Here is a 57671-nt window from a genome sequence, read left to right as displayed (position 1 = left end):
AGGTGCGGATCGGCCGTGCGGGTCTCCAGCGAGCGGCGGTGGGTGTCCCGGTCGCCCGCCTCCTCCCAGACCGCGTCGACCCGCGGGTCGTTCATCCAGCGGTGGAACAGCGGCAGGTCGCGGTCGATGTCGAGGACGCGGAAGCTCAGCTCCCGCGCGAGCCAGGGGATGCGCCGCCTGTACACGGTCCCGGCGGGCTTCGGCGGCCGCACGGGATGGCGCCGCCCCGCCGTGATCGTGTGCAGCGCCGGGTAGGGCGGACGGGGGGCGGCGAGCCACGGGCTCGACCGCTGCCAGGTCAGTTCCGGCCGGACCGCGAGGGCGTCGCCCTCGGGCACGGCGATCCCCTCGGCGAGGAGATGCGCGCGGCTCGCCGGATCCCCGCAGGCGAGGGCGATCGGGACGGCCTCGCGCCCGCCCGCCGTGAGCGCCTCCGCCACCGCCGCCACCGCCCGGCCCGTCCGCTCCGGGTCGCGTTCGGGCGCGACGAGGCGATAGCCGAAGTCGCCCCGCGTCACCTCGACGTGAAGCGGCCCCCCGGGCAGGCCCTCGACGCGCGCCGCGCGTTCCAGGATCTCGACGATCGGCAGCGGCTCGCCGCCGTCAGGTCTGTCAGTCGCAGCAGTCACGTTGCTCCAGCACCCTCTCCCAAGGTCCCGCAGAGACCCCATGGACAAGGACGAGGGCGCGCCGCCGCGATTCAGGCCGCTCCCGAGAAAATCCGCGCCGACTGACGAAAAAGACGCTTCGGGACTAAATCCCGGGCGGCCCGGCTCGTCCTTGGGGATGTGGATCCGGGAGGCCCGATGACGAACGAAACGCTATGGTGCGTGGTCGAGGACCGCGAGGGGCGGCACTCGGTGTGGCCGCGGGAGCGCGAGATCCCGGTCGGTTGGACCGCCACGGGCTATGTCGGCCCGCGGGAGGCGTGTCTGGCCCATATCGACGCCGTCTGGACGGACCTCGCTCCGGCGGGGTGGCGGCGCACCCTCGCGGCCGGGCCGGAGGGCGTCCGCCATGGATGAGGTCGGGACGCGCTCCCCCCACCCGTCCGAGGACGGGATCGTCGCGATGGCCGAGGCCGGCGGCCCGCAGGCGCGCCCGGCGGGGCTGCCGCTCACGGTCGCGCAGAAGCGCATCTGGTCGCTCGGCCAGATCGGCGACCGCACCCTGTTCCCCCCGCAGGTGCTGGTGTTGCGGCTCCCCGATCGCGGGATCGACGCGCTCCTGCGGAGCGTGGCCGCCCGGCAGCCGAGCCTGCGGTCGCGGTTCCGGCGCTTTCCCGGCGGGCGCATCGAGCAGGTCGCGACCGCGCCCGACGCGCTCGCCGTCGAGACTCTCCCGCTCTCGCCCGCGCCCGGGGAGGCGGCCGAGGCGGCCCTCGAGCGGGCGGTGGCGGCCTTCGCCGGGCGCCCCTTCGACCTCGACCACGACCCGGCGTCGCGCTTCGCACGCGTGGCCCTGCCGGACGGGGAAGCGGCCCTCGTCGTCGTGCTCCACCCGATCGTGGCGGATCCGGCCTCGCTGCGGGTCCTCGCCGCGGAGATCCTGGCGGAAACCCGCCGGGAGGGCGCCCGGGCGCCGGTGGCGGATCCCGGCGACCTCGTGCGGGCCGAGCAGGCCTTCCTCGCCTCGCCCGCCTTCGCCGAGGCGCTCGCCCATTGGCGCGAGGCCCTGGCGGAGGAGCCGGCCGCGACGGCGCTGCCGGCCAAGCCCACCCTCGCCGGCGCGGCCGAGGGCGGCCGGGCCCGCCGGCCCTTCCGCATCGCGCCGGAGACGGTCGCCGCCCTGCGCGGGCTCGCGCGGGAGGCGGGAGTGCCGCTGGCGACGCTGCTCCTCACCGGTCTCGCCACGCTGCTCGCGCGCTACGGCGGGCACTGGACCGCGCGGCTCGGCACGGTGATCGAGAACCGCGACGCGCCGGGGCGCGCGGCGCTGATCGGCCGGATCGAGGACATCCTCCCCCTCGTCTGTCGGCTCGGGCCGGATCTGGGCTTCCTCGACGCGGCCCGGCAGGTGCAGCGCGGGCTCGACGAGGGGGTGGCGCGCCACGTTCCCTTCGAGCGGCTCGCGCAGGCCCTGTGGCGGCACGACGGCGACGCCACCGACGGTCTCGTCCGGACGGTGTTCGCCCTGCGCGAGCCCGTCCTCGGCGCGCAGGATCCCCGCCGCGCGACCCTGGTGTCCCACGCCCCGGGGGGAAGGGCGGATGCCGACCTTCTCGTCACCGCGATCCCGGCCCCCGACGGGAGCCTGGAGGGCGTGATGGACTTCGCCGAGGGCGTTCACGCGGCGAGCCTGGTCTCGCGGGCCGCCGATCATCTCGGGCGCATCCTCGCGGCGGCAGCCGCGAACGGCGCCGTGCGGCTGGGCCGCATCGCGCTCGTCGAAGCCGCCGAACTCGACCGCCTCTCGGCCCCCTATCCCGACGACGCTCTCGACGACGACCGCCCGGTGCACGACCTCATCGCCGATCACGGCCGCACCACGCCGGACCGGATCGCGATCATCTGGGGGGAGGAACGCTGGAGCCACGGCCGGCTCGACGCCCACGCCAACCGGATCGCCCATTGCCTGCGCGGGGCCGGGATCGGCCCGGAAGACTGCGTCGCCATCGCGATCCGACGCTCCCCGGAGGCGATCGCCGCGATGCTCGGCACGCTCAAGGCGGGAGGGGCCTACGTCCCGATCGAGCCGGACCATCCGCCCGCGCGCAACCACCACATCCTGCGCGATGCCGGCGTGAAGGTCGTCCTCACCCACGCCGCCCTGCGGGAGAAGATCCCCGCCGACATCGCCGCGACCGTGATCGCGCTCGACCGGACCGCTCTGGCGGCGCTGCCCGCGACCCCGCCCGCGACGCCGCCCGTGCATCCCGATCAGCTCGCCTACGTGATGTACACCTCGGGCTCGACGGGCAAGCCCAAGGGCGTCGCGGTCGAGCACGGCCCCCTCACGCACCACCTGCAGGCGACCGCGCGCGTCTACGGGATGAGCGCGGAATCCCGCGAACTCCCCTTCCTGCCCTTCTCGTCGGACGGGGGCCACGAGCGCTGGATGAACCCGCTGATGGTCGGCGGCAGCATCGTCCTGCCCGACCAGCCGCTCTGGACGCCGGACGAGACCCTGTCGGCCATGCGCCGCCACGGGGCGAACAACGCCTCGATCCCCACCACCTACCTCCAGCAGCTCGCCGAATGGGCGCAGGCCACCGACGGCGCGCCGCCGATGCGGCTCTACTCCTTCGGCGGCGAGGGCCTGCCGCAGGCGACCTTCGACCTGCTCTCCCGGGCCCTGAAGGCGGAGTGGCTGATCAACGGCTACGGGCCGACCGAGACGATCATGACCCCAATGGTCTGGAAGGTGCCCGCGGGCACGCGGTTCGAGGGGGCCTACGCGCCGCTCGGTCGCTGCGTCGGCCGCCGCCGGGCCTACATCCTCGATCCCGACCTCAATCCCTGCCCGATCGGCGTCACCGGCGAACTCTATCTCGGCGGCGAGGGGGTGGCCCGCGGCTATGTCGGGCGGCCCGGCGTCACGGCGGACCGCTTCGTGCCGGACCCCTTCGCGCCGCAGGGCGGACGGCTCTACCGGTCGGGCGACCTCGCGCGCTGGCGGGAGGACGGCTCGGTGGATTTCGTCGGGCGGGTCGATCTCCAGGTGAAGCTGCGGGGCTTCCGCATCGAGCTCGGCGAGATCGAGGCGGCCCTGCGCGCCCAGGAGGGGGTCGGCGAAGGCCTGGTGATCCTGCGGGAGGATGACGGCCGCAAGGCGCTCGTCGCCTACGCGGTGCCGAAGGCCGGCGCCGCGCTGGATCCCGAGGCCCTGCGCCGGGCCCTCGCCCGGCTGCTGCCGGACTACATGGTCCCGGCGGCCGTGGTGCCGCTGGCGCGCATGCCGACCAATCCCAGCAGCAAGCTCGATCGCGCCGCCCTACCGGCCCCGCCCGCCGCGCGCGCCGCCGCGGGCGAGCCGCCGGCCACGCCGCTCGAAACGGAGCTGGTGGCGCTCTGGCGCGACGTGCTCGGCGTCCCGGCGCTCGGCGTCACCGACGACTTCTTCGAGGCCGGCGGCAACTCGCTGTCGGCCGTGCGCATCGTCGCGCGCCTGCGGGAGAGCCGGCCGAAGGCCCGCGTCACGATCGCCGATCTCTTCAACGCGCCGACCGTGCGCCGCCTCGCCGCCTCCATCGCGCGGGGCGGCGAGGCGTTGGGCGGACAGGTCATCCGCCTGCGCGAGACCGGCGCGCGGCCGATGCTCTACTGCTTCCCCGGGCTCCTCGTCTCCACCCGCGAATACGTGAAGCTCGTGGACTTCCTCGGGCCCGATCAGCCGGCCACGGGCTTCATCTGCTACTCCCTCTCCGAGGAGAAGAAGCTCGACGCCTCGGTGGCGGAGATCACCGGCCGCTACGTCGAGCATATCCGGCGGGAGAGCGCCGGCCGGCCCTGCGCCTTCCTGGGGTGGTCCTGGGGCGGCCTCCTGGCCTACGAGGCCGCGCGGATGCTCGGCACCGAGGTGGATCTGCGCCTGGTGGGCATGGTCGACGTCTGCGACCTCGGGACCGAGTTCGCGATCGGCGCCGTGCCGCATTTCGCCCCCGGCGAGCGCGAGGCCCTGCACCGGCGGGTGACCGCGTGGCTCGGGCGCACGCGGATGCGGGCGGATTGGGACCGGCTGCTCGGCTCCATGGATGCGCGCACCTACGACCAGTTCCTGCGCTTCGTCGGCGACGAGGAGGACGGGCTGCCGGAGGACGGCCCCGACATCGCGAGCCGCGAGCACACGTTCTGGATCCTCATCGACAACGCGCTGATCTTCCGCCGCTACGAACCCCGGCCCTACGATTGCCCGATCCACGCCTGGGCGGCGGAGGACAGCCTGCATCGCGGCCTGAACCTGATGGATTGGCGCCGCCTCTCGCGGCGCGCGAACCCGGCGGAGATCATCGCGGGCACGAACCACCTCCACGTGATCGGGTCGAGCGCCTTCCACAGCCGCTTCGCGCACCGGCTGGAGGAGGCGATCCGGGGGACGTCCCCAACCCTGCCGGGACGAGACCGCCCGCCGGGATGACGCTCGGCGCCGGGGCCGCCGCCCCGGCCGCCGCGCCCCTCCCGCCGGGCGGGCGGCGCCCGCCCTCCCGACATCGCCGCGTGCCCCGCTCCGCCGGGCCGGGCGCGGCCCTGCCCCTCGATCGAAGGACCCTCTCTCCATGACCAGCCTGCGCCCCACGACCGGGAGCCTCGACCTCGCCGGCATCGGCATCGGCCCGTTCAACCTCAGCCTCGCCGCGCTCCTCGACGAGGTCGACGGGCTCACCGCGCGCTTCTTCGAGCGGCGGCCGCGCCTGGACTGGCATCCCGGCATGATGCTGCCCGACGTCGCGCTGCAATCCTCCTACCTGAAGGACCTCGTCACGGCGGCGAGCCCGACGAATCCCTGGTCCTTCGTGGCCTACCTCGTGCGCACGAAGCGCTTCTTCGCCTTCCTCAACGCCCATTACGACGCGGCGCCGCGGCGCGAATTCGCGCAGTACCTGGCCTGGGTGGCGCAGGCCCTGCCGACCCTGACCTTCGGCGCCGACGTGACCGAGGTGGCGCATGACGGATCCGACTTCGTGCTGAGCGTCGGGCCGGAGCGGGTCCGGGCCCGCAACATCGCCATCGGGGTCGGCATGACCCCGGCCCTGCCGGACTGGGCCAGGGGCCTCGATCCCGCCCGCTGCTTCCACGCCCACCGGGCGACCGAGCACCTTCCGGCCCTGCCCCACGGGCGGGTGGCGGTGATCGGCGGCGGCCAGAGCGGGGCCGAGATCGTCCAGCACCTGCTGTCGCAGAAAACGCCGATGACCCAGCTGACCTGGATCAGCCGGCGCCACAATTTCGAGCCGCTGAACGACACGCCGTTCTCGAACCAAGTCTTCTCGCCGGAATACGTCGATGCCTACCGGCGTCTCGCCGACGACCGCAAGGCGAGTGCCTTCGCGACGAGCGTGCTGACCAGCGACGGCATCTCGCCCGCCACCATTGACGCGATCTATCGCCGGCTCTACGCCATGCGCTACTTCGAATCTGACCCTGTGGAAGCCGTGCTCATGCCGCGCCGCGACGTGATCCAGGCCGCGGAGGAGGGCGGGTCCTACCGCCTCGTCATGCGCAACGAGTTCGACGGGGCCGTCGAGATGGTCCATGCCGACGCGGTCGTGCTCGCCACCGGCTACCGGTTCGCCCTGCCGGACGCGTTCGCGCCGCTGAAGCCCCGGCTCGCCACGGACCGGAAGGGACGGATGGTGCTGGGGGACGACTACGCCCTCGCCTGGGACGGCCCGGCGCACAACCGGATCTTCGCGCTCAATGCCGGGCGGCACAGCCACGGCATCGCGGATTCGCAGCTGAGCCTGATGGCGTGGCGCAGCGCGACCATCATCAACGCGCTCCTCGGCCGGGAGCGGTTCGACCTCGACCTGCCGGAGCCGATGGTCGCCTGGGCCTCGATCAATCCCGTCGAGGCGCGGGCGGCGGGGATCCGCGCGTGACCGGCGCGGAGGCCCCGGTCGTCCTCGCGGAGGCGGTGCGGTTCGACCTCGCGCCGGCCGAGGGCGCGGAGCCCTACCGCATCTTCCTGCGCCGCTCGCCGGGACCGCCCCCGGCCTCGGGATGGCCGGTCCTGTACCTGCTCGACGGCAACGCGGTCTTCGCCACGGCCTGCGACGCCATCCGCGTGCAGGCCGCCTGGCCCCTCGGCACCGGCATCCGCGACGCGGTGGTGGTCGCGGTCGGCTACCCCACCGACGCGGCCTACGACAGCGTGCGCCGCTCCTGGGATTACGGCCCCCCGCCGGGCGCCACCTATCCGCCGCACCGGGAGGGCGGCCCGGCGGTGCGCACCGGCGGCGCCGACCATTTCCTCGCCTTCCTGGACGGGATCGTGCGGCCCGAGATCGCCCGCCGCGTCCCCGTGGATCCCGCGCGGCAGGCGATCTTCGGCCATTCCTTCGGCGGGCTGTGCGTGCTGCACGCCCTGTTCACCCGCCCGGGGATGTTCACGCACTGGATCGCGGCGAGCCCCGCCATCTGGTGGGAGGATGCCGTGGTGCTCACCGCGGCGGGGGCCTACGCGGCGCGGACGGAGCGGCCGGCGGCCGAGGTCCTGATCACCGCCGCCGCCTACGAGCAGAGCCTCGCCCCGTTCCAGGTCGGCGCCGCGGACGAGGCCAAGCGCCGGGCGGATTACGCCGCGAGCCGCGTGGTCGACAACGCGCGCGCCATGAGCGAGCGCCTCGGGGCGCTCCCGGAGGTCCGCAGCCGCTTCGCCCTGGTCGAGGGCGAGACCCACATGTCCATCCTGCCGGTCGCGGTCAACCAGGCCCTCCGGTTCGCCCTGGGGACCTGGGAATGAGAAGCCGTCCGCCGGATCGACGCGATGGGCGTCCCCACCGGCCCGCGAGCCTGTCTCTCCCGCGCGAGGGTCGTCGGACCCGGCCGTTCTCCGTCACGGGCGCGGCGTGAGGCGCGCGCGCCCTCGACGCCTGGAGACCTCGTCCCGCCCCGTGGCCGCCCCCTCCCGCTGTCCCAACCGCCGCCGCGTGCTCGCCGGCCTCGGCGCCTGCGCGATCCCGCCGCTCCCCGCGGCCGCGGCGGGGCCGTCGCGGGTGGCGAGCCTCGATTACGGCCTCGCGCAGACGCTGATCGCGCTCGGCCGGCCGCCGGTCGGCCTCTCGGCGGTCGGCGGCTGGTCCACCTGGGTGGTGGAGCCGCCGCTCCCGGCCGGGATCGTCGATCTCGGGACGGCGCGGGAGACCAATTTCGAACTCCTTCAGCAGCTCAAACCCGACCTCATCGTCTCGACGCCCTACCTGGAGCGCCTGCGCCCGCTCCTGGCCCGCGTCGCGCCGGTGGAGAGCTTCGCCATTCACGCCACCGATTCCCCGCCCTGGCCCCACCTCGTCGCGGCGACGCGCCGGCTCGGGGACCTGTTCGGCGCCGCCGACCGGGCCGAGGCGTTCCTCGCGGAGATCGACGGCGCGCTCGCGGCCAGTGCCCCCCGCGTCGCCCCCTGGCGGGACCGCCCGGTCCTGCTGGTGTCCTTCCAGGACGCCCGCAACGTCTGGGTCTTCGGCCGGAACAGCTTCTACGACGACGTGCTGCGGCGGCTCGGCCTCGCCAACGGCTGGGCCGGCCGGACCAATCCCTGGGGCTTCGCGGCGGTGGGGATGGAGGCCCTCGCGCGGGTGCGCGACGCCCGGCTGATCTGCTTCGACCCCGTGCCGCCGGAGGCGCTGCGGCTCATCGCCGACAGCGCGATCTGGCGGGCGACGGGCTTCTCCGCGCCCGGCCGGCTCGTGCGCCTGCCGCCGGTCTTCGCCTTCGGCACCCTGCCGTCGGCCGCCCGCTTCGCCCGCCTCCTGGCGGAGGCCGCGGCGCATGCGTGAGTCGCCGCGCGCGCCCGCCCTCGCCGTGCTCCTCCTCGGCTGCCTCGGCGCGGGCGCCACGGCGCTGGTCCTGAGCGCCCACCTGCCCCCGGCGGCCTGGATCCCGGCCCTCATCGCCCCGGCGCCCGACGATCTCCCGCAACTCCTCGTCCATGACAGCGTCCTGCCGCGCCTCGCGGTGGCGCTCCTGGCGGGCGCCGGCCTCGCGCTGGCGGGCGCGGTGCTCCAGCAGACCCTGCGCAACCCGCTCGCCTCGCCGACCACCCTGGGGATCGAGGCCGGCGCCCAGCTCGCCCTGGCGCTGGCGACGCTCGTCGCGCCCGCGCTGCTCGGACCGGGCCGCGACGCCGTCGCCCTCGCCGGGGGCGCGGGGGCGGTGGCCATCGTGTTCGGCCTCTCCTGGCGCGACCGGCTGGCCCCGCTCACCGTGATCCTGGCCGGGATGGTCGTCGCGATGGTCTGCGGGGCCGCCGCCGCCGGCCTCAGCCTCCTCAACGAGGAGGCCCTCCGGGGACTGACGGTGTGGGGCAGTGGGGCGCTCAACCAGCAGGATTGGTCGGTGGCGGCCCCCCTCGCCGGGCGCGTCCTCGTCCTGGCCGGTCCGGTCGCGCTGCTGGCGCGACCCCTTCAGCTCCTCGACCTCGACGAGTCGGCGCGGAGCCTCGGCCTGTCGGTCGCGCGGATCCGGCTCGTCGGCCTCGGCCTCGCCGTCGCGCTCACCGCCGCGGTCGTGAGCGCGGTCGGCGTGATCGGCTTCGTGGGCCTCGCCGCGCCGGCCCTCGCGCGCGCCCTCGGCCTCCATCGCTTCGGGCCGCGGCTCCTGTGGAGCGGGCTCCTCGGCGCGGGGCTCCTGTGGGTGACCGATGCCGGGCTGCAGGCCGTCGAGGCGTTGGCCGGGGTGAACGTGCCCACCGGCGCGGCGACCGCGCTCCTCGGCGCGCCGATCCTGCTCTGGCTGATGCCGCGGCTGCGCCTCGCGCCCGCGGCCGAGCCCGTCCCGGCCGCCACCCCGCGCCGGGCGCGGACCGGCGGGAGACTGGTGGCGCTCGCCCTCCTCGCCCCGCTCCTCGGCCTCGCCTGCCTGGTCGTCGGACCCTCCCCGGGCGGCGGGCTCGCCGTCGCGCGCCTTTCCGACCTCGCGCCGCTCCTCCCCTGGCGCTGGCCGCGCACCCTCGCGGCGGGCTCCGCCGGGGCGATGCTCGCCGTCGCCGGGTTGCTGCTGCAGCAACTCACGCGCAACCCGGTGGCGGGTCCGGAGGTGCTCGGCGTGAGTTCGGGCGCGGCGCTCGGCCTCGTGCTGGTGCTCTTCCTCGCGGCCACGCCGACCTACGGCCTGCAGGTCGCCGCCGCCGCGCTCGGCAGCGCCGCCGTCGCCGGAACGCTCCTCGCCCTCGGGCGGCGCGCGGCCGGGCCCGACCAGATCCTGATCACCGGGATCGCCCTCGGCGCCCTGTTCTCCGCCGGGATGGCGGTCCTGGCGGCGGGGGGCGATCCGCGCCTGCTGCTCGTGGCGAGCTGGCTCGCCGGATCGCTCTCCGACGTAAGCCCGCAGGTCGCCGTCGGCGCCGCCGCCAGCGCGGCGATCCTGGTGCCGGCCTGCTTGCTCCTGGTGCGCTGGCTCGACCTCGCGGTGCTCGGCCCGGGCGCGATGCGGGCGCTCGGCGTCTGCCCGCGCCGGGCGAGCCTCGCCATCCTGGCGCTCGCCGCGGCCCTGACCGCGGCGGCGACGCTCGCCGTGGGGCCGCTGAGCTTCGTGGGCTTCGTGGCCCCGCACCTCGCGCGGCGCCTGGGCTTCGCCCGCGCGGGCGAGCGGATCGCCGCCTCCGCGCTGATCGGCGCCGGCCTGCTGGTGGCGGCCGACGGCATCGGGCGCGTCCTCGCCCCGCCGTTCCAGGTGCCGGCGGGCCTGATCGGCACGGTGCTCGCCGGGCCGCTCCTCATCGGGCTGCTGCAGCCCGGGCGCCGCCGGGGGCCGGCATGAGGGCCGACCGAGAGGCCGGCCCGCACCGGCGCCGCCCACCCCGTCACGGAGCGCCCCCGATGCTCGCACCCGCCCCGGGCGCCGCGCTGTTCTCCCTCGAGGCGGTGACCGTCGCGGCGGCCGGGCGCGTGCTGCTGGCGCCGCTGACGCTGACGCTGCCGGCCGGGCGCGTCACCGGGCTCATCGGCCATAACGGCTCGGGCAAATCGACCCTGCTGAAGCTCCTCGCCCGCGCGCACAGCCCGAGCGGGGGCACGATCCGCTTCGACGGCCAGCCGCTCGCGGCGTGGAGCGACCGGACCTTCGCCCGCCGGGTCGCCTACCTGCCCCAGCAGCCGCCCTCCGCCGCGGGGCTGCTGGTGCGCGAACTCGTGGCGATGGGCCGCTACCCCTGGCACGGCGCGCTCGGCCGCTTCGGCGCCCGCGATCGGGAGGCGGTCGCCGAGGCGATGGCGCTGACCGGCGTCGCGCGCTTCGCCGCCCGCCCGGTCGAGACGCTGTCGGGCGGCGAGCGGCAGCGGGTCTGGCTCGCCATGCTGGTCGCGCAGGATGCCGGGTGCCTGCTCCTCGACGAGCCGATCTCGGCCCTCGACGTCGCCCATCAGGTCGAGGTTCTCGCCCTGATCCGGCGCCTGTCCGCCGAGCGCGGCCTCGGCGTCGTGGTGGTGCTGCACGACGTCAACATGGCGAGCCGCTTCTGCGACGCCCTGGTGGCCCTCCACAGCGGCCGGGTCATCGCCGCGGGCCCGCCCGACTCCGTCGTGACGCCGGAGGGGCTCGCGGCGATCTACGGCGTCGCGATGGGCGTGATGCCCCATCCCGACACCGGCCGGCCCCTCAGCTTCGTGCGCGGGTGAGGCCGGCGGCGGGATGCCCTCGCCCGCGCGCCGCGCCGATCACCACCGGTAGATCAGGCTGCCCAGCACCGTCGCGGGGGCGCCGCGATAGCAGTAGCCGGACTGACAGGTGTAATAATTCCGGTCGAAGATGTTGTAGCCGTTGATCTGCGCGCGCAGGCCCTTGTACTTGGGATCGATCGCCTCGAAATCGTACGACACCAGCGCGTCGAACTGGGTCACCGTGGGGTTGCGGAACGTGTTCTGATCGTCCGCGAAGCTGCTGCCGGTGTAGCGGATGCCGCCGCCGAGGGTGAGGCCGCGCAGGGGCGAACTCGCCGGGAAGAGGTAGGTCAGGAACGCCGTGAAGGTGTCGCCGGGAATACCCGAGAGGCGGTTGCCGTCGAGCGTCTCGCCGAGCGCGGAGGTCTGGCGCAGGTAGCTGACATTGAGGTGCGTGTAGGCGACGGTCAGGTTCGTGCCCGGCGCGACCGCGGCGGTCGCCTCGGCCTCGAAGCCGCGCGACCGGACGGCGCCGGTGGCGACCTGGTTCGCCGGATTGGTCGGGTCTGTGCGCAGGACGCTCGACTGCACGATGTCGAAGCCCGCGAAGGCCGCCTGGATGTTCGTGCCGGGGATCAGGGCCTTGACGCCCGCCTCGATCTGGTCGCCGGTGGCCGGCTTGAACGCCTCGCCCCTGAGATTGGTCCCGACCTGCGGCGTGAACGTCGTCGCGTAGCTCGCGTAGGGAACCAGGCCCGGAGCCAGAGTGTAGTTCAGGCCGACGCGCCCCGTGAACGCGCTGTCGTCCTGGCGCGTCGCGATCCCGTCCTTGTCCCGATTGTTCTGGAAGACCCAGTCCTGGCGCCCGGTCAGCGTGAGGACGAAGTCCCCGAACTTGGCCTGATCCTGAAGGTAGAGTCCGAGCTGGCTCTGCGCCTGACGCGCCGTCGGGCCGAGGGCCGGGGCGACGATCGGCTGCGCGCCGTAATTGCGCGTGAGCAGGTCGAGCGGGGGAGCGGCGCCGAAGCCCGAGCGCGTCCCGAAATCGTAATGGGTGAAATCCAGGCCGGCGAGCGCCGTGTGGGCGACCGGGCCGGTGGCGAAGTGGGCCTCGATCTGGTTGTCGAGGGTCTCCTGGCGCAGCGCCTCGCGGAGATAGCCCGTCGATCGCGTGCCGGTCGTGCGCTCGTCGTCGATCGAATCGATCTGCGAGTAGCGGAAATCGACGAACGTCCCGTAGTGGCGGAAGTTCTGCCTGACGATGAGGTCGGGCGTGACCTTATGCTCGAAGGCGTAGCCGATGCGATACTGCTCCTGATTGACGTCGTTGAAGCGCGGATCGGCGTTGAAGAGGGAGGTGATGCGGAAACCGGGATCGTTGAAGAAGGTCATGCTGCCGGGCAGCGTGCTCTTCTGGTACTCGCCGAGAAGCGTGACGGTGGTGTCCGCGGACGGCTTCCACGTGAAGGCCGGGGCGATGGCGACGCGGTCGTCCTTGGTGCCGAGCCCGGCGAAGGTGCCCGACTGGCGGCCCAGGCCGGTGAGCCGATAGGCCATGGTGCCGCCCGAGCCCTCGACCGGCCCGCCCAGATCGAAGGCCCCCTGGTAGCGGTCGAAGGAGCCGCCCTGGAGCCAGACCTCGCCGAACGGCGTGAAGACGGGCCGCTTGGTGGTGGCGTCCAGGATGCCGCCGGGAGACCCCAGGCCGTAGAGGCCCGACGCCGGCCCGCGCAGGATCGTCACCGCCTCCAGGCCGTAGGGCTCGATCCGCGGGAGCGTCAGGTTGGCCCCGACCTGCCGGAGCCCGTCGCGGTAGATGCCGTTGTAGGTGATGTCGAAGCCGCGCACCGTGATGGAATCGAAGCGGGGGTCGAAGCCCGAGACGTTCGTCGCCGCACCCGGCGTGTAGGACAGGGCCTCGTTCAGGGTCTGCACGTTGCGGTCGTTCAGCTGCTCACGGGTGAGGACCGAGACGGATTGCGGCGTCTCGATCAGCGGCGTGTTCGTCTTCGTCGCGGTCGGGGAGATGCGCGCCGTGTAGCCGGTCACCCCGGACGGCCCGCCCCCGCCGCCGCTGGTGGCCGCGGTGCCGCCGTCGCCCCGGCTGATCCCGCCGGAGACGGGGCCGGTCCGGGCGCCCTCCACCGTGATCTGGTCGAGCGGGATGGTGGCCTCCTGCGCGAGGGCCGGTCCGGCGAGGGCGGTTGTTGCGATCAGGAAGGCGAGATGTGCGGTGCGGTTGGACATGAGCGAGCCCCGATCGCAGCTGGGTTGCCGCAGGTGCCGCTCTGATCGCAAATGACAATTTGAGGGTCAAGGCAACAACGTGACATATTTACAACTCTCTCTGTTCTATGGCCATAAAATGAAACTTATGAATTTCAATCATTCTAGCTTACGCGCGTCGCTCAAAAACTATTCCAATCAAGACGTGACGCTTTCGGAAGTCGGAACGTTGACGGTCTGAACGATCGCGCGGACCGGCGAACCGCGCCTGCCGCTTGTCCCGCATCGCCTGCGGCGGAGAAGGGGTGCTCCGCGCGTGACATCCGACGCGCCGCCCTCCGCCACCGGACCTACCGTGTGTGCGCATCTGGATTGCCGGCTCACCGAATGACCGCGTCCGGACTGCGCGACACTCCTCATGCTGAGGTGCCGCGCAGCGGCCTCGAAGCACCCCAGAACGCTCATCCAAGAGAAATGGTACCTTGGACGACATGCTCTGGGGGTGCTTCGAGGCTGCTGCGCAGCACCTCAGCATGAGGAGGTGGTTTTATTGCCACTTATGGAGTTTATATTCCATTTAGCATTCTATTGCTGCATCAAGTCTGATGGGCTCCCAGATATTCGGCCGAGAATGTATCCCACAATGTCGATTAGGCCGTTAGGGTCCACACTCAATCAGCATCAGATTGCGCTTCATGATTCGGCTTTGTGCTCAGGTCGTGCCAGAACCTGTCTCAGGCAGAGGCCGCGAGCGGAGAGGCGGCCGTGACACCGTCGAGTGGATCGGGGCCGAACGGGTTCGGCCCCCGCGTGCCACGCAAGAGGCCGCTCTCGATCATGTACCAGATCTGTCCGATGATCGGGATCAAGATGATGAGCTGGAACCAGCCCGACCGGCCCCGATCATGGCAACGCTTGGCGTTCACGCAAATTCCCGACCAGATGGACAGGACCGTATAGCCCAGCGAGAGCAGGATGGATGGCAGGGCAGCGATGCCGGTGACCGTCACATCACCGTTGTCTCCAACGGTTCCGGAGAACAGGGAATTCAGCAGGGACGCGACCAGTGCGGCGACCACGGCGACGCCTAGGTAGATCAGCATGGCGAGCCAATACTGGCTGCGTGGAATACGGCCCTCGATCGTGAAGAGGAGCTTTCTCATGTGCGATTCCTGTGCCGGGCACTTGGAACGAAACGGACGTGAGCCGATCAACGCGTATAAGTGAAAGTCGAGATTTCGCAGACGTTGATGTTCCGCTTGATAATCTCGCTTCCGTTCTGGAATACGGCCCGGAAATCGAAACGGCAAGCTCCCGTACCGTCATCAATGTCGATGTCGAACGTTTCACCGTTCGCAATTGTATCACGACCTAAAATATCTTCCTCCCAATTGTTTGATCCTATGCTAGAAGCATAAAAATGCTTGAGTGTCAACCCAGTTTTGTTGACGATATCGACGTGCCGATTGGCAGCCATCGCCACTTGACTGGAGATAATCATGATCATGGCAGTGCTTAAGAGGATACGGGTCATGGAAGATCTCGTTGTTGCTACACCGTCTCCATGGCACACCCGTGCTGGGTCTCCAACGATAACCCGCGGCGGATCAAGATATTGGGACGCCCAGTCAAATGCCCTGGTGCACCGTGCCGTGCTGCACGGCTTGCATGACCATCCTCCGCAACGGGTGCTCAGCGGCGACGCAGCGCGCAACGGATTCCGCCCACTTGCCGCCGATGTCGGCGATCTCCCGTCAGACCTGTACAGGCGTCCCCGAGCGACCTGACGGAGGCGCAAGGGGCGCTGATCGCCCCCATGCTGTCGGGCGACGATCCGCTCCAGGTCGACCTGGGCGAGATGGTCAACGCCTGCCTGTGCTTGGGAAGAACGGCTGCCCGTGGCGCTCCCTGCCGAGCGACGTTGGACCGTGGGCGACGGTGTGCACGTGGCACGACCGGTTCCGCGCCGACGGGATCCGGTCGGAAGCCGCTGCCGTGCTGACGCGGCCGGCCCCTGAGTCCTCGACGGCATCTGACACCTGGAGAAGCGCCGGAACGGCGTTCCCTTGGGTCCGATCTTGCGTTGCGCGATATTTCTGCCCTAAAGGCAGCAAACGAAAAATCGGTCGAGCAATTGATGTCCGACATTGGAGCGATCGGCCGCAAAGCGGTGAGTCTGCAATTCTCGACCGATGTGGCAGCGCCATCCGGCCAGTGCGGTTTTGAGGCGTATCACGATCTCTACGCGACAGCGGCCGATGTGGTGAGGCTGGACGAGACCTTCGCGGTCGCGGTCACGGCCGAGCGCCTCGGCGGCATGATCCTGTTCGACCGACAGCTTCGAGGCGTCGCGCACGTGCGCCCGCACCGGCGGGTTCTGCGCAGTGGCTTTGACCATTTCACGGCACAAATCGTCCTTGACGGAGCCCTCTCGGTCGGGACGCCGGAGGGCATTCGGATCGTTGGGCCAGGCGAGTGTGCGCTCATCGACATGAGCCAGCCTATGGAGACGAGGGCCAGCCAAGCCCGCGTCATCACGCTCTCGATCCCGCGCGACGTGATCGAAGCGGCCGTGCCCGAGCCCGGGCGCCTGCACGGTGGGGTCCTGCCGCAGGACCGCGCCCGTCTGCTCACTGGGTTCCTGCACGCTGCGCTCGACGAGATGCCTCGCCACGGCGCGGGTGACCGCCAGCGGTTCGAGCGTGTGACCGCAGAACTTCTCGCTCTCGCCCTTGCAGACTACGCCCCGCCCGCGGCGGGACTGGTGCGGACGGCCACCGCAGCGATCTGCCGCCGCCGGGCACGGGTCTACATCGACGCGAATTTGGGAGCGACGCCGGACGATGTCGCTCGGGCCATCGGCGTGTCGCGCTCAGTGCTCTACCGGGCCTTCGAGCCGACCGGTGGCGTCACCCGCGAGATCCGCTCCCGCCGGCTCGCCCGCCTGCGTGCCGTGCTGGCGCGGCCCGACGAGGGCGGTCGGATCTCCGATCTCTCCCGTGCCTGCGGCTTCTCAAGCCTGTCCAATTGCAGCCACGCCTTCAAGGCGGCCTACGGCCTTTCGCCGAGCGACTACCGCCGCCTCATATGGGCCGAAGGCTGGCCAAGCGCCGCCTCCCCTCAAGGCCTCGCCGAATGGTGGGACGATCTGCGCTGAACCGTCGCCGTTTCGGCATCCTGACAGTGTGTCGGGGTGTTCGAACCTCGGTCCAGTTCCAGTCGGTGCGATCCCCCCGCTCGCAGCCCTCGTCAGCCAGAGCGCCAAAGCCTGAAACACCCGCGACTTCGCCACGGTTACCGGTGGCTTCATCGATCGGACTGACGGAGTTGGATGTTTCGGAGTCGTGTGCACGCGGCAGCGCGCCGGACGGAGGGCGCAGGCGGGCCTGGGCCGGGTCGCGCGGGACGGCCCGCCGTCGCGAGGGCGGCGAGGGACGGGCGCGCCCGCCGGCTACTCGCCCGCGAGCGCCGGCGCGTCGTCGCTGTCGAGCTGCTCGCGCTGGAGGAGGTCGTGGATGGCGGCGAGCCGCCGCGCCGCGCCGCCGCCGAGTGCGAGGCCGAGCCGGACGCTCAGGATCTCGATGACGATGAGCTGCGCGATGGTGGCGTCGGTGCCGACCCGCATGGTCGCGTCGCCCGGCACGTCGACCGAGAGCAGGATGTCGGCGGCGCGGTGAAGCGGCGTGCCCGTGCGGGTGATGGCGACCACCGTGGCGCCGGCCCGGCGCGCCACCTGGACGGTGCGCAGGAGGCCCGGCATGCGGCCCACGTAGGAGATCGCCACCAGCACGTCGCCCTTGGTCAGGCAGGAGGCCGCGGAGAGCTGGAGATGGGCGTCCGAGAAGGAGTTCGACGGGATGCCGAGCCGAAACAGGCGGGCGTGGAGGTCGTGGGCCAGGAAGTGCGAGGTCGCGCCGGTGCCGGCGGCGTCGACGCGCCCGGCCGCGCGGATCGCCGCCACCGCCTCCTCGATCCGGGCCGGGTCGATGCTCGACTGCCACTCGGCCAGCATCGAGGTCACGCTGCCGACCACGTTGCGCACGACCTCGCCGGGCGCGTCGGTGGGCCGGACGCTGCGGTGGACGTAGGGGGTGCCGAGCGCCAGCGAGCCCGCGAGCTTCAGCTTCATGTCGCGCACGCCCTCGCAGCCGACCGCGCGGGCGAAGCGCACGATGGTCGGCGCGCTCACCCCCGCCCGCTCGGCCAGGAGCTCGACCCCGGTCTGGACCGCCCATTCGGGGTCCGCGACGATCATCCGGGCGATCCGGCGCTGGGTCTCGGGCAGGTCGTCGAGGCTCTCGCGCAGATTGCGCAGGAGGTCGGAGGACGGCGCGGAATCCGGGCCGCGCTCGCTCCTCCCGGCGCCGTCCGGCATCAGGCCGCCTCCCGCATCTCGGACGCGTCGCGCAGGCAGGCGAAGCGGTGACCCGCCCCGGCCTCCCGCATGGGCGGGACGTCGCCCGCGCAGGCGGCGACCGCCAGCGGGCAGCGGGTGCGGAAGACGCAGCCCGACGGCGGCGCGAGCGGGCTCGGGATGTCGCCCTTGAGGAGCCGGGCGATGCGCGGCGCGTCGGGATCGGCCTTCGGGGAGGCCGCCAGCAGCGCCCGCGTGTAGGGATGGCGGGGGCGGGCGACCACCTCGGCGGTCGGGCCGATCTCCATGACGCGGCCGAGATAGAGCACCACCACCCGGTCGCAGAGGAGTTCGACCACGTCGAGGTCGTGCGAGATGAACAGCATGGCGAGCCCGAGCCGCGCCCGGAGATCCTGCAGCAGGTTGAGCACCTGCGCCTGGACCGACACGTCCAGCGCCGAGACCGGCTCGTCCGCGACGATCAGCTTCGGCTCGACCGCCAGCGCCCGGGCGATGCCGATGCGCTGGCGCTGGCCCCCCGAGAATTCGTGCGGGAAGCGGTCGAGATGCGCGCCCGGCAGGCCGACGAGGTCGAGGAGTTCGGCCATGCGGGCGCGGCGGTTGCCGCGCGCCAGCCCGTGCGCGTCGAGCGCCTCGCCCAGGATGCCGGAGACCCGCAGCCGCGGGTTGAGGCTGGCATAGGGGTCCTGGAAGATCATCTGCGCCCGGCGGCGCAGGGGCCGAAGCCGCCGCTCGGGGAGCGTCGAGACGTCCTCGCCCGCGAAGCGGATCGCGCCGGCGGTGGGGTCGACGAGGCGCAGGGCGAGGCGCCCGATGGTCGACTTGCCGGAGCCCGATTCGCCCACGAGCCCGACCACCTCGCCGGTTGCCACCGCGAAGCTCACATCCTCCACCGCGCGCACCATCGCGGGCGGGCGCCCGAAGCGCTTGGTCAGGCCCTCGACCTCCAGGATCGGGCCGATCGGATCGATCGGGTCGCTCACATCTCCCTCCAGTACAGGCAGCGGGCGGCGCGGTCGTCCGCGATCGCCTCCAGGGGCGGCGCGGTGGTGCGGCAGGGCTCCCGCACCCGCTCGCAGCGGGGCGAGAACGCGCAGGCGTCGCGGATCGCCGCCGCGCCGCCGAGGGAGCCCGGGATCGAGCGGACGTGGCGGCGGCCGTCTGCTCCCCGCGCGGCCCGCGCCGGCAGGGAGTCGAGGAGGCCCGCCGTGTAGGGGTGGCGCGGGTGGCGGAACAGCCCGCCGACCGGCCCGGTCTCGACGATGCGGCCGGCATACATCACCGCCACCCGGTCGGCGATCTCGGCGACCACGCCGAGATTGTGGGTGATGAACAGCACGCCCATGCCGGTCTCGCGGCGCAGGCGGTCGATCAGCGCCAGGATCTGGGCCTGGATCGTCACGTCGAGGGCGGTGGTCGGCTCGTCGGCGATGAGCAGGCGCGGGTGGCAGGCCATGGCGAGCGCGATCATCACCCGCTGGCGCATGCCGCCCGACATCTGGTGGGGATAGTCGTGCAGGCGCTTGGCGGCGGCCGGGATCTCGACCAGTTCCAGCATCTCCTGCGCCCGGCGCAGGGCGGCGCGCCGGTCGAGGCGCAGGTGGAGCCGGACCGATTCGGCGATCTGCTCGCCGGCGGTGAGCACCGGATTGAGGCTCGTCATCGGCTCCTGGAAGATCATGGCGATCTCGGCGCCGCGCAGGCGCCGCACCCGCTCCGGCGCCGCCCGGGCGAGGTCGATCTCCTCCCCGGCCCGGGTCCGGTAGAGGATGCGGCCCCGCGCGATCCGGCCGGCGGGGCGCGGCAGCAGGCCCATGACGGCGAGGCTCGACACCGACTTGCCGGAGCCCGACTCGCCGACCAGCGCCACCGTCTCGCCCGGCGCGACCGCCACGTCGACGCCGGAGACGGGCGCGACCTCGCCCGCCTCGGTGGCGAAGCGGACCTCCAGGTCCTGGATGGAGAGGAGAGGGTCCGCCATTCTCACAGGGCCTTCCGCAGCTTCGGGTCGAGCATGTCGCGCAGGCCGTCGCCGAGGATCTGGAGCGAGAGGGCCGAGAGCACGATCGCGAGGCCCGGATAGAGCACGGTCCAGAAGGCCCGGTCGGCGTATTGCTGGCCGGACGCGATCATCGTGCCCCAGGTCGGGATCTCCGGCGGGACGCCCGCGCCCAGGAACGACAGCCCGGCCTCGGCCAGCACCGCGTAGGCGAAGATGAAGGTCGCCTGGATGAGGATCGGCGAGGCGACGTTGAGGAGGACGTGGACCGTGAGGATGCGCGGCGTGCTCACGCCCAGGGCCCGCGCCGCCTCCACGAAGGGCAGTTCGCGCACCACCAGCGTGGAGGCCCGCACCACCCGCACGACGCGGGGCGTGTACACGATGGCGAGCGCCAGAACGACGTTGCCGGCCGAGGCGCCGAGCACCGCGACGAGGAAGATCGCCAGCAGGATGTCCGGCAGGGCCATCAGGGCGTCGACCACCCGCATGATCGGTCCGTCGAGGCGGCGGTAATAGCCCGCCAGGATCCCGAACAGCGTGCCCACCCCCACCGCGGCGAGCACCACCGAGAAGCCGATGCCCAGCGACGCGCGGGCGCCGTAGATGATCCGCGAGAGGACGTCCCGGCCGAGTTCGTCGGTGCCGAGCCAGTGGTCGGGCGAGGGCGGGCGCAGGCGGCGCACCACCCGCATCGCACCGGGATCGTAGGGGGAGACGAGAGGGGCCGCGAGCGCCACCGCGACGATCGCGAGCAGCACCAGGGCGGCGAGGAGGACGAGCCTGCGGCGGAACAGGCGGCGCAGGAACAGGAAGGCGGGGGCATTCATGGTCTTAGCCCCGTCAGGAGGTCACGCGGGGATCGACGAGCCGGTAGATGACGTCGACCGCGAGGTTGATGAGGACGTAGAGGCCCGCCACCAGCACGAGCGCGCCCTGAATGACCGGATAGTCGCGCCGCAGCACCGCCGAGACCACGAGGTTGCCGATGCCGGGCAGGCCGAACACCGTCTCGGTGACGATGGCGCCGCCGATGAGCAGCGCGACGGTGAGGCCGAGCACGGTCACGATCGGCACCAGGGCGGTGCCGAAGGCGTGGCGGAGCACCACCCGGCTCTCCGGCAGGCCCTTGGACCGGGCGGTGCGGACGTAGTCGTTCGACAGCACGTCGAGCATGGAGGCGCGGGTGAAGCGGGTGATCAGCGCCGAGTTGACGATGCCGAGGACCAGCGAGGGCAGGACGAGGTGGTCGAGGCGCTGGGCGAGGCTCGCGCCGGGCTCCCCGTAGCCCGCCACCGGGAACCAGCCGAGGCGCACCGCGAAGACCTGGATCAGGATCAGCCCGAGCCAGAAGCTCGGGATGTTGGCGGCCAGCAGCGCCAGCCCGCTCACCGCCTGGTCGACCGCGCGGCCCCGCCAGACCGCCGAGACGATGCCGGCCGGCACCCCGACCAGGGCCGCGATGGCGACCGAGAACAGGGCGAGGAAGAAGGTCGGCTCGGCCCGGTCCCACAGCACCGTGGTGACCGGCTGCTGCAGGAAGATCGAACGCCCGAAATTGCCGGTGGCGATCTCCTTCAGCCAGAGGACGAACTGGACGAGGAGCGGCCGGTCGAGCCCGAAGGTCGCCCGCAGCCGCGCGACGTCCTCGGGCGTCGCCTGGTCGCCCAGCATGATGGCGGCCGGGTCGCCGGGCGCCAGGCGCGTGAGGAAGAACACCATGGCGGCGACCAGGAACAGCACCACCAGGAGGCCGCCGAGCCGGCGGCCGAGATAGGTCCACATCGGGATCGCTGCCCTCAAGGGTTCCGCCAGAGTACTGCCCGACCACGTTGCAATGCGGCACACGTCAGTCGGAAAAGGTCAAGTTTCACCGCTAAGACATTCTGATTTCCGCTCCTCCCCTATCCCGGACGACTGCAGCGTCAGCGGAAGGAGATCCGGGATCCAGCGTAGGAACTCGCCGCGAAGCGGCTCCGAATGCCAGCGACGTGGCTGAAGAGCGGACGCTTCGCGGCTTCTTGTGCTGGATCCCGGATCTCCTTCCACTTCGTTTCCGTCGTCCGGGAAAGGGGGGAAGCGGGACATGCTTCAGTTCAGGCCGGCTCGACGTTCCAGAAGGCCGGCCACGGCATCGGCGCGAAGCCCTTGAGGCGCGCCGAGAGGCCGTAGAGCGCCGCGAAGTTGCCGACCCGGATGTACGGCACTTCCCGGTAGATCACCTCCTGCACCGGGCCCCAGAGCGCGCCGCGCTTGACGGGATCGATCTCGGCGTTGAGGGCGGCGAGCGCGGCCTTCTTGGCGGGCGTGTCCCACCAGCCGGGCGCGCCGTCCCCGAGCTGCGGCGGCGTCACCATCGGCTCGGGGATGAAGGCCGAGTGCGTGACGTAGACGTCCCACAGCGCCGGGTCGCCGCGGCGGGAGACCAGCGTCGCCCAGTCGACCACGTCGAGGGTCACCTTGAAGCCCGCCTCGCGCAGCTCCTCGGCCATCACCTGGGCGATGCGGTTGTGGAAGTCGTACTGCTTGGAGTTGAGGATGCGGATCGGCGTGCCGTCGTAGCCGGCCTCCGCCAGCAGGGCCTTGGCGCCCTTGGCGTCGCCCTTGTCGTAGGCCTGGATGCCGGCCTCGGAGTGGAACGGCGAGCCCTTCGGGAAGTGGCTGCCGGTCGCCTCGAAGAACGTCTCGTCGCCGAAGCCCGCCGTCAGCAATTCGGTGTCGCTCAGGGCCATCTGGAGGGCTTGGCGCACCTTCAGGTTGGCGCAGGGACCCTGCTTGGTGTTCAGCACGAGGTAGGGGAAGCCGAACGGCATCGTCAGCACCGGCTTGGCGCCGGAGGCCTTGGCGATGCGCGGGTTGCTCTCCACCGGGAGCTGGTCGGCGAAGTGGTACTGGCCCGCGAGGACGCCCTCGACCCGGGTGTTGGCGTTCGGCACCGGGATGAAGCGCAGTTCCGGAATGCCGGCGGTGCGCCGGCCCGCATAGCCGCTCGGGGCCTCGGTCCGGGACGCGTAGGACTCGTGCTTCGTGAGCACCACGAACTGGTCGGGCCGGCGCTCCTTGAACCGGTACGGCCCAGTGCCGACGAAGGCGACGAGCGGGTTGGCGATCGCGTCCTTCGCCATGATGCCGGCGAAGCCGGAGGGCAGGGCGAGGTGGGCGAGCAGCGCCGGGTTCACCGCCGAGAGCACGATCTCGACGCTGTGGGGGCCCTTGGCGGTGAGGCTCGTCAGCCCTGCCGCGATTCCCCGGCCGCGGGGCGTCATCTCCATCCAGCGGCGCAGGGAGGCGACCACGTCCTCCGCGTCGAGAAGGCGGCCGTTGTGCAGGGGGACATTCTCGCGGATCGCGATCGTGTAGGTCTTTCCGTCGGGGCTGATCGTCGGCAGGGACGCGGCCAGCATCGGCTGGACGGTCCAGTTCGCGTCGAACGTGTAGAGCGGTTCGAAGACGTGCTGCATGATGGTCGCGACGAGGTCGGCGGTCGACGTCATCGGGTCCAGGGATTGCGGCTCGCCCACCATCGCCAGGTTGGCGCTCGCCATCGCGGCGCCCTGCGCCAGCGACCGGGCCGGCAGCAGCGGGGCGAGGGCGAGGCCGGTCGAGAGGGCGCGGCGGGTCAGGCCGGCACGCGGGCGGTCGGAAGGGGCCATGGACGTCTCCTGCACTGCGCTCCTTGTAAAATTATTTCACGATTTTCGCGGCCGTCAAGGTCCTCCTCCTACGTCGTCGATGACCCGCGGATTGCAGGTTGCGTCGGTGGCGCGGCGCGTGTAAATTTTTTTCCTCAGCCTCGTGATCCAGCGGATTTCATGACCTTCGATCTCGTGCTCGCGGGCGGCCGCGTCATCGACCCGTCCCAGTCCATCGACCGCGTCACCGACGTCGCCTTCGCGGGCGGCAAGGTGGCGGCCCTCGGCGACGGGCTCGCCCGCTCGGCGCGGGCGGTGCAGGATTGCGCCGGCCGCCTCGTCACCCCGGGTCTCATCGACCTCCACACCCACGTCTACTGGGGCGGCACCTCGCTGGGGGTCGACGCCCCGGCGCTGGCCCGGTCGAGCGCGGTGACGACCTTCGTGGACACGGGCAGCGCGGGTCCGGGCAATTTCGCGGGCTTCCGCCGCCACGTGGTCGAGCCGTCGCCGGTGCGCATCATCCCGCTGATGAGCGTGTCCTTCGCGGGGATCTACGCCTTCTCGCGGCGGGTGAACGTGGGCGAGAGCGCCGACCAGAAGCTGCTCTCGGCGCCGGACGCGCTGGAGGTGGCGCGGGCGAACCGCGACGTGCTCGGCGGCCTCAAGGTCCGGGTCGGCCGCAATGCCGGGGGCACCTCGGGCATCGTGCCCCTCGACATCGCCCGGCAGGTGGCGGACGAGGCCGGCATGATGCTGATGGTCCATATCGACGAGCCGCCGCCGACGCTCGCCGAGGTGCTGGCGCGGCTGCGGCCCGGGGACATCCTCACCCACGCCTTCCGGCCCTTCCCCAACACGCCGGTGACCGCGGACGGGCGCGTGCGCCCCGAGGTGCTGGAGGCCCGCGCGCGCGGCGTCGTGTTCGACATCGGCCACGGCATGGGCTCCTTCGCCTTCTCGGTCGGCCGCACGATGCTGGAGAACGGCTTCCTGCCGGACTGCATCTCGTCGGACGTGCACGCCCTGTGCATCGAGGGGCCGGCCTTCGACCTCCTCACCACGATGTCGAAGTTCCTCTGCCTCGGCATGCCCCTCGTCGAGGTGATCCGCGCCGCGACGGACGGGCCGGCCCGCGCCCTCTCCCGCCCGGATCTCGGCAGCTTCCGGGAGGGCGCGGCCGGCGACGCCTCCGTCCTGACCCTGGAATCCGGCCGCTTCGACTACGTCGACTCGACCCGGGCGCAGCTCGTCGGCGAGCAGCGCCTCTCCGCCGCCGCGACGATCATCGGCGGCGCCCTCTTCCACGCGAACTGACCCCAGGAGCCTGCATGACCCCCGAACAGAAGCTCGCCGAACTCGGCCTCGCCCTTCCCACGGTGCCGGTCCCGGTGGCGAACTACGTGCCCTACCGCCTCGTCGGCGAGTTCCTGTACCTGTCGGGCCAGGGGCCGAAGCGCCCGGACGGCACCTACCGCCCCGGCCGGCTCGGCCGCGACGCCACGATCGAGGAGGGCTACGCCGACGCGCAGCTTGCCGGCCTGCAGCTCCTCGCGGTCGCCAAGGCGGCGCTCGGCGACCTGTCGCGGATCAGGGCGGTGGTGAAGCTCCTCGGCATGGTCAACGCCGAGCCCGACTTCGCCGACCACCCGAAGGTGATCAACGGCTGCTCGGACCTGCTGGTGAACGTGCTCGGCGAGGCCGGCCGCCACGCCCGCTCCGCCGTCGGCATGGGCTCGCTGCCCAACGCCATGACGGTGGAGGTCGAGGCGATCCTGCACGTCTCCGTGTGACGGCGAGACAGGATTTCCCACTCGCCTGCCCCGCTGCTTCGTGCTGCGTTTCGCACACGAAGCCTTCGAACGTGAAGCGCGTTCCCCCTCTCCCGAGTGGGAGAGGGGCCTGGGGATCGAAGATCCCGCACGGGATCAGAGAAACCGCGTGAGGGTGGCTCGGGCTCAGGATCGTTCTGAACCGCTGAGCTGCCCGCGGCACGGTTCCGTCGTCTGACTGAAGCGTCCGTCCCTCACCCCTACCCCTCTCCCACTCGGGAGAGGGGATCCCGCGCCTCATCTCGACCCGCTCACCCGGTCCGTCCCCGAGAGTCCGGATTATCATCCCAGGAGGCCGCCCGATGCTGTCCCCCACCCTGCGCGACGCGATCGCGCGCCGCTTCGGCACCCCCGCCGTGGTCGTCGACCTCGACCGGGTGGCCGCCAACATCGCCCGCCTGCAGTCCCTCTGCGACGGGGCCGGGCTGCGCAACCGCCCGCACATCAAGACGCACAAGAGCCCGGTCCTCGCCCGGCAGCAGGTCGAGGCCGGGGCCGCCGGCATCGCCTGCCAGAAGCTCGGCGAGGTCGAGGTCATGGCGGAGGCGGGCCTCGACGACATCCTGCTCACCTACAACCTGCTCGGCGAGCAGAAGCTCGGCCGGCTCGGGCGCCTGCTGGCGGAGCGCCCGACCCGGATCACGGTCGCGGCCGACAGTGCCGTCACCGTGGCGGGCCTGCCCGAGGCCGCCCGGATCGGCGGGCGCGACCTCGGCGTGGTGGTGGAGTGCGACACCGGCCGCAAGCGCGCGGGCGTCGAGACGCCGGCCGAGGCCGTGGCCCTCGCCCGCGACATCGCCGGGCGGCCGGGCCTCGCCTTCCGGGGCCTGCTGCTCTACCCGCCGGCCGGCGCGCCGGAGGCGACGCAGCGTTTCCTCGACGAGACGCTCGCGGGCCTGCGCGCGCACGGGCTCGACGCGCCGATCGTCTCGTCGGGCGGCACCCCGGCGCTGCCGGAGATCGGCGCGATCCGCGGCGTGACCGAGCACCGGGCCGGCACCTGCATCTTCAACGACCGCATGATGATGGCGGCCGGCGTCGCCACCCTGGAGGATTGCGCGCTCAGCGTGCTCGCCACCGTGGTCAGCCGGGCGGGCCCGGAGCGGGGCATCCTCGACGCGGGCTCGAAGACGCTCACCTCGGATATCGGGGGCCTCGACGGCCACGGGCTGATCCTCGACTACCCGCAGGCGCGCATCGCGGGCTTCGCGGAGGAGCACGGCTTCCTCGACCTCTCGGCCTGCACGGCCCGGCCGGAGGTCGGCGAGACCGTGGAGGTGATCCCCAACCACGTCTGCGTCGTCGTCAACATGGTGGACGACCTCGTCACCGTGCGCGGCGGCGAGATCGCCGGGACGCTGCCCGTGGCGGCGCGCGGCCGGATCGTCTGATACCAACGGCCCCACCGGCCATTAAAAATGACCGGTGGTATGAGGATCGCCCTCAGGCGGCCTCGGCCAGCGCGTAGCGGCGGCAATGGTCGAGGTAGCCGACCTCGTGGCGGCCGGCGAGGGCGACCACGCTGGTCCAGAGCCAGGACGGGGCCTCGCCCTCGCCCAGCCCCGCGCTCACCGCGCGGCGCCACGCGGCCCGGCCGGGCGCGTCCATCTGGCGGCCATGCGCCCGGCCGACCACGTGGGCGAGGTAATGGGCCGCCTGGATGGCCTCCTCGCGGCTGAACTGGTCGACGTCGAGCTTGAGGTCCTGGGGCGCGAGTTCGCGCATCACCACGGGCTTGTCCAGGAGCCGCACCGGCCGCATGCGTTCCCCGAGATTGGGCGACAGGGCGCGGGCGCCCGCCACCACCCGCTCGGCCGGGTCCTCGGGCATCACCGCGCCGGGGGCCGGCGGGGCGGCCGCCGCGACCGCCTCCTTGAGGTCGACGAGGGCGAAGCCGCGCCGTCCGTCGCGCTCGTCGATGCGCACGAGCGCCGCGTAGCGCAGGAAGCCGAGGGAGCTGCAGCCCTTCATCCAGTAGGCCGCGTCGGTCAGGCGGATGGCGGCATCCTCCTCGCGGTCGTTGAGGGCGAGGACGAGGCGGCGCACCGCGGGCTCCTCGAACAGGGCGCCGAGGGCGGCGCGCTCCCGGGCGTCGAGGGCCCAGAACTTGCGGCCGAGCGGGATCGTGGGCTCGACATCCTTCAGGCGCTCGCGGGCGAGGTGCTTCCAGCGCCGGCCGATGGCGCGGCGGCGGACCGTGCGGACCACATCCGGCTCGGGGGGAGCCGCGTCGGAATCCGGCGCGACGAGGCCCAGCGCGTAGCCCCGCACCATCTCCTCCAGCATCCGGGCCGTGACGACGCCCGGCAGGTTCGAGCCCCGCGCCGCGCTGGCGAGCGACAGGCCGAGCCGCACGAGGTCGTGGGTCGGATTGCCGATCACGGTCTGGTCGAGGTCGCGGATCTGGATGTCGACGGAGCCGTCCGCATCCGCCAGCGGGCCCAGATTGCCGAGGTGGCAATCGCCGCAGATCCAGACCGGCGGTCCCTCGGGGAGCGTCCCGCGGGCGAGGCCGTCGAGCCACTCGTAGAATTTCAGGGTGTTGCCCCGCACGTAGGCGTGGGCCGACCGCGCCATCTTCAGGGTCCGCTGCCGCTCCAGAACCGCCGCACGCTGCTCGGGTCCGAACGCATAATCGCCGTGCATCAACGATCCTTCGTCTCGCTCTCCGCCCTCCGCGTGGATCCCGCGGCTCGGCCGCAGCATCAACGCGGATGGGCCCGGATGCGTCGCGCGGCCCTTGGTCTCTCCTGTGGATGACGCCGGGCGCTCGGACGTGGGGAGCGCGGGTTTCCCATCTCCCCGCACACGGCATGGCTGTCGGGGGACAATCGGAGGTCCCGTTGAGGGCGCTTTGGTTGCCGAAAAGCGCTCCTTTCACGACAAAATACACCACTCCAGCTCGCGCGGGATCCCCTCTCCCGTGCGGGCTAGCGTGTGCACACATCTCTGTAATCGGCTGATCAGCAGAACGCTTCTGGAAGATAGAACACTCCTCATGCTGAGGTGCTGCGAAGCAGCCTCGAAGCACCCCAGAGCATTTCGTCCAAGGCACCTTTTCTTTTGGATGGGCCTTCCGGGGTGCTTCGAGGCTGCTACGCAGCACCTCAGCATGAGGAGTTGGGTTTGTTGCCATCGGCCTGGCCTGGTGCCGTGGCTCACCATCGCCTGGCTGGATGACATCTCCCAATCTTCAGCCTGATCGGCGTCGGTCGCGCGGTCCGAGGCTATGCAGGCGAAAGCGCGGCCGCCTCCCAGTGGCCTTCCCGCCGCGGCTGTCCGACACTACGCCGCTTCGGGGGAGGGACGCGGACATGCCGATGAGGACCGGGGACGACGAACGGGCGCGAGAGACCGCCGTCGTCGTGGTGATGGGCGTGGCGGGGTCGGGCAAGACCACGGTGGCGAGCCTGCTCGCCGGGCGCCTCGGCTGGGCGTTCGAGGACGGGGACGACTTCCACCCGCCCGCCAACGTCGCGAAGATGGAGGGCGGAACGCCCCTGACCGACGACGACCGCCGGCCCTGGCTCGAGGCCATCGCGGCCTGGATCGACGACATCCGGGCCGGCGGCCGGCACGGCGTGGTCACCTGCTCGGCGCTGAAGCGGGCCTACCGGGCGATCCTGGTCGGCGACCGGCCCGACGTGCGCCTCGTCTACCTCCAGGGCGACCGCGATCTGATCGGCCGGCGCATGGCCGCCCGGCACGGGCACTTCATGCCGCCCAGCCTGCTCGACAGCCAGTTCCGCACCCTGGAGGAGCCGGCGCCGGACGAGAACCCGATCGTGGTCTCGGTCGGGGCCACCCCGCAGGCCATCGTGGCGCAGATCGCGGCGGCGCTCGGCACGTCCGTGACGGGCGCCGGCTGAGCCCGGGCGGGCGGCGGCGTGGAACCACGGCCGCGCTGGCGCGCTGGCGCGATTGACCGTAAACGCCTGTCCGGCCACCCATCGACCCCAGAAGCGCGCAGTGGACGATCGACACGACTGCATCGACGAGCCCGCCCTGACCTTCCTCGCCGGGGGAGGGGAGCTCGGCGCGCTGATCCGGGGGTACGACTGGGCCGCGACGCCCCTCGGCCCAGCCCCGGCCTGGCCGCAGAGCCTCAAGACCGCGGTCCGCATCATGCTGACCTCCCGCCAGCCGATCTGGATCGGCTGGGGACGCGACCTCACCTTCCTGTACAACGACGCCTACAAGTCGATCATCGGGGGCAAGCATCCCCGGGCGCTCGGCCGGCCCACCGCCGAGGTCTGGCGCGAGATCTGGCACGACATCGGCCCGCTCCTCGCCACCGCCATGGGCGGCGTCGAGGGCACCTTCGTCGAGGAGCAGCTCCTGATCATGGAGCGCAACGGCTACCCGGAGGAGACCTACTACACCTTCTCCTACTCGCCGATCCCCGGCGACGACGGTCAGCCGGGCGGCATCATCTGCGCCAACAGCGAGGACACTCACCGGGTCGTGGGCGACCGGCAACTCGCCCTCCTGCGCGAACTCGCCACCGAGACGATGAACGCGCGCTCCTGGCGGGAGGCCTGCGAGCGCAGCGCGCGGGCGCTCGCGCGCGATCCGCACGACGTCACCTTCGCGTTGCTCTACGTCGTGGAGCCGGGCCGCGATTGCGCCGAGCGCGCCGCGGCCATCGGCGTCGCGCCGGGCTCGCCCGCCGCGCCGGACGCGCTCGGGCTGGACGAGCCGGGGCCCTGGCCGGTCGGCGAGGTCGCGCGCGGGCACGGCCTGCGCGTGGTCGAGGGTCTCGACGCGGCCGCCCTCGGTCTCTCGGCGGGGGTCTGGGAGCGCCCCTCCGGCCGCGCCGCCCTGCTGCCGGTGCCGGCGAGCAGCGACACCGGCCGCGGCGGCGTCCTCATCGTGGGGCTCAACCCCTACCGGCTTTTCGACGAGGATTACCGGTCCTTCCTCGGCCTCGCCGCGGGCCAGATCTCGGCCGCCATCGCGAGCGCCGACGCCTACGAGGAGGAGCGCCGCCGCGCCGAGGCCCTGGCCGAACTCGACCGGGCCAAGACCGCGTTCTTCTCGAATGTCAGCCACGAGTTCCGCACGCCGCTGACCCTCATGCTCGGGCCGCTGGAAGAGGTGCTCGGCGCCGATCTCGGGCCGGAGGCGATGCGCGCACAGGTGGCGCTCGCCCACCGCAACGGCACGCGGCTCCTGCGCCTCGTCAACAGCCTGCTCGATTTCGCGCGGATCGAGGCCGGACGGGTCCGCGCGGCCTACGAGCCCGTCGACCTCTGCGCCCTGACGGGCGAGATCGCGTCGAGCTTCCGCTCCGCGGTGGAGCGGGCGGGCCTCAGCCTGGAGGTGCGCTGCGAGACGCTGCCGCTGCCGGCCTTCATCGACCGGGAGATGTGGGAGAAGGTCGTCCTCAACCTCCTGTCGAATGCCTTCAAGTTCACCTTCGAGGGCGGCATCATCGTCGCGGTCGAGCCCGCGGAGGACGGCCGCAGCGCCCGCGTGGCGGTGACGGATACCGGCATCGGCATCCCGGCCGCCGAGATCCCGCGGCTGTTCGAGCGCTTCCATCGCGTCGAGGGCGCGCAGGGGCGCAGCTTCGAGGGCAGCGGCATCGGGCTCGCCCTGGTGCACGAACTCGTCAAGCTGCACGGCGGCGAGATCGCCGCCGCGAGCGCGGTCGGGCGGGGCACCACCTTCACGATCACGCTGCCCCTCGGCCGCGCGCATCTGCCGGCCGCGCAGGTGCGCGACACGGCGGGACCCGTCGCCCCGGTGGCGCGGGCGCACGAGTTCCTGGAGGAGGCCCTGCGCTGGCTGCCCGAGGAGGCGCCCGCGCTCGAAGCCGCCGGCGAGGTCTCGACCGCTGGCCTCGGGGCGATCGCCCTCGATGGCGCGGCGCCGGTCGGGCAGGGCAAGCGCGTGCTCCTTGCCGACGACAACGCCGACATGCGCGCCTACGTCGCCCGGCTGCTGGAGGCGCAGGGCTACCGGGTGACCGCGGTCGGGGACGGCGAGGCGGCGCTCGCGGCCGCGCGGGCGGCGGCGCCGGACCTGCTCCTGACCGACGTGATGATGCCGCGGCTCGACGGTTTCGGGCTTCTGCGCGGGATCCGGCGGGAGAAGGCCACCGCCGGCGTGCCGGTGATCATGCTCTCCGCCCGGGCCGGCGAGGAGGCCAAGGTGGAGGGCCTCGACGCGGGCGCCGACGATTACCTCGTCAAGCCCTTCGCGGCCCGCGAACTGCTCGCCCGCGTCAACGCCAACATCCAGATGGCCGAGATGCGGCGCGAGGCGAACCGGGCGATCTGGGCGAGCGAGCAGCGCTTCCGCATCAGCCAGGACCGGCTCTCGATCGCGCTCTCGACGGGCGGGGTCGGCGTCTTCGAGTGGGAGGTGGATGCCGACGCGGTGGCGGTGCTCGGGCCGATCGCGGAGATCTACGGGGTCGACCGCAGCGAGGCCGAGGCCGCCGGCCTTCCCCTCGCGCGATTCCTGGCCGGCGTCCATCCGGAGGACGGCGCGGCGGTCCGCGCGGCGATCGCCCGCGCGATCGCCGAGAACGGCAGCTACCGGGCCGAGTACCGCGTCACCGGCGGGGCCTCGGAGCGCATCGTCCTCGCCATGGGCCGGGTCTCCGACACGCAGGAGGGCAAGCGGCGGCTCGCGGGCGTGATCATCGACGTCACGGAGCTGCGGCGGGCCGAGCAGGAACTCCAGGCGCTGAACGAGCGCCTGGAGCAGCGCGTCGCCGAGGAGGTGGCCGAGCGCGGCAAGGCCGAGGAGGCCCTGCGCCAGGCGCAGAAGATGGAGGCGGTGGGCCAGCTCACCGGCGGCATCGCCCACGACTTCAACAACATGCTGGCCGTGGTGATCGGCTCCCTCGACCTGCTGGCGCGGCGGATCGGGCAGGGCGACGCCCGCGCCCACCGCTACGTGCAATCGGCCATGGAGGGCGCGCGCCGGGCCTCCACCCTGACGCAGCGCCTGCTCGCCTTCTCGCGCCAGCAGCCCCTGCGCCCCGAGCCCATCGATCCCAACCGGCTCGTCGCCGGGATGTCCGACCTGCTGCGGCGCTCGCTCGGCAGCGACATCCGCCTCGAGACGGTGCTCGCCGGCGGGATCTGGCGCAGCTACGCCGACCCGAACCAGCTCGAGAACGTGGTCCTGAACCTCGCCGTCAACGCCCGCGACGCGATGCCGGAGGGCGGGCTCCTGACCATCGAGACGCAGAACGCCCATCTGGACGAGCGCTACGCCGCGTCACACCCGGGCGTGGCGGTCGGCCAGTACGTGCTCATCGCCGTGACCGACACGGGATCGGGCATGCCGCCGGACGTGGTCTCCAAGGCTTTCGATCCCTTCTTCACCACCAAGGAGGTGGGCAAGGGCACGGGGCTCGGCCTGTCGCAGGTCTACGGCTTCGTGCGCCAGTCCGGCGGACACGTGAAGATCTACTCGGAGGCCGGCCAGGGAACGACCGTGAAGGTCTACCTTCCCCGCTACACCGGCACGGAGGTCCCGGCCGACGACCCGTCGCACGCGGTCGACCTGCCCCTCGGCGAGGAGCAGGAGGTGGTGCTCGTCGTCGAGGACGAGCCGACCGTGCGCGGCTTCAGCGTCGCGGCCATGGGGGAGCTCGGCTACCGGGTGCTGGAGGCGGACGGCGCGGCCTCGGCCCTGCGCCTGCTCGAGACGCATCCGGAGATCGCGCTCCTGTTCACGGACGTGGTCATGCCCGAGGTCAACGGGCGCAAGCTCGCCGAGGAGGCCCGGCGCCGGCGGCCGGACCTCAAGGTGCTGTTCACCACCGGCTACACGCGCAACGCCGTGGTCCATAACGGCGTCCTCGATCCCGGCGTGCAGCTGATCGGCAAGCCCTTCACCATCGAGCAGCTCGCCGCGAAGGTGCGCGAGGTGCTCGACACGCCGGCCGCTTGAGCGAGGCCGATGTCCGATCGCGAAGCCATCGACCGGCCATCGTCTCATCCCCCCTTTTCCGGGCGCATGCAGCGCGAGCGGAATGCGACCCGGAAACCAGCGCGAGACCCCGCGAAGCGACTGCCTGTCAGCAACGTGTCTGGAAAGCGGAGCCGCTTCGCGGCAGGTCCTTGCGCTGGATCCCGGATCTCCTTCCGCTTTCGCTTCAGTCGTCCGGGAAAGGGGAGCCCGTGCTCGATCGGGACTCCCTGATATCGTTCGCCAGGGTCCGCTGCGCCGGCGGAAACTGATGCGGCATCCGCGTTGATCGAGCGGGGCCGTCTCAATCCCCCTCGCGCCCGGCGATCCGCCCCAGCAGCCCGATCAGCTGCGCGCGCTCGCCCGCGCTCAGCGCCGCCAGCATCGCCTCCTCGTGCGCGCGCAGGCGCTCCGTCGCCGCGGCGAAGACCGTCCGGCCGGCCGGCGAGAGGGCGAGCGCGAAGGCGCGGCGGTCCTCCGATGAGACGGTGCGGTCGATCCAGCCGAGTTCCAGCAGTTCGTTCACCAGCACCACCATGTTGGCGCGCTTGATGCCGAGCGCCCGCCCCACCGCCCCCTGGTTGATGCCCGGATTGGCCGCCACGATCGACAGGATGCCGTAGAGCACCTGCCGCATCCCCGTCCCGGCGAGCACCCGGGCGAAATCGGCGCCCATCCCGGCGCTCGCGCGGCGGAGATGATAGCCGACCAGAGTCTCGATCTCGCCGAGGGCCGGGGTCGAGTCGGATTCCGCCGAGGTCGCCACTCACCGTCCCTCCTCCGTCGCCGCCCTCGCGGCCCGACGGCGCGTCCTAGCGGCTTTCGCCCGGGCTCGCGAGCCCGGCGCCGCCGCGGCGCCGGCCGGGGCCGCCCTCCTGCACCATAATGCACAAATCCGAGCCGCTTCCTCGCACGATCGATCAGGCCCCTCGACTGCGCGAATGGACGTGTCGACTGTCATCGGCGCGGTATCGACAGTCCTTTGCGCCGCCACGAAGCGGATGAACCCGGCAGATACAGGGCGTCTGTGGTTCGGGCGGACTCCGCCGCGCGGCGGCCCGCGCCGCTTGCCATGAACGAAAATTCTGTTATGTCTCATAACAGTCAGGCGACGCCACGATCGGGCCTGGGGAGGGGACATGACCGCACGCGAGACGGAGCGCGACACGGCGAACGGGCTTGTGCTGGAGCGCCGCGACCCCCTGACCGGCGCGGTGGCGAGCCGCGTGCCGGCCTGCGATCCGGCCGGGGCAGCGGCGATCGCCGACGCGGCGGCTTCCGCCTTCCCGGCCTGGGCCGCCCTCGGGCCGAATGCCCGGCGCGCCCATCTGGCCCGCGCCGCCGACGCGCTCGACGCCCGCGCGGATGCCTTCGTGGCGGCGATGCGGGCGGAGACCGGCGCCACCGCGGGCTGGGCGCGCTTCAACGTCATGCTGGCCGCCTCCATGGTGCGCGAGGCCGCCGCCATGACCACCCAGATCGGCGGCGAGGTGATCCCCTCCGACAAGCCGGGCTGCCTCGCCATGGCGTTGCGCGAGCCGGTCGGCGTCGTGCTCGGCATCGCGCCCTGGAACGCCCCGGTCATCCTCGGCGTTCGCGCGGTGGCGGTGCCGCTCGCCTGCGGCAACGCGGCGATCCTCAAGGGCTCCGAACTCTGCCCGCGCACCCACGCGCTCATCGTCGAGGCCTTCCGGGAGGCGGGCCTGCCGGAGGGGCTCCTCGGCTTCGTGGCGAACCGGCCGGAGGACGCGGCCGAGGTCGTGGGTGCCCTGATCGACCACCCGGCGGTGCGGCGGATCAACTTCACGGGCTCGACGGCGGTGGGCCGGCGCATCGCCCTGCGCGCGGCCGAGCAGCTGAAGCCGGTGCTGCTCGAACTCGGCGGCAAAGCCCCGTTCCTGGTGCTGGAGGATGCCGATCTCGACGAGGCCGTGAAGGCCGCGGCCTTCGGGGCCTTCATGAACCAGGGCCAGATCTGCATGTCGACCGAGCGGATCGTGGTCGTCGACGCGGTGGCGGAGGCCTTCGTGGAGCGCTTCCGCGCCAAGGTCGCCACCCTGGCGGTGGGCGATCCGCGGGAGGGCACGGCGCCGCTCGGCGCGGTGGTCGACACGCGCACCGTGTCCCACGTGTGCGCCCTGGTGGAAGAGGCCCGGGAGGCCGGGGCGGAGCTCGTCTGCGGCGGCGAGGCGCGGGGCGTGCTGATGCCCGCCCACGTGGTCGACCGGGTGACGCCGGCCATGCGGCTGTTCCGCGAGGAGAGCTTCGGCCCGGTCGTGGCGGTGGTGCGCGCCCGCGACGAGGAGGAGGCGATCGCCCTCGCCAACGACACGGAATACGGCCTCTCGGCCGCGGTCTTCACCCGCGACACCGCCCGCGGCCTGCGGGTCGCGCGGCGGATCCGGTCCGGGATCTGCCACGTCAACGGGCCGACGGTGCACGACGAGGCCCAGATGCCCTTCGGCGGCGTCAAGGGCTCGGGCTACGGCCGCTTCGGCGGCCGGGCCGGCATCGACGCCTTCACGGAGCTGCGCTGGATCACGGTCGAGACCCAGCCCGGCCACTACCCGATCTGACGACAAGGAGCACCCGCGTGATGGCTGAGGAACGCAGCGAGCAGGACACCGTCGCCTTCGAGGTGGTCGACCGCATCGCCTGGATCCGGTTCAACCGGCCCGAGAAGCGCAACAGCATGTCGCCGAAGCTCAACCGGCGCATGCTGGAGGTGCTGGACGCCCTGGAATTCCGCGACGACGTCGGCGTGCTGGTGCTCACCGGCGAGGGCACGGCCTGGACGGCCGGCATGGACCTCAAGGAGTATTTCCGGGAGACCGAGGCGCAGGGCCTCGCCGGCACCCGCAAGGCCCAGCGCGAGAGCTACGGCTGGTGGCGGCGCCTGCGCTGGTACCAGAAGCCGACGATTGCGATGGTGAACGGCTGGTGCTTCGGCGGCGGCTACGGCCCTCTCTTCGCCTGCGACCTCGCCTTCGCGGCCGAGGAGGCGCAGTTCGGCCTCTCGGAGATCAACTGGGGCATCCTGCCGGGCGGTGGCGCCACCAAGATCGCCGTGGAGCTCACGGGCTTCCGCAACGCCATGTACCATGCGATGACCGGCGAGCCGATCGACGGCCGCACGGCGGCGGCCTGGGGCTTCGTCAACGAGGCGCTGCCGGGCGACCGGCTGGAGGCCCGGGTGCGCGAGGTGGCGCAGGTGCTCCTCAAGAAGAACCCGGTCGCCCTCAAGGCCACCAAGGATGCGATCCGCCGGGTGCGCGAGATGACCTACGACAACGCCGAGGATTACCTGGTGCGGGCGCAGGAGGCGGCGAACAGCTACGACAACGAGGGCCGCAAGGAAGGCATCCGGCAGTTCATCGACGAGAAGTCCTACAAGCCAGGGCTGGGCGCGTACGATTTGGGGAAGAAGGCGTAAGCCGCGCGCCAACCCTCCCCCCTCTGCGGGGGAGGGTGCCCCGCGGAGTGGGGCGGGAGAGGGGAGCCACACTTCCTGATGGGGCGCCCTTCACCACGCTTCAGGATCATTCTGCACCGGGGTTCCCCTCTCCCGGCTCGCTCCGCTCGCCACCCTCCCCCGCCGAGGGGGGGAGGGTTCATGCTCGCCGCGCGCCCTGCCCGCCACCCTCTCTGAGGAGCGCCCCACCCGATGCCCGATCTCCTTCGTCTGCTGCGGCCGGCCTCGGTCGCGATCGTGGGGGCCTCCGACAAGCCCGGAGCGCTCGGGGCCTCGGTGCTCGCCAACCTCGTGCGGGCGGGCTACGCGGGAGCGATCCACCTCGTGAATCCGAACCGGGCCGAGATCGGCGGCCGGCCCTGCCTGCCCTCCGTCGAGGCCCTGCCGGAGGGCGTCGACGCGGCCGTGCTCGCCATCCCGCGCGCCGCGGTGCTGCCGGCCGTCCGGGCCCTCGCCGCACGCCGCGCCGGGGCCGCGATCGTGTTCTCGGCGGGTTTCGCGGAGGGCGGCGAGGCGGGCCTCGCCGAGCAGCGGGAGATCGCCCGCCTCGCCGCGGAGGCCGGCATGGTGGTCGAGGGGCCGAACTGCCTCGGCCTCGTCAACTTCGTCGACGGCATCCCCCTGAGCTTCGTGGAGATGCCGGCCGCCCCGCTCGCGGGCCGGCCCGGCATCGCGATCGTGTCCCAGTCCGGCGCCATGGCGGCGGTGCTCGGCGTCACGTTGCTCTCCCGCGGCCTCGGCCTGTCCTACTCGGTCTCGACCGGCAACGAGGCGGCGAGCGGCGTCGAGGATTATGTCGAGCACCTCGTGGACGACCCCGACACGCGCGTCGTCGCCCTGATCGTGGAGCAGTTCCGGCAGCCCGGCCGATTCCTGGCCGCGGCCGGGCGGGCGCGGGCGGCGGGCAAGCCCCTCGTGCTGCTCCATCCCGGCCGCAGCGAGGCGGCGCGGCGCTCGGCGGCCACCCACACGGGCGCACTCGCGGGTGACTACGCGGTGATGCGCCTCAAGGTCGAGGATGCGGGCGTGCGCCTCGTGCGGACGCTGGAGGAACTCGGCGACGTCGCCGAGCTGCTCCTGCGCTGCCCGCCGGCCAGCGGCGGCGCCGCGGTGATCACCGAATCCGGCGCCTACAAGGCGCTCACCCTCGACCTCGCCGAGGAGGTCGGGCTGCCCCTGCCGCCCCTCGACGATGGGGACAGCTCGGCGCTCCGCGCCGCGCTGCCGGACTTCGTGCCGGTGAGCAACCCGGTCGACGTGACGGCGCAGGGCCTCGTCGATCCCGACCTCTACCGGCGGGTGCTGGAGGCCCTGCACGGCGACCCCCGCATCGGCGCGATCCTGCTCGGCCTCATCCAGACCGACGCCACGACGAGCGACCTCAAGTTCCCGCCGGTGATCCGGGCCCTGCGCGGCCTTTCCGTGGGCAAGCCGGTGATCGTCGCGGGCCTCGACGAGGGCGCGCCGGTGCCCCCTGCCTACCTGGCGGAGCTGCGCGACCTCGGCGTGTCCTACTTCCCGACCGCCGAGCGGGTGGTGCGGGCCCTCGCGGTCGCGACGCGGCCCCTCCCGGCGTCGCGGCCCGCCCCCGCGGCTCTGCGCGGGCCGGACCTCCGGGACCGTCCCGGCGGCGTGGTGCCCGAATACGCCGCCAAGGTGCTGCTGGCGCCGCTCGGGATCCCGTTCCCGGAGGGCCGGCTGGCCCGCGACCTCGCGGAGGCGCAGGCCGCGGCGGCGGATCTCGGCTATCCGGTCGTGCTGAAGGCGCAATCGCCCGATCTCTCCCACAAGAGCGACGCGGGCGGGGTGATCGTCGGCCTCGCAGACCCCGCCGCTTTGCGCGAGGGGTGGACGCGGCTCGCCGACAACCTCGCCCGGCACCGCCCCGGCCTCGTCCTCGACGGGGTGCTGGTCGAGCGGATGGGCGCGCGCGGCCTCGAACTCATCGTCGGGGGCCGCAACGACCCGGATTGGGGGCCGGTGCTCCTGGTCGGCCTCGGCGGCGTGCAGGCGGAGGTCATGCGGGACGTCCGCCTGCTGCCGCCCGACCTCGACGAGGCCGGCATCGCGGCGGAGCTGCGCCGGCTTCGCGGCGCGGCGCTCCTCGACGGGTTCCGCGGCGCGCCGCGCGCCGACGGGGCGGCCGCCGCCCGGCTCGTCGCCGCCGTGGGCCGGGCGCTCGTCGCGGAGCCGCGCATCAGGGAGATCGACCTCAACCCGGTGGTGCTCCACCCGGAGGGCGGGGGCGCGGTCGCCCTCGACGCCCTGATGCTGCTCGCGCCGGCCTGACCGGCGCGGCCCGCCGGCGGCGGCCGGCCACGACCACGAGCCCGGGCAACGGGCCGAGGACGCGACCTTTCACGGGGGAAATCATGGCGAACACGATGGCGCTGGGGCGCGAGGCCTCGGGATCCGGCCTTCTCACGGTCGGGCTGTGCACGCTCGTCACGATGATCGAGGGGTTCGATCTGCAATCGGCCGGCGTCGCCGCGCCGCGGCTCGCCCCCGCCTTCCAGCTGGCGCCGGCCCAGCTCGGCCTGTTCTTCAGCGCCAGCACGGCGGGCCTGTTCCTGGGCGCGATCCTGGGCGGCCGCCTCTCGGACCGGATCGGGCGCAAGCGCACGCTGCTGGTGTCGATCGCGGTGTTCGGCCTGATGTCGGTCCTCACCGGGCTCGCGGGGACCTTCCCGACGCTGCTGGCCGCGCGGGCGCTCACCGGCTTCGGGCTCGGGGGCGCCCTGCCGAACCTGATCGCGCTCGTGGCCGAGAACGTCCCGCCCGCCCGCCGCAGCAGCGCGGTGGCCCTGCTCTATGCCGGGCTGCCGGCGGGCGGCGCGCTGACCAGCGTGGCCAGCCTCCTCCACGCGGACCCGAGCGACTGGGCGACGATCTTCCTGATCGGCGGGATCGTGCCCCTCGTCGTGCTCCCGGCCATCGCCCTCTGGCTGCCCGACAGCCGGTCCCTCGCCGAGCCCGCCGCCGGACCGGTCCGCAGCCTGACCTGGGCGCTGTTCGCGGAGGGCCGCGCGGGGGCGACCGCGCTGCTCTGGACCGCCTTCTTCCTCGGGCTCCTGGTCCTGTACCTGCTGCTCAACTGGCTGCCCTCGCTGCTGATCGCACGGGGACTGAGCCGGGCGGACGCCGCCTGGGTGCAGATGGCCTTCAACATCGGCAGCGCGCTCGGCAGCGTCGCTACCGGGATCCTGATGGAACGCTGGGGACGCACGCCGACGACGCTCCTCGTCTTCGGCGCGAGCGCGGCGGCGATCCTGCTCCTCCTCGGCGTGCCGCCGGACCTCACCGCGACGCTGGCGGTTGGCGCCTGCGTCGGGGCGACCATCTCGGGGTCGCAGACGGTGCTCTACGCGCTGGCGGCGACCTGCTACCCGACCGAGGGGCGCGGCACCGGCGTCGGCGCCGCCGTCTCGGCCGGGCGGCTCGGCTCCGTGGCCGGGCCGCTGCTGGCCGGGGCGCTGATCGGGGCCGGGCAGGGCAACGGGCAGGTGCTGCTTCTCCTCGTGCCGATCCTGCTGGTCTCGGGCGCCGCGGGGGCCCTGCTCGCGCGGCGCCTCGGGGCGGCCTGAGCGGTCCCCGCACCTCCCGGCCGCAGACGGGCGCGTGCCGGCCGGTGCCGCGCGATCGCCGGATCCTTGCGCGGATCGGCCGGCGCACCGCTCTGCGCGGCCATCGAGCGCAGGCTGAAGCTCCGCGTCCCGTGATCGTTTCAGCACGCGGTTCCCTAAAAGGCCGATGCGCGCCTGCAACAGCTGCTTCCGTAAGCGGATGGGCGCTTGACACTGACGATACGCTCGATTGACTTTAAGTCACATACTGGTTTCATGGCTCAATAAGGCGACGCCGGAGCGGGAAAAATCCTGCTTGAGCCGGTCGAATGCGCGCGGATCGAAAAAGAACCGCGCAGAGCGAGGGGGGAATCGTCATGATGTCGCTGAGGAACGTGCTGCTGGGATCGGCAGCCGGCCTGATGGGCGTGGCCGGGGCGCAGGCCGCGGATCTGCCGCCTCGCAAGGCGGAGCCGATCGAGTACGTCCGGGTCTGCACGGCACACGGGGTCGGCTTCTTCTCTCTCCCGGGCACCGACACCTGCATCCGGATCGGCGGGCGGGCGCGGTTCGAGGCCGCCTACGTCCAGCCCCTGACCCGGAGCGGCGGCGACACGACCGGGTATCGCGGCCTCGGCCGCCTCAACCTGGATGCCCGCACGACCACCGGCTACGGAACCCTGCGGGCCTTCATCCGCTTCGACCTCGCGGGCCGCACGGGCGGCTACCTCAAGGCGCCGACGGTCGAGCGCTTCGGCTGGGCCTTCTCCGCCACCGGCATCGACACGGCCGGGCGGGTGCAGCAATTCGTCAACGTCGACAAGGCTTTCATCCAGTTCGCCGGGCTCACGGCCGGCCGCGCCGCCTCCTTCTACGACTTCTACGGCGGCGATTTCGAGATCATCGGGAACTCGCTCGGCTCGGGCCTGCCCTCGACCAACCTCCTCGCCTATACGGGGCAGCTCGGCCAGGGCGTCTCGGCGACGCTCTCGCTGGAGGACCCGAACTTCCGCAAGGCCCCGATCTTCGGCGGCGGGGCGGCGGGCAGCTTCGCGGGCGCGCCCGCGGCGGGCGTGAATTTCGCGCCGATCCTCGTCACCGACGCGACCGGGGCGCCGGTCGCCGTGCAATCGGTCGACGTGGTGCAGCGCTCGCGCCTGCCGGACGTGGTCGGCGTGCTGCGCTACGATGCGGCCTGGGGCTCGGCGCAGCTCTCCGCGGCCCTCCACGAGGTCAATGCCGGCAATCCGGTGCTGGGCGGGAACGGCGCCCCGGCGCTGACTGCGCTGAGCGCCGCGCAGGCGGCCCTGCTGCCGGCCCGGGCCGCGCCGGCGGGCCGCGCCGAGACTGCCTACGGCTGGGCCGTGCAGGGCGGCGTCAAGGTCAACCTGCCCTTCCTCGGGGTCGGCGATTCCGCCTACCTGCAGGGCGCTTACGGCGAGGGGGCGGAGCGCTACGTCGGCTACGCGAACTACAACGGCTCGCTCGCCCTCTCGACCTTCCCGGTCCCGGGCGTGTTCAGCTCCACCTTCGCGGACGGCGTCGTGGACCCGGTCAGCGGGCGCCTGTCGCTGCCGCGTTCGTTCACGGTGGTCGGCTCGGTCCTGCATTACTGGAATCCGGAATGGCGCTCGGCCGCCTTCGCCTCCTACGGGGCCATGACCTTCGGCCGGGGGCTGCGGACGACGAGCGCCCTGTTCGGCGTGAGCGGCCTGCCGGTTCCCACCAGCGCGGCCGGCGTCGCGGCCCTCGCGATCAGCCCGCTCCTGCGGGACACGAACGAACTCGTCACCGGCGCGAGCCTGATCTGGTCGCCGGTGCGGGACCTCGATATCGGCGTCGAGGGCGTCTACGTCCGCACGGCGGTGGCGAGCGGGCGCGTGCTCGACCCGAACAAGTCCGGGCTCAACCTCGCCACCGCGGGCGCGGCCGGCGGCGCAACCCTGGCGCAGGTGGCCGCGGCACCGACCGTCGCGAGCCAGGACACGTTCCAGGTGCGGATGCGCGTCCAGCGCGATTTCTGATCCGCGCTCCCGGTGGCGGGGTCAGGCAAGCCACGCCACCAGCAGCGACACGCTCGCCACGGAGGCGAGGTGCGACACGAGGATCGCCCCCGACGTGACCCCGGCCTCCAGCCCGTAGAGCTTGGCGAGGGTGAACGGCCCCGAGCCGATCGGCAGGGCGCTCAGCAGCACGGCCACCCGTGCCCAGAGCGGGGGCATCGCGAAGACCTCGTAGGCGAGGAACGCCGTCACGGCCGGCTGGAACAGCAGCTTGAGGCCGACCAGCGTCAGGATCGGCCGCAGGTCGGTGAGCACGACCCGCTCCTGGGCCAGGAACAGCCCGATGCAGACCAGGGCGCAGGGCGAGGCCGCCCCCCCGAGGAGCGTCGTGAAGCGGTCGACCGGCCCGGGGATGCCGGTCCCGGTCAGGCCGAAGGCCAGCCCGGCGAGCGGCGCGATCAGGAGCGGGTTGCGCAGGAGCGCGAGCAGGACCTTGCGGGCGGTGCCGCCGGTGCCCTTCCGCAGATCGGCCTCGATCAGCACGATCGCGAACAGGAACAGCACGCAGGCGGTCAGCAGCGTCGTGATCACCACCGCCGGCAGGCTCTCCGGCCCGAAGACCAGCAGGCAGAGCGGCAGGCCCATGAAGCCGACATTGCTGTAGCCCGCGTCGAGCCCCTCGATGCAGGCCTGCGCCATCCGCCCGCCGCGCAGGGCGCAGAGCCCGTAGGCCGCCGCGAAGGCCGCCGCGATGCCGACCAGGAAGGCCGCCGCGAACCCGACCTGCGCCACCTGCGCGGGGGTGATCCGGGCCATGGCGCCGAACATCAGGGCGGGAAGAGCGAGGTAGATCGCGAAGCGGTTGAGGCTGTCCGTGGCCGCGGGGCCGAACAGGGCGGTGCGCCCGCACAGGAACCCCGCCAGGATCAGGGCGAAGATCGGGAGGGCGGCGTTGAGGACGGCCTGCATCGGGTCTCGCGGAGGCGGGGGATAGCGCCCCTTAGGGCGGGGCCGCGCCCGCGCGCAACCCCGCGGCGTTCCGCCCCGGCGCAACCGTGCTATGCTGGACGTAACGGCAGGGCCGCGCGGCGCGGATCCCGCCGTCGTCCGAGGGCCGGCCCCGTTTCGGGGCGGTCCGGCGCAGCCCGACGCCGGGACGGCGCGCCCGTCCCGCGGCAACGCGAGGATCCTCCCGTGACGACTTCCCCCCAGAATGTCGGCCTGAACGCGCGCATCGGCGAGGTGACGGAGCGCATCGTGCGGCGCAGCCGCGACCGGCGGGCGCGCTACCTGGAGCGCATCGCCGGGGCCGCCGCCCGCGCCCCGCGCCGGCAGGCGCTCGGCTGCGCCAACCAGGCGCACGGCTTCGCGGCCTGCGGCCCGTCCGACAAGGCGATGCTGCGCGACGGCCAGGGCGCGAGCCTCGGCATCGTCACCGCCTACAACGACATGCTCTCGGCCCATCGCCCCTACGAGCGCTACCCGGAGCTGCTGCGGCAGGCCGCCCGGGAGGCGGGCGGCGTCGCGCTGGTGGCGGGCGGCGTGCCCGCCATGTGCGACGGGGTCACCCAGGGCGAGGCCGGGATGGAGCTGTCGCTGTTCTCGCGCGAGGTCATCGCGCTCTCGACGGCGGTGGCGCTCTCGCACCAGACCTTCGACGCGGCGGTCTATCTCGGCATCTGCGACAAGATCGTGCCGGGCCTCGTCATCGGGGCGCTCGCCTTCGGCCACCTGCCGTCGGTGTTCATCCCCTCTGGGCCGATGACGAGCGGCCTCTCCAACCCCGAGAAGGCGAAGATCCGCCAGCTCTACGCGGAGGGGAAGGTCGGCCGCGACGCGCTGCTCGCCGCCGAGTCCGACTCCTACCACGGGCCGGGCACCTGCACCTTTTACGGGACCGCCAACACCAACCAGATGCTCATGGAGATCATGGGCCTGCACCTGCCGGGCGCCTCCTTCGTGACGCCGGACACGCCCCTGCGCGACGCGCTGACCCGGGCCGCGGCCCAGCGGGCGCTGGCCATCACGGCGCTCGGCAACGAGTACCTGCCGGTGGGCCGGCTCCTCGACGAGCGGGCCTTCGTGAACGGGATCGTCGGCCTGCACGCCACCGGCGGCTCGACCAACCACACGCTCCACTTGCTGCCGATGGCGGCGGCGGGCGGCATCGTGCTCACCTGGGAGGACCTCTCGGACCTCGCCGAGGTGACGCCGCTCCTCGCCCGCGTCTACCCGAACGGCACCGCGGACGTGAACCACTTCCACGCGGCGGGCGGCATGCCCTTCGTGATCCGCGAACTCCTCGGGGCCGGGCTGCTGCACGCGGACGTGGAGACCGTTCTGGGCCAGGGCCTGGCCGCCTACACCCGCGAGCCGGTGCTCGACGAAGCGGGCGCGCTGACCTGGCGCGCGGGTCCTGCCGAGAGCGGCGAGACGGCGGTGCTGCGGGGCGCCGCCGCGCCCTTCCAGGCGACCGGCGGCCTCGCGGTGCTGGCGGGCAATCTCGGCCGGGCGGTGATCAAGACCTCGGCGGTGGCGCCGGAGCGGCACGTGATCGAGGCGCCCGCGCGGGTCTTCCACTCGCAGGAGGCGCTGCAGGCCGCCTTCCGGGCGGGCGACCTGACCGGCGACCTCGTGGCGGTGGTGCGGTTCCAGGGGCCCAAGGCGAACGGCATGCCCGAACTGCACAAGCTGATGCCGCCGCTCGGCGTGCTGCAGGACCGCGGGCAGCGCGTGGCCCTGGTGACGGACGGGCGGCTGTCGGGCGCCTCCGGCAAGGTGCCCTCGGCGATCCACGTGACGCCGGAAGCCGCCGAGGGCGGCCCGATCGCCCGGATCCGCGACGGCGACCGCGTGCGGGTCGACGCGGTGGCCGGGACCCTGGAGGTGCTGGTGCCGTCGGTCGAGTGGGCCGCGCGGGAGCCGGCGACCGAGGACCTGTCGGTCTCGGCCATCGGCTGCGGGCGCGAGCTGTTCGGCGCCTTCCGGGCCGCGGTCGGGGCGGCGGATCAGGGCGCGACGATCTTCGGCGAGGCACTGGCCTGAGCGGCGCCCGCGACCCCGCCCGCCCCTTGCGCGGGACGGGGCCGGCCTATTTGTGCGGGGTCCCGGACTGGCTCCCCGGGCCGGTCCCGGGCGCGCCGCTGCCGGTCGGGTGCTGACTCACCGAGGTGCTGTTCGGACCCATATTGCCGCCGCTCGCGCCCTGTGTGCCGGTCGAGCCCATGCTGCCGGGATTGTTGCCGCCGATGCCGCTGCCGGGGGGCTGGCTCGCCATGCCCGAGCCGGTATTCCCGGAGGATGCGGGGGCCGCGCCCGCGCCGTTGTTGATGCCCTGCGCCAGGGCGGGCGCGGTGAGCAGCGCGAGGGACGCGGCGGCGGCAAGGATCGGCTTCGTCATGCGGTCGTCTCCGTGAGGATGCGTCGGGCAACCGCGGGCGCGCGCCGCCGTTCCGGCACCTTCTCGCCGCGCGCGGCGTTGTCCCGGCATCGCGTCCCTTCGCACAACGGGATCCATGACCCAGACGGCACTCGTGGTCGGCGCCAGCGGCATCGTCGGCAACACCCTCGCGCGGCACCTCCTCGACACCGGCTGGTCGGTGGCGGGCCTCGCCCGGCGCCCGCCGACGGACCTGCCCGGCCTGGTTCCGGTCGCCGCCGACCTCCTCGATCCGGGGAGCCTGCCGGCCGCCCTGGCGGATCTGCGGCCGAGCCACGTCTTCTTCGCCACCTGGGCGCGCCAGCCGACCGAGGCGGAGAACATCCGGGTCAACGCCGCGATGGTGCGCCACCTCCTCGACGCGGTGCGGCCGGCGGGGAGCCTGCGGCACGTCGCCCTCGTCACCGGGCTCAAGCACTATCTCGGGCCCTTCGAGGCCTACGGGAAAGGAAGCCTGCCGCCGACGCCCTTCCGCGAGGAGCAACCGCGGCTCGCCGTCGAGAACTTCTACTACGCGCAGGAGGACGAGGTCTTCGCCGCCGCGGAGCGGGACGGGTTCGGCTGGAGCGTGCACCGGCCCCACACGATCGTCGGCTTCGCCCTCGGCAACGCCATGAACATGGGCGTGACGCTCGCCGTCACCGCCACGCTCTGCCGCGAGGCTGGCCGGCCCTTCGTGTTCCCGGGCTCCGCCGCCCAGTGGAACGGCCTCACCGACATGACCGACGCGCGGCTCCTCGCGCGCCACCTCGCCTGGGCCGCGACGGTGCCGGACGCCCGCGACCAGGCCTTCAACGTGGTGAACGGCGACGTCTTCCGCTGGAGCTGGATGTGGGGCCGGATCGCGGCGTGGTTCGGGATCGCGCCCGCGCCCTTCCCGGCGGAGGTGACGCCCCTCGAACGCCAGCTCGCCGATGCCGGCCCGCTCTGGGCGGACATCGCGCGCCGGCACGGGCTCGTGGAGCCGGACCTGTCGCGCCTCGCCTCGCCCTGGCACACCGACGCGGATCTCGGCCGGCCGATCGAGGTGGTGACCGACATGAGCAAGAGCCGGCGCCTCGGCTTCCTCGACTACCAGCCCACCGACGACGCCTTCTTCGACCTGTTCGGGCGGCTGCGGGAGGCGCGGGTGATCCCGTGACGCACACCATCGTCGTCAGACACCTTCGGAAGGAAAGGGCTCTCGGGATTTGCTCTCAGGCCTGCAAGACGATGTCGCCGTCCGCGTCATCTGATGCCGGATCGGACTCGTAGGTCTCCACGCCGGCGACGAACGTCGTGAGTCCGATCGTCCGGAGCAGACTCTTGTACGTTTCCGAGGTCGGCGCGGTCCTGGTCAGATTGACTTGCGCCTGACGCGTGAACTCCAGGACGGCGGCGGAATCGCGGTCCAGTATCCGCTTCAGGAAACGGTCCGGCGACAGCACCTCCACACCGTGGGGGCCGAGGGCCTCCACGTCAAAATCCGTCAGATTCCATGTCACCAGGACCGACGGGGCCACATGCACGGCCGCCGCCGCGACGTGGCGGTCCTTCGGGTCGGTTCTGCCGAACGGTATCGCCGCAATGGCGGGGAGCCATGCATCCGGGAAGTGCCGCCGCATCAACGGCACCGTTCTCCTCTCGCACCTCGTCCTCTGATCGGGTTCGACGTTCCGGAGCCATTCCTCGATGACGAGGTCCGTCCAGAAGACCCGGAACACGTCCTGATGGGCGAGTTGCAGGAGCAGATTGCGTTGATGAGGAGACCAGAGGACGTTCGCATCCGCGACGACGTTGAGCAGGTCAGACGGCACGCGGTGCCGGTTCCTGCTGCTCGTCCGTGTCCTCGCTCAAGGCCCTGGACGCGGCGCGCCGTTCCTCCTCGAAGTGGCGCAGCGCCAGCACGTCCTTGTAGAGCACGCGTCGATGCGACCCGACCTGCCGGAACGGCAGGCGCCCCGTCTCCATCCGGTGGTAGACGACCGGCCTGGAGACGCCGAGAATCCTTGCGGCGGCCTCGGGGGACAATTCGGTGTCCCGCGATCCCAGCATGATCTCGTCGGCCTCGGCGAGACGGGTCAAGGCGGCTTCCAGGGCATTCATGGCGGATTCGGTCAGCGAGCCGACCGTCTCGCCGAAGGGGCCGCACAGCCTCAGGCCGCCCGCCCCTCGAACGCCTTCGCTCCGGAACGCGCGGATTTTTTCGGCGAGACGCGCGTTCGCCTCGCGATCCCCCGTGGGGGACGGAATGACGGACACGGCGTCGGCCATGAGGACCTCCAGCGAGAATATCTGTAACAAGTGTAAGCCGCTTGGCCCCCTTGGCAAGGGTCACCGAACCGTCGCGCCCTCAGCGCCGCCCGAACAGCCGCTCGATGTCGTGGAGCTTCAGCTCCACGTAGGTCGGGCGCCCGTGGTTGCACTGGCCCGAGAGGGGCGTGACCTCCATCTCGCGCAGGAGCGCGTTCATCTCCTCGGGCCGCAGGCGCCGCCCGGCCCGGATAGAGCCGTGGCAGCTCATCCGCGACAGCACCGCGTCGAGGCGCCGCGCCAGCGGGTCGGCGCCGCCCTCCTGCAGCACGTCGACCACGTCGGCGAGGAGCGCCCGCAGGCTGCCCCCGGCGAGGGCCGCCGGCACCTCGCGCACCAGCACCGCGCCGTGCCCGAACGGCTCCAGCACGAGGCCCAGCGCCGCGAGGTCCCCGGCGGCCTCCGCGAGGCGGTCGGCCTCGGCGGGGTCGAGTTCCACCACGTCGGGGATCAGCAGCATCTGGCGGGCGATGCCGCCTTCCGCGCGCTCGCGCTTCAGGCGCTCGTAGACGAGGCGCTCGTGGGCCGCGTGCTGGTCGACGATGACGATGCCGTCCTGCGTCTGCGCCACGATGTAGGTCTCGTGGAGCTGCGCCCGCGCCGCCCCGAGGGGATGGGCGGGCGCCTCGGCCTCGGAGGCCGGGCGGGCATCGGCCGCGGGGGGCAGGGCCTCGTGGGCAAAGCTCGCCTGCGCGGCCTCGCCGAACCCGGCGGGCGCGCTCCCGAAATCCTCCGCGAACGACTCGACCCGGCCGCTGCCGCGGGGCGAGACGGCGGGGGGATCGGGGCGGCGCAGCGGCAGGACCGGGGAGCGGGCCGGGGCCGGCATCGGCGCCGGGGCCGGGCGCAGGCTCTCCAGGGTCTTGGCCGCCACACTCGCGGCGCTGCGCTGGCCCTCGCGGCGCAGGGCCTCGTGGATCGCGCTCACGATCAGGGCGCGCACCAGGCCCGGCTCGCGGAACCGCACCTCGGTCTTGGCCGGGTGCACGTTCACGTCGACCTGCGTCGGGTCGCAGGTGAGCGCGAGCGCCAGGACGGGATGGCGGTCGGAGGCCATCACGTCCGCGTAGGCCCCGCGCACGGCGCCGAGCAGCAGCCGGTCGCGCACCGGGCGGCCGTTCACGACGAAGTGCATGTGGGTCGCCGCCGCCCGGTGGAAGGTCGGCAGGCCGATATGGCCGTCGAGCGCGAAGCCCTCGCGCTCCAGGCTGAGGGGCGCCGAATTCGCCGCGAAATCGGCGCCGAGGACGGCCGCGAGGCGCCTGAGCCAGGAGCCCGGCCCGGCCTCGGCCGGGAGCACGAAGCCGCCCGCCCCGCCCTCGGCCCTGAGGGTGAAGCGGATCTGCGGATGGGCGACCGCGAGGCGCCGCAGGATCTCCGCCACGGCCCCGGCCTCGGCCCGGTCGGATTTCAGGAATTTCAGCCGCGCCGGGGTGGCGGCGAAGAGGTCGGTGACCTCGACCCGGGTGCCGCGCTCGGCCGCGAGCGGCCGCACCGGGCCCTTGATCCCGGCATCGACCACGAGGCCGTGGCCGCTCGCGGCCTCGGCCGTGCGCGAGACGAGGGAGAGCCGCGCCACGGCGCCGATCGAGGGCAGGGCCTCGCCCCGGAAGCCCAGCGTCTCGATCCGGTCGAGGTCGCCCTCGGGGAGCTTCGAGGTGGCGTGGCGCTCGACGGCGAGCGCCAGATCCTCCGCGCTCATGCCGATGCCGTCGTCCACCACCCGGATCAGCCGCCGTCCCCCGGCCTGAATCGTCACCTCGATGGCCGATGCGCCCGCATCGATGGCGTTCTCGACGAGTTCCTTGACGGCGGCGGCGGGCCGCTCGACCACCTCGCCGGCCGCGATGCGGTCGACGAGCACCGGGTCGAGGCGGCGCACGGTCGGTCGGTCGGAGGAGGGGCTGGGCATCCCCGGAATATAGGGGGTGGCGGGCCGGGACGCGATCACCGGGCGGGATCGAGGATGCCGCGCCAGCGCCATCGTCGAGGATGGAATGTCTTTGCCGCCGAACAGGACACCCGTTCGTCCGCATGGCGGCCCCGAGTCCCCGGATCGCGCGCGGGCTCCCCGGCCGCGTTCCGCGGGCGCTACACCAATTGCCGCCGGGCGAACTCCGCGAAGGCCCCTGGTGCGGCGGCGAGGTCGTCGTAGCGCCCGCTCTGCACGATGCGGCCGTCGACCAGCATCAGGATCCGGTCGGCCTCGCGCACGGTGCTCAGCCGGTGCGCGATGACGAGGCGGGTGACGTTGAGGGCGGAGAGGGAGGCCCCCACCACCGCCTGGGCGCGGTTGTCGAGGGCGCTCGTCGCCTCGTCGAGGAGGAGAATGCGCGGGCGCCGCGCGATGGCGCGGGCGATCAGCAGGCGCTGGCGCTGGCCGCCCGAGAGCGTGTTCACCCCCTCGGCGATCACCGTGTGCATCCCCATCGGCATCGCCCGGATGTCGTCCTCGAGCCCGGCGAGGCGCGCGGCCTCCCAGGCCTGGTCCAGGGGCAGCTGCACGCCGCCGCAGATCGCCTCGTAGAGGCTGCCCGTCCCGAGCCGGCCGTTCTGCAGCACGACGCCGAGCTGGCGGCGCACGGCGCCGACATCGAGCGTGTCGAGCGCCTTGCCGTCGTAGAAGACCGCGCCGGATTCCGGGACCTCGAAGCCGAGCAGCAGTCGGAACAGCGAGGATTTTCCGCTGCCCGAGGGGCCGACCACCGCCACGGACTCGCCGGGCGCCACGCGCAGCGAGACCGAATCGAGCACCGGCGGGCCGGACGCGCCGTACCGGAAGGTCACCCGGGACAGTTCGATCGCGCCCGACAGGTCCCCCGGCGACTTGCGGTCAGCGCCGATCTCCGCCTCGGCGCGCAGCAGCGGGCGCAGGCGGGTGAGGTGCGGGATCGCCACCAGCGCCTCGCTGACGCCCGACGCGAAGGCGCCGAGCGCGGTCATCGTCTGGCCGAAGGCCGCGAAGAAGGCCAGGAACGCCCCGAGGTCGCGCGACAGCGGGCTGTCGAGCGCCTGCGCGGCGGCGAAGAGCGTCAGGGTCGCCAGCGTCGGCAGCGCGGTCTCGGCCACGGCGAGGCCGTTGCCGACCCGCTGGGCGGCGATGAAATGCGCCTTCTGGCCCGCGAAGAGCCGCGACCAGACCGCGAGCGCCCGGACGGAGGCGTCGGCCACCCGCAGCTTGCCGATGCCGGCGACGAGCTGGAGCAGGAAGCCCTGCACCCGGCCCTGGTCGTCGAAGTGGCGGCTCTCGTGGAGGAGGCGCAGACCGCTCGCCGCGAGGACCAGGCTCCCGCGCAGGAGGGCGAGACCGGTCGCCACCAGAGCGAGCACAGGGTCGTAGACCAGCATCAGGCCGATGCTGAATCCGCACAGCAGGCCCGCCAGCAGGCCGCGCAGGGCGCGCCCCGTCAGCAGACGGCGCACCGCGTCGACGCCCATCACCCGGTTGACGAGGTCGCCCGCCGTGTGGTCGCGGAACAGGGCCGCGCGCAGCCGCAGCAGGCGGTCGATCATCGCCGCCTGCAGCGTCCAGTCGATCAGCCCTTCGAGCCGCAGCAGGGCGAGGCTCTCGGCCACCTGGACGGCGGCGCCGGCCAGAGCCGCGACGGCGAGCGCGAGGGCGCAGACCGTGACCTGATCGAGTTCGCTGCGCGGAATCGCCGAGGCGACGAGGGCCTGCGTGACGAGGGGCACGGCGAGGCCGAGAAGGCCCGTCGCCAGGGCGGGCAGGACGAGGCCGAGGAGCTTGCCCCGGGCCCGGCCCGCCGCGAAGGCGAGGAGGTCGCGAAGCCCGAGCGCCCGGCCGGGCAGCGTCGCGAACAGGCTCGCGGCCTCGGGGGCGAGGTCGGCGGCGAGCGCCGCGTCGACCCGGCGGCGCTCGCCCGTGGCCGGGTCCGCCAGGACGTAGCCCCGGCGCTCGCGCAGCAGGGCGACGGGCGCCCCCGCCTCGCCCCGCCAGCCGAGGAGGGGCCCCACATCCTCCCGCCACCACGTCCCGCGCAGCCGGGTGCGGCGCACCCGCAGGCGCGACGCGCGGGCGATCTCGACCACGTCCGCGAAGGCCCGGTCCTCCCTGCGGCGGCCCGGCGGCCGGGCGAGGGACGCCCGCAGCGCCGCGGCGACGAGGGCGCAGGCCGCCATCAGCGGGTCCTCCGGGTCGACCGGGATCCGTGCCGGAGCGGCCGGCCGCGCCACGATCGCCCCGAGGCGCCCGAACAGCTCCGCGGACCGGGCGGCGCCGAGTTCCGCGCGCCTGGCGAGACGGCCGGCGTCGCGCGCGGGCGCGGCCGCCACGGCGTCGTGCAGGCAGGTCATCGCCACCTGGTGGAAGCGGTCGAGGGCCCGCGCGAGGCGCTCCCCCTCCGGAGCGGCCACGAGCGCGAGGCGGCAGCCTTCCGGCCCGGCCGCGACGCTGAGCCCGGCCGCGAGCGGCAGCGGCGGATCGCCGGGGCGCAGGATCGCGCGGCTCCCCGCGATCGCCGCGCTGCCGGCCGCCACCGCCACCCAGCGCGGGGCGCGGGCCGGCCCCCGCCGCCGCTCCCCCGGCTCCAGCGCCTCGGCCTGCGCCGCCTCGCGCAGGTCCCAGGCCGGGGCGGGGCCGGCGACCCGTGCCGCGAGGCGCAGGATCCAGGTCTCGACCCGCTCGGGGCGGCTCCAGGCGGCCCCCGCCTCCCGCACCGTCGTGCCGGGCGTGCCGACCGCGATCACCTCCAGGACCGCCCCGGACGCGTCGGTGTCGGCCGGGATCGCCGGGATGATCTCCCCGGCCTCGACCCGCAGCAGCGGTCGGCGCGCGCCCGCCGCGCCGTCGCGGATCTGCACCGCGAAGAGGTCGGCGTGGCCGCCCGTCACCAGGAGGGGCCCGGCGCGCGCGGCGAGCCGCTCCGGGCGGCGCCCGTCGAGGGGGCGCTCCGGCACCCCGCCCGGATCCTCCACGAGGGCGAGCCCGCCCGGCGGCCGTGCCCTCGCCTCGGTCATGACTGGGCCACCAGCTCCGCGTAGAGGCCGCCCTGCGCCATCAGCGCCTCGTGCGTACCGCGCTCGGCGATGCGGCCGCGCTCCAGCACCACGATCTCGTCGCAGTCGCGGATGGTGCTCAGGCGGTGCGCGATGATGATGCAGGTGAGGCCGCGCCGCCGCAGGTTGTCGTCGATGCGCTTCTCGGTGACCGGGTCGAGGGCGGCGGTCGCCTCGTCGAGGACGAGCACGGCGGGGTTCGGCACCAGCGCCCGGGCGATCTCGATGCGCTGGCGCTGGCCGCCGGAGAAGTTGGCGCCGTCCTCCAGCACCGCGCAATCGTAGTTGCCCGGCCGCGTCGCGATCTCCCCGTGGATGGCCGCGTCCTTGAGGGCGAGGGAGAGGTCGGGCTCCGGCACGGTCGGGTCCCACAGGGTCAGGTTGTCCCGCGCCGAGCCCTCGAACAGCACGATGTCCTGGTCCACGTAGGCCACCGATTGCGCGAAGACCTCCGGCGGGATGTCGGCGAGGCGCCGCCCGTCGATCCGCACCTCCCCCGACCAGGGCCGGTTGAGGCCGCAGATCAGCCGGCCGAGGGTCGACTTGCCGCTGCCCGAGAGGCCGACCAGCGCCACCCGGCTGCCGGGCGCCACGCTCAAGGACAGGTTCTCGATCAGCGGCGGCTCCAGCACCGCGTAGCCGAAGGTCACGTCGACGAGGTCGACCCGCCCGGCGAGGCGCGGCGGCGCCGGCGGCAGGGCGGGGTCCGGGGCCGCGACGGGGTTGGGGTAGTTGGCGACGTCCTGGATCCGCTCCAGGCCGCCCCGGATGGTCTGGATGCCGCCGATCTGGCCGACCAGCGTGGTGATCGGCTCGGAGAAGCTTCCCATCAGCGACTGGAAGGCGACGAGGCTGCCCAGCGTCAGCGAGCCCTCGATCACCCGCAGCCCCCCGAGGCCGAGGATCGCCGCCGTGGTGAGGCCCGACAGCAGGGTCGGCACCGCGTCGAGCCAGGCGGCGGTGGCCCCGAGGTCGCGCTCCGCGTTGAGGGTGCGGGCCTGGATGCCCGACCATTGCCCGAAGGCGTCGTCCTCCAGCCCGCTCGCCTTCAGGGTCTCGATCGTGCGCACCGCGCCGATGGTGCTGGCGAGGAGCTTGCCGCGCTCCAGCGCGAGGCCGCGGCTCAGGTCCTCGCGGTGCCGGGCGATCAGGGCGAGCGCCACCACGTTGAGGAGCGCGAGCCCCACCCCGATCGCGGCGAGCGGCAGGTCGTAGGCCGCCATCGCGGCGGCGAAGAAGACGACCGAGACCAGGGCGAGGGCGTTGGTGACGACGCCGCCCGAGAGGAGCCGCGCGATCTCCTCGTTGACCGCGGCGCGGGCCGCGATGTCCCCCGCGTGGCGCTGGGCGAAGAACTCCATCGGCAGGGCGACGACGCGCCAGAGGAAGCGGCTCGTCATCACCACTTCGAGCTTCGTCTGCAGCCGCAGGGCGAGCGAGCGCTGCAGGCCGGTGACGGCGGCCCGGAACAGGGCGGTGAGGCCCATGCCGATGAGGAGCGGCACCAGCCAGCCGGTGGAGCGCTGGATCAGCACCTCGTCGACGAAGACCTTGGTGAAGCCGGGGATCAGCAGGCCGGGCACGATCAGGATCAGGCTCGACGCCACCAGGAGCCCGACCGCCGCGCGGGCGCTGCCGAGTTCGCGCAGCAGCAGGCGCAGGCCCTGGGGGGGCCGGCCGATCCGCCGGAACTCCGCGGCCGGCTCCATGGCGAGCGCCACCCCGGTGAAGGCGAGGTCCAGCTCCCGCAGCGTGACGCGGCGGCGCCCGACGGCCGGGTCGTTGAGGTGGGCGTGCCCGCCCCGGATCCCCTCCAGCACCACGAAGTGGTTGAAGTTCCAGTGCAGGATGCAGGGCATCGGCAGGTCGGTCAGGGTCGCGGGCTCGCGCCGGAACCCCGCGGCGGACATCCCGAAGCGCCGTGCCGCCTTGACGATGTTGCTCGCCTTGCTGCCGTCCCGGGACACGCCGCAGGCGACGCGCAGCTGCTCCAGGGGCACGAAGACCCCGTGATGGGCGAGCACCATGGCGAGCGCCGCCGCCCCGCACTCCACCGCCTCCATCTGCAGCACGGTCGGCACCGCCCGCACGCGCCGCGCGAGGAGGCCGCGGAGGAAGGGGAGGGGCGGGACCACGGCGCGCTACCCGACGAGGCCCGTCAGGCGCTTGAGCATCGGCACCAGCAGGTCGAGGGGGCGCTGCTGGCGCGTCGTGATCTCGGCCCGGGTCAGGGTGCCGCTCGTCAGGCGCAGGTCGGGGCCGCCTCCCACCGCCCAGCGGTAGCCGCTCGGGGTGTCGGGATCGGGCTGCAGGCGCACGAGCGCGGCGTAGGGCGCCCCCTCCTGCGAGAAGCGGGTGACGAGGCTGTCGTTGTGCAGGATCGCCGCCATGCCCTGCGGGGTGATGGGGAAGTCCGAGATCGACACCACCGTGCCGACGAGCGTGCCGTATTCCTCGCGCTTGACGGTGCTCGGCTCCAGCCGCACCTCCATGCCGGGCCGCACGGTCTTGCCCTTGTCGGCCGGGATGTAGATCACCGCCTCCAGCGCCCTTCCCTCGCTCTCGACCGCGAGCACCGGCATGCCGACCGCGAGCACCGAGCCCGGCGAGACCTTCACCTCCAGCACCCGCCCCTCCATCGGGCTCAGCACCTGGGTGTTGCGGCCGAGTTCGCCGGCGAGCTGATCCATCTGCCGCCGGGTGTCGTTGAGGCGGAACTGCGAGTCCTGCAGCTCGCGCTCGCGCTGCGTCTCCAGATCGCTCTTCTGGCTGCGCAGCTTCAGCACCTCGTTCTGCGCGTCCTCGCGGCGCTGGCGTGCCTCGGTGAGGTCGCGGCGCCGCTCCTCGACCACGCGGCGGGTGGTGACGCCCTTGGCGAGCAGGGATTCCAGGTTCTTCACCTCGGTGGCGAGGTAGTCGACGCGCTGGTCGGTGGCCTGGATGATCTGGGTGAAGGCCTCCTCCAGCTTGGCGAAGTTGCGGGCCTTGGTGGCGAGCTCGGCCTCGGTCTTGGCCTTGAGCGTCGCGTGCTCGCGCTCGCGCTCGCGGTGGACCTCGACGGCGCTACGGTAGCGCGCCTCGATGTCGGTCTGGGCGATGCGCGCGATCACCTGGCCCTGCGCGACGTGGTCGCCGACCCCGACCTCGATCGCCGCGAGGCGCCCGGGCGCGGCCGAGACCGCGTCGACCACCCGGCCGCCGACGCTGACCAGGATGCCGGCCCCGGCCGCCCGGCTCGGCAGGCGCCCCGCGACGCCCCAGGCCAGCGCGCCCGCGAGCACCATCACGCTCACCGCGGCGAGGATCCAGTCGGCCGGGCGCGTGATGCGCACGAGGTGGTCGAGTTCCTCGGGAGACGAGGCGTGTTCCAGCGCGGTCGCCCGGAAGGTCCGCTGCGGGGATGTCGTCATGGCACCTCGTGCGGACCGTTCCGCCCCGGCCGCGCGCGGACGCGCACAATCGAGAGCGCCGTGCGCGAAGCCGATCCCGTCTGAACGACCGGTACATCCGGCCGCGAGTGTAGTAGCATTTCGCCCGCTGGCCAGTCCGAACCTGTCCGGATCAAGTCCGGACGCGATCGTCCTGCAGAAGAGGAGCCTGCGATGCGGAGCGGGACGGGCGCGGATCGACGGACCGCGCGATCGGGCCGGGTCCTCGTTCTGGCTGGCGTGATCGCGCTCGCGGCGCTGCCGCGTGCGCAGGCCCGCCTCCTGAGCGCCGGCGACCTCGCGGCGGTCGCGCGCATCAAGCCCCTCTTCACCGACGTGGTGACCGATGTGGCGCGCTCCGCCCAGGACGCGGACGCCGCGGGCGCCGAGGGCGACTGCCTGCGCTCGACCCTGCGCGGGCTGCAGCAGATCGCGGACGAGTTGCGGGGCTACGAATCCCTCATCACCACCGCCGGAGACCTCAACGATTTCGGCGACGACGAGGCGCTGCGCGGCGTGCTGCGCTTCGCGGTCGACAACGCCCTCAAGGTCCTCGACGCGGAGCGGCGGCGCCTCGGCGACCTCGCCGAGACCTGCGCCCGCTCGCCCCTCGCCTCCGGCAAGACGCGCCAGGCCCTCCAGTTCATCGACAGCACGCAGGCGATCCTGCGCTCCGTCCAGCCCCGCCTGTGAGGGGGGCCGGGCGGGCGCGTCGAACCGCTCCGCGGACGCTTACTGCCAGCGCGGCGGCAGCGGCTGCGGGTTCAGGCCGCCGGAGACCCGGACGAGGTCGGACTCGTTCAGGGTGCCGGTCTGCGGCAGGGCGGGCTTCTTCTTGGTCATGTCTCTTCTCCTCATTGACACGACTTGGCGTCGTCCGAAGACAGTGGACGAGATGGCGGTGCGGGGATGTGCCGTGCGGCACGGGCGCCGGGGATGTTCGAAGACACCCTCCTCTCGCCGTTCACACTTCGCCGGATGAGGCGCGGGTTTCCCCTCTCCCCGCGTGCGGGGAGAGGGCTGCGGACCCCTTGTCGGGTCCGCAGCGAGCCCGAAGGGCAAGGGTGAGCGACTGTCTGGCGTGTCAAGTCTGGGCGGCGAGTTGGGCGCGGACATCACGGGCCTTGGCGTTGAGGCGCACGAGCAGCTTGTGGGCGAGAGCGATGCGGATGACCTTTGGGGGCTTTCCGGCTTGGCGCAACCGTTGG

The 57671-nt window shown here is 72.9% G+C and carries 41 protein-coding genes and 2 pseudogenes (1 of these 43 running past the window's edge); 22 read left to right on the top strand and 21 right to left on the bottom strand.

Annotated features, from left to right (window positions below; translation table 11 throughout):
* Positions 1 to 629: the 5' portion of a GNAT family N-acetyltransferase gene (locus tag ACW9J6_RS24610; protein WP_457119075.1), read on the bottom strand. Its footprint begins 391 nt before the window's first position; the window shows 629 of its 1020 coding nt (coding positions 1-629); the start codon lies at positions 627 to 629; its stop codon lies beyond the left edge, outside the window.
* A 177-nt stretch (positions 630 to 806) separates the two neighbouring features.
* Here ACW9J6_RS24610 and ACW9J6_RS24605 point away from each other — a divergent pair, with 177 nt between their 5' ends.
* The 7 genes from ACW9J6_RS24605 to ACW9J6_RS24575 all read left to right on the top strand — a co-directional run bounded on the left by ACW9J6_RS24605 (position 807) and on the right by ACW9J6_RS24575 (position 11272).
* Positions 807 to 1025 carry an MbtH family protein gene (locus tag ACW9J6_RS24605; RefSeq protein ID WP_457119074.1) on the top strand — a complete coding sequence of 73 codons (219 nt, stop codon included), beginning with the start codon at positions 807 to 809 and terminating at the stop codon, positions 1023 to 1025.
* The gene (locus tag ACW9J6_RS24600) at positions 1018 to 5076 is read left to right on the top strand and encodes a non-ribosomal peptide synthetase (protein WP_457119073.1); all 4059 of its coding nucleotides are present in this window, start codon (positions 1018 to 1020) and stop codon (positions 5074 to 5076) included. Before ACW9J6_RS24605 ends, ACW9J6_RS24600 begins: the two co-directional genes overlap by 8 nt.
* Before the next feature lie 139 nt (positions 5077 to 5215).
* Positions 5216 to 6538 carry a lysine N(6)-hydroxylase/L-ornithine N(5)-oxygenase family protein gene (locus tag ACW9J6_RS24595; protein WP_457119072.1) on the top strand — a complete coding sequence of 441 codons (1323 nt, stop codon included), beginning with the start codon at positions 5216 to 5218 and terminating at the stop codon, positions 6536 to 6538.
* The gene (locus tag ACW9J6_RS24590) at positions 6535 to 7401 is read left to right on the top strand and encodes an alpha/beta hydrolase (RefSeq protein ID WP_457119071.1); all 867 of its coding nucleotides are present in this window, start codon (positions 6535 to 6537) and stop codon (positions 7399 to 7401) included. The genes ACW9J6_RS24595 and ACW9J6_RS24590 overlap by 4 nt, the downstream gene beginning before the upstream one ends.
* A gap of 151 nt (positions 7402 to 7552) precedes the next feature.
* The gene (locus tag ACW9J6_RS24585; RefSeq protein WP_457119070.1) at positions 7553 to 8434 is read left to right on the top strand and encodes an ABC transporter substrate-binding protein; all 882 of its coding nucleotides are present in this window, start codon (positions 7553 to 7555) and stop codon (positions 8432 to 8434) included.
* The gene (gene fhuB, locus ACW9J6_RS24580) at positions 8427 to 10415 is read left to right on the top strand and encodes a Fe(3+)-hydroxamate ABC transporter permease FhuB (RefSeq protein WP_457119069.1); all 1989 of its coding nucleotides are present in this window, start codon (positions 8427 to 8429) and stop codon (positions 10413 to 10415) included. Before ACW9J6_RS24585 ends, fhuB begins: the two co-directional genes overlap by 8 nt.
* Before the next feature lie 59 nt (positions 10416 to 10474).
* Positions 10475 to 11272: an ATP-binding cassette domain-containing protein gene (locus ACW9J6_RS24575; protein ID WP_457119068.1), complete on the top strand. Its 798-nt coding sequence runs from the start codon at positions 10475 to 10477 to the stop codon at positions 11270 to 11272.
* 39 nt (positions 11273 to 11311) lie between these two features.
* On the opposite strand, the gene ACW9J6_RS24570 is transcribed toward ACW9J6_RS24575, so the two are convergent.
* From ACW9J6_RS24570 to ACW9J6_RS24560, 3 genes are all read right to left on the bottom strand, one after another.
* On the bottom strand, positions 11312 to 13501 hold the full coding sequence (locus ACW9J6_RS24570) for a TonB-dependent siderophore receptor (protein WP_457119067.1): 2190 nt from the start codon (positions 13499 to 13501) through the stop codon (positions 11312 to 11314).
* A 713-nt stretch (positions 13502 to 14214) separates the two neighbouring features.
* On the bottom strand, positions 14215 to 14643 hold the full coding sequence (locus ACW9J6_RS24565) for a DUF805 domain-containing protein (protein WP_457119066.1): 429 nt from the start codon (positions 14641 to 14643) through the stop codon (positions 14215 to 14217).
* A 47-nt stretch (positions 14644 to 14690) separates the two neighbouring features.
* A complete protein-coding gene (locus ACW9J6_RS24560) occupies positions 14691 to 15014 on the bottom strand; it encodes a hypothetical protein (RefSeq protein ID WP_457119065.1) in 324 nt (107 codons plus the stop codon).
* 183 nt (positions 15015 to 15197) lie between these two features.
* Between ACW9J6_RS24560 and ACW9J6_RS24555 the strand changes: the two are divergent.
* Positions 15198 to 15487 (top strand): annotated as a pseudogene (locus tag ACW9J6_RS24555) (transposase); the annotation flags it as partial.
* A gap of 76 nt (positions 15488 to 15563) precedes the next feature.
* On the top strand, positions 15564 to 16637 hold the full coding sequence (locus ACW9J6_RS24550; protein WP_457119064.1) for a helix-turn-helix domain-containing protein: 1074 nt from the start codon (positions 15564 to 15566) through the stop codon (positions 16635 to 16637).
* A 294-nt stretch (positions 16638 to 16931) separates the two neighbouring features.
* Here the strand turns inward: ACW9J6_RS24550 and ACW9J6_RS24545 are convergent, their stop codons facing one another.
* The 6 genes from ACW9J6_RS24545 to ACW9J6_RS24520 form a co-directional block, all read right to left on the bottom strand.
* Entirely contained in the window at positions 16932 to 17855 is a 924-nt protein-coding gene (locus ACW9J6_RS24545; protein WP_457119063.1) for a MurR/RpiR family transcriptional regulator, read from the bottom strand.
* Positions 17855 to 18760, bottom strand: coding sequence for an ABC transporter ATP-binding protein (locus tag ACW9J6_RS24540; RefSeq protein ID WP_457119147.1), 906 nt, complete (start codon positions 18758 to 18760; stop codon positions 17855 to 17857). Before ACW9J6_RS24540 ends, ACW9J6_RS24545 begins: the two co-directional genes overlap by 1 nt.
* A 74-nt stretch (positions 18761 to 18834) precedes the next feature.
* A complete protein-coding gene (locus tag ACW9J6_RS24535; protein ID WP_457119062.1) occupies positions 18835 to 19836 on the bottom strand; it encodes an ABC transporter ATP-binding protein in 1002 nt (333 codons plus the stop codon).
* A gap of 2 nt (positions 19837 to 19838) precedes the next feature.
* A complete protein-coding gene (locus ACW9J6_RS24530) occupies positions 19839 to 20684 on the bottom strand; it encodes an ABC transporter permease (protein WP_457119061.1) in 846 nt (281 codons plus the stop codon).
* 13 nt (positions 20685 to 20697) lie between these two features.
* Positions 20698 to 21639 carry an ABC transporter permease gene (locus tag ACW9J6_RS24525; RefSeq protein ID WP_457119060.1) on the bottom strand — a complete coding sequence of 314 codons (942 nt, stop codon included), beginning with the start codon at positions 21637 to 21639 and terminating at the stop codon, positions 20698 to 20700.
* Positions 21640 to 21950: 311 nt separating this feature from the next.
* Positions 21951 to 23507 carry an ABC transporter substrate-binding protein gene (locus tag ACW9J6_RS24520; RefSeq protein ID WP_457119059.1) on the bottom strand — a complete coding sequence of 519 codons (1557 nt, stop codon included), beginning with the start codon at positions 23505 to 23507 and terminating at the stop codon, positions 21951 to 21953.
* Positions 23508 to 23666: 159 nt separating this feature from the next.
* Here ACW9J6_RS24520 and ACW9J6_RS24515 point away from each other — a divergent pair, with 159 nt between their 5' ends.
* From ACW9J6_RS24515 to ACW9J6_RS24505, 3 genes are all read left to right on the top strand, one after another.
* Entirely contained in the window at positions 23667 to 24803 is a 1137-nt protein-coding gene (locus ACW9J6_RS24515) for an amidohydrolase/deacetylase family metallohydrolase (RefSeq protein WP_457119058.1), read from the top strand.
* A 14-nt stretch (positions 24804 to 24817) separates the two neighbouring features.
* A complete protein-coding gene (locus ACW9J6_RS24510; RefSeq protein WP_457119057.1) occupies positions 24818 to 25279 on the top strand; it encodes a RidA family protein in 462 nt (153 codons plus the stop codon).
* Positions 25280 to 25620: 341 nt separating this feature from the next.
* A complete protein-coding gene (locus tag ACW9J6_RS24505) occupies positions 25621 to 26709 on the top strand; it encodes a D-TA family PLP-dependent enzyme (protein ID WP_457119056.1) in 1089 nt (362 codons plus the stop codon).
* A 52-nt stretch (positions 26710 to 26761) separates the two neighbouring features.
* Here the strand turns inward: ACW9J6_RS24505 and ACW9J6_RS24500 are convergent, their stop codons facing one another.
* Positions 26762 to 27964, bottom strand: a complete 1203-nt coding sequence (locus tag ACW9J6_RS24500) for a DUF2252 family protein (protein ID WP_457119055.1) — start codon at positions 27962 to 27964, stop codon at positions 26762 to 26764.
* Between the two features lie 668 nt (positions 27965 to 28632).
* On the opposite strand from ACW9J6_RS24500, the gene ACW9J6_RS24495 reads away from it, so the two are divergent.
* Together ACW9J6_RS24495 and ACW9J6_RS24490 are read left to right on the top strand one after the other, a co-directional pair.
* On the top strand, positions 28633 to 29187 hold the full coding sequence (locus ACW9J6_RS24495) for a gluconokinase (RefSeq protein ID WP_457119054.1): 555 nt from the start codon (positions 28633 to 28635) through the stop codon (positions 29185 to 29187).
* 100 nt (positions 29188 to 29287) lie between these two features.
* The gene (locus ACW9J6_RS24490) at positions 29288 to 33232 is read left to right on the top strand and encodes an ATP-binding protein (protein WP_457119053.1); all 3945 of its coding nucleotides are present in this window, start codon (positions 29288 to 29290) and stop codon (positions 33230 to 33232) included.
* A gap of 322 nt (positions 33233 to 33554) precedes the next feature.
* Here ACW9J6_RS24490 and ACW9J6_RS24485 read toward each other — a convergent pair whose 3' ends face one another.
* A complete protein-coding gene (locus ACW9J6_RS24485) occupies positions 33555 to 34016 on the bottom strand; it encodes a MarR family winged helix-turn-helix transcriptional regulator (protein WP_457119052.1) in 462 nt (153 codons plus the stop codon).
* A gap of 373 nt (positions 34017 to 34389) precedes the next feature.
* Between ACW9J6_RS24485 and ACW9J6_RS24480 the strand changes: the two genes are divergently transcribed.
* From ACW9J6_RS24480 to ACW9J6_RS24460, 5 genes are all read left to right on the top strand, one after another.
* Complete coding sequence (locus ACW9J6_RS24480; RefSeq protein WP_457119051.1) at positions 34390 to 35826, top strand: aldehyde dehydrogenase; 1437 nt, start codon at positions 34390 to 34392, stop codon at positions 35824 to 35826.
* A 20-nt stretch (positions 35827 to 35846) separates the two neighbouring features.
* Positions 35847 to 36683, top strand: a complete 837-nt coding sequence (locus tag ACW9J6_RS24475; protein WP_457119050.1) for a p-hydroxycinnamoyl CoA hydratase/lyase — start codon at positions 35847 to 35849, stop codon at positions 36681 to 36683.
* A 231-nt stretch (positions 36684 to 36914) separates the two neighbouring features.
* On the top strand, positions 36915 to 39011 hold the full coding sequence (locus ACW9J6_RS24470; RefSeq protein ID WP_457119049.1) for an acetate--CoA ligase family protein: 2097 nt from the start codon (positions 36915 to 36917) through the stop codon (positions 39009 to 39011).
* Between the two features lie 83 nt (positions 39012 to 39094).
* Positions 39095 to 40306, top strand: coding sequence for a 3-(3-hydroxy-phenyl)propionate transporter MhpT (gene mhpT, locus ACW9J6_RS24465; protein WP_457119048.1), 1212 nt, complete (start codon positions 39095 to 39097; stop codon positions 40304 to 40306).
* A gap of 356 nt (positions 40307 to 40662) precedes the next feature.
* Positions 40663 to 42309, top strand: a complete 1647-nt coding sequence (locus tag ACW9J6_RS24460; RefSeq protein ID WP_457119047.1) for a porin — start codon at positions 40663 to 40665, stop codon at positions 42307 to 42309.
* 21 nt (positions 42310 to 42330) lie between these two features.
* Here the strand turns inward: ACW9J6_RS24460 and ACW9J6_RS24455 are convergent, their stop codons facing one another.
* Positions 42331 to 43257, bottom strand: coding sequence for an AEC family transporter (locus tag ACW9J6_RS24455; RefSeq protein WP_457119046.1), 927 nt, complete (start codon positions 43255 to 43257; stop codon positions 42331 to 42333).
* 225 nt (positions 43258 to 43482) lie between these two features.
* On the opposite strand from ACW9J6_RS24455, the gene edd reads away from it, so the two are divergent.
* Positions 43483 to 45333: a phosphogluconate dehydratase gene (edd, locus tag ACW9J6_RS24450; RefSeq protein WP_457119045.1), complete on the top strand. Its 1851-nt coding sequence runs from the start codon at positions 43483 to 43485 to the stop codon at positions 45331 to 45333.
* Between the two features lie 46 nt (positions 45334 to 45379).
* Here edd and ACW9J6_RS24445 read toward each other — a convergent pair whose 3' ends face one another.
* Entirely contained in the window at positions 45380 to 45688 is a 309-nt protein-coding gene (locus tag ACW9J6_RS24445) for a hypothetical protein (protein WP_457119044.1), read from the bottom strand.
* A gap of 115 nt (positions 45689 to 45803) precedes the next feature.
* On the opposite strand from ACW9J6_RS24445, the gene ACW9J6_RS24440 reads away from it, so the two are divergent.
* Complete coding sequence (locus ACW9J6_RS24440; protein WP_457119043.1) at positions 45804 to 46868, top strand: SDR family oxidoreductase; 1065 nt, start codon at positions 45804 to 45806, stop codon at positions 46866 to 46868.
* 55 nt (positions 46869 to 46923) lie between these two features.
* Here the strand turns inward: ACW9J6_RS24440 and ACW9J6_RS24435 are convergent, their stop codons facing one another.
* The 6 genes from ACW9J6_RS24435 to ACW9J6_RS24410 form a co-directional block, all read right to left on the bottom strand.
* Complete coding sequence (locus ACW9J6_RS24435) at positions 46924 to 47523, bottom strand: hypothetical protein (RefSeq protein WP_457119042.1); 600 nt, start codon at positions 47521 to 47523, stop codon at positions 46924 to 46926.
* Positions 47513 to 47980, bottom strand: a complete 468-nt coding sequence (locus ACW9J6_RS24430; protein ID WP_457119041.1) for a helix-turn-helix domain-containing protein — start codon at positions 47978 to 47980, stop codon at positions 47513 to 47515. Before ACW9J6_RS24430 ends, ACW9J6_RS24435 begins: the two co-directional genes overlap by 11 nt.
* Positions 47981 to 48059: 79 nt before the next feature.
* Positions 48060 to 49931 carry a DNA mismatch repair endonuclease MutL gene (gene mutL / locus ACW9J6_RS24425; protein WP_457119146.1) on the bottom strand — a complete coding sequence of 624 codons (1872 nt, stop codon included), beginning with the start codon at positions 49929 to 49931 and terminating at the stop codon, positions 48060 to 48062.
* A 179-nt stretch (positions 49932 to 50110) separates the two neighbouring features.
* The gene (locus tag ACW9J6_RS24420) at positions 50111 to 52996 is read right to left on the bottom strand and encodes an NHLP bacteriocin export ABC transporter permease/ATPase subunit (RefSeq protein WP_457119040.1); all 2886 of its coding nucleotides are present in this window, start codon (positions 52994 to 52996) and stop codon (positions 50111 to 50113) included.
* Positions 52993 to 55170 carry an NHLP family bacteriocin export ABC transporter peptidase/permease/ATPase subunit gene (locus ACW9J6_RS24415; RefSeq protein WP_457119039.1) on the bottom strand — a complete coding sequence of 726 codons (2178 nt, stop codon included), beginning with the start codon at positions 55168 to 55170 and terminating at the stop codon, positions 52993 to 52995. Before ACW9J6_RS24415 ends, ACW9J6_RS24420 begins: the two co-directional genes overlap by 4 nt.
* A gap of 6 nt (positions 55171 to 55176) precedes the next feature.
* Positions 55177 to 56445: an NHLP bacteriocin system secretion protein gene (locus ACW9J6_RS24410; RefSeq protein WP_457119038.1), complete on the bottom strand. Its 1269-nt coding sequence runs from the start codon at positions 56443 to 56445 to the stop codon at positions 55177 to 55179.
* Positions 56446 to 56637: 192 nt separating this feature from the next.
* On the opposite strand from ACW9J6_RS24410, the gene ACW9J6_RS24405 reads away from it, so the two are divergent.
* Positions 56638 to 57156, top strand: coding sequence for a hypothetical protein (locus ACW9J6_RS24405; protein ID WP_457119037.1), 519 nt, complete (start codon positions 56638 to 56640; stop codon positions 57154 to 57156).
* Between the two features lie 391 nt (positions 57157 to 57547).
* Here ACW9J6_RS24405 and ACW9J6_RS24400 read toward each other — a convergent pair.
* Positions 57548 to 57671, bottom strand: a pseudogene (locus ACW9J6_RS24400) (IS110 family transposase); the annotation flags it as partial.

The sequence above is a fragment of the Methylobacterium sp. JK268 genome, from assembly GCF_054052225.1.
The sequence above is the reverse complement of the archived record's forward strand: the minus strand, read 5'-3'. Positions and strand labels throughout refer to the sequence as shown.

Excerpts from the sequence above, each read along its gene's own strand:
- ACW9J6_RS24605 (WP_457119074.1), top strand. The coding sequence starts at position 807 with ATGACGAACGAAACGCTATGGTGCGTGGTCGAGGACCGCGAGGGGCGG.
- ACW9J6_RS24600 (WP_457119073.1), top strand. The coding sequence starts at position 1,018 with ATGGATGAGGTCGGGACGCGCTCCCCCCACCCGTCCGAGGACGGGATC.
- ACW9J6_RS24595 (WP_457119072.1), top strand. The coding sequence starts at position 5,216 with ATGACCAGCCTGCGCCCCACGACCGGGAGCCTCGACCTCGCCGGCATC.
- fhuB (WP_457119069.1), top strand. The coding sequence starts at position 8,427 with ATGCGTGAGTCGCCGCGCGCGCCCGCCCTCGCCGTGCTCCTCCTCGGC.
- ACW9J6_RS24575 (WP_457119068.1), top strand. The coding sequence starts at position 10,475 with ATGCTCGCACCCGCCCCGGGCGCCGCGCTGTTCTCCCTCGAGGCGGTG.
- ACW9J6_RS24570 (WP_457119067.1), bottom strand. The coding sequence starts at position 13,501 with ATGTCCAACCGCACCGCACATCTCGCCTTCCTGATCGCAACAACCGCC.
- ACW9J6_RS24565 (WP_457119066.1), bottom strand. The coding sequence starts at position 14,643 with ATGAGAAAGCTCCTCTTCACGATCGAGGGCCGTATTCCACGCAGCCAG.
- ACW9J6_RS24560 (WP_457119065.1), bottom strand. The coding sequence starts at position 15,014 with ATGACCCGTATCCTCTTAAGCACTGCCATGATCATGATTATCTCCAGT.
- ACW9J6_RS24545 (WP_457119063.1), bottom strand. The coding sequence starts at position 17,855 with ATGCCGGACGGCGCCGGGAGGAGCGAGCGCGGCCCGGATTCCGCGCCG.
- ACW9J6_RS24540 (WP_457119147.1), bottom strand. The coding sequence starts at position 18,760 with ATGGTGCGCGCGGTGGAGGATGTGAGCTTCGCGGTGGCAACCGGCGAG.
- ACW9J6_RS24535 (WP_457119062.1), bottom strand. The coding sequence starts at position 19,836 with ATGGCGGACCCTCTCCTCTCCATCCAGGACCTGGAGGTCCGCTTCGCC.
- ACW9J6_RS24530 (WP_457119061.1), bottom strand. The coding sequence starts at position 20,684 with ATGAATGCCCCCGCCTTCCTGTTCCTGCGCCGCCTGTTCCGCCGCAGG.
- ACW9J6_RS24525 (WP_457119060.1), bottom strand. The coding sequence starts at position 21,639 with ATGTGGACCTATCTCGGCCGCCGGCTCGGCGGCCTCCTGGTGGTGCTG.
- ACW9J6_RS24520 (WP_457119059.1), bottom strand. The coding sequence starts at position 23,507 with ATGGCCCCTTCCGACCGCCCGCGTGCCGGCCTGACCCGCCGCGCCCTC.
- ACW9J6_RS24515 (WP_457119058.1), top strand. The coding sequence starts at position 23,667 with ATGACCTTCGATCTCGTGCTCGCGGGCGGCCGCGTCATCGACCCGTCC.
- ACW9J6_RS24510 (WP_457119057.1), top strand. The coding sequence starts at position 24,818 with ATGACCCCCGAACAGAAGCTCGCCGAACTCGGCCTCGCCCTTCCCACG.
- ACW9J6_RS24505 (WP_457119056.1), top strand. The coding sequence starts at position 25,621 with ATGCTGTCCCCCACCCTGCGCGACGCGATCGCGCGCCGCTTCGGCACC.
- ACW9J6_RS24500 (WP_457119055.1), bottom strand. The coding sequence starts at position 27,964 with ATGCACGGCGATTATGCGTTCGGACCCGAGCAGCGTGCGGCGGTTCTG.
- ACW9J6_RS24495 (WP_457119054.1), top strand. The coding sequence starts at position 28,633 with ATGCCGATGAGGACCGGGGACGACGAACGGGCGCGAGAGACCGCCGTC.
- ACW9J6_RS24480 (WP_457119051.1), top strand. The coding sequence starts at position 34,390 with ATGACCGCACGCGAGACGGAGCGCGACACGGCGAACGGGCTTGTGCTG.
- ACW9J6_RS24475 (WP_457119050.1), top strand. The coding sequence starts at position 35,847 with ATGGCTGAGGAACGCAGCGAGCAGGACACCGTCGCCTTCGAGGTGGTC.
- ACW9J6_RS24470 (WP_457119049.1), top strand. The coding sequence starts at position 36,915 with ATGCCCGATCTCCTTCGTCTGCTGCGGCCGGCCTCGGTCGCGATCGTG.
- mhpT (WP_457119048.1), top strand. The coding sequence starts at position 39,095 with ATGGCGAACACGATGGCGCTGGGGCGCGAGGCCTCGGGATCCGGCCTT.
- ACW9J6_RS24460 (WP_457119047.1), top strand. The coding sequence starts at position 40,663 with ATGATGTCGCTGAGGAACGTGCTGCTGGGATCGGCAGCCGGCCTGATG.
- ACW9J6_RS24455 (WP_457119046.1), bottom strand. The coding sequence starts at position 43,257 with ATGCAGGCCGTCCTCAACGCCGCCCTCCCGATCTTCGCCCTGATCCTG.
- ACW9J6_RS24445 (WP_457119044.1), bottom strand. The coding sequence starts at position 45,688 with ATGACGAAGCCGATCCTTGCCGCCGCCGCGTCCCTCGCGCTGCTCACC.
- ACW9J6_RS24440 (WP_457119043.1), top strand. The coding sequence starts at position 45,804 with ATGACCCAGACGGCACTCGTGGTCGGCGCCAGCGGCATCGTCGGCAAC.
- ACW9J6_RS24430 (WP_457119041.1), bottom strand. The coding sequence starts at position 47,980 with ATGGCCGACGCCGTGTCCGTCATTCCGTCCCCCACGGGGGATCGCGAG.
- mutL (WP_457119146.1), bottom strand. The coding sequence starts at position 49,931 with ATGCCCAGCCCCTCCTCCGACCGACCGACCGTGCGCCGCCTCGACCCG.
- ACW9J6_RS24420 (WP_457119040.1), bottom strand. The coding sequence starts at position 52,996 with ATGACCGAGGCGAGGGCACGGCCGCCGGGCGGGCTCGCCCTCGTGGAG.
- ACW9J6_RS24410 (WP_457119038.1), bottom strand. The coding sequence starts at position 56,445 with ATGACGACATCCCCGCAGCGGACCTTCCGGGCGACCGCGCTGGAACAC.
- ACW9J6_RS24405 (WP_457119037.1), top strand. The coding sequence starts at position 56,638 with ATGCGGAGCGGGACGGGCGCGGATCGACGGACCGCGCGATCGGGCCGG.